This is a genomic window from Bradyrhizobium sp. BRP22 (assembly GCF_020194175.1).
Classification (GTDB): domain Bacteria; phylum Pseudomonadota; class Alphaproteobacteria; order Rhizobiales; family Xanthobacteraceae; genus Bradyrhizobium.
Window position 1 is genome coordinate 1 of record NZ_JADYVX010000014.1, and the last position, 57,671, is coordinate 57,671.

48 protein-coding genes and 1 pseudogene (1 of these 49 running past the window's edge) are annotated in these 57,671 nt (G+C 63.2%); 14 read left to right on the plus strand and 35 right to left on the minus strand.

Features of this window, described 5'->3' with window-relative positions; all coding sequences use genetic code 11:
• A partial coding sequence (gene thiD / locus I6F35_RS18705; protein ID WP_225119139.1) for a bifunctional hydroxymethylpyrimidine kinase/phosphomethylpyrimidine kinase occupies positions 1-538 on the minus strand: 538 nt, incomplete at its 3' end.
• 139 nt (positions 539-677) lie between these two features.
• Between thiD and I6F35_RS18710 the strand changes: the two genes are divergently transcribed.
• Both I6F35_RS18710 and I6F35_RS18715 read left to right on the plus strand, forming a co-directional pair.
• Positions 678-923, plus strand: a complete 246-nt coding sequence (locus I6F35_RS18710; protein WP_225119140.1) for an Lrp/AsnC ligand binding domain-containing protein — start codon at positions 678-680, stop codon at positions 921-923.
• A 716-nt stretch (positions 924-1,639) separates the two neighbouring features.
• The gene (locus I6F35_RS18715; protein WP_225119141.1) at positions 1,640-3,823 is read left to right on the plus strand and encodes an ATP-binding protein; all 2,184 of its coding nucleotides are present in this window, start codon (positions 1,640-1,642) and stop codon (positions 3,821-3,823) included.
• 139 nt (positions 3,824-3,962) lie between these two features.
• Here I6F35_RS18715 and I6F35_RS18720 read toward each other — a convergent pair whose 3' ends face one another.
• Positions 3,963-4,880: a cytochrome c gene (locus I6F35_RS18720; RefSeq protein WP_225119284.1), complete on the minus strand. Its 918-nt coding sequence runs from the start codon at positions 4,878-4,880 to the stop codon at positions 3,963-3,965.
• 172 nt (positions 4,881-5,052) lie between these two features.
• On the opposite strand from I6F35_RS18720, the gene I6F35_RS18725 reads away from it, so the two are divergent.
• A complete protein-coding gene (locus I6F35_RS18725; RefSeq protein WP_225119142.1) occupies positions 5,053-5,475 on the plus strand; it encodes a CHRD domain-containing protein in 423 nt (140 codons plus the stop codon).
• Positions 5,476-5,713: 238 nt separating this feature from the next.
• Here I6F35_RS18725 and I6F35_RS18730 read toward each other — a convergent pair whose 3' ends face one another.
• From I6F35_RS18730 to I6F35_RS18755, 6 genes are all read right to left on the minus strand, one after another.
• Positions 5,714-6,163, minus strand: a complete 450-nt coding sequence (locus tag I6F35_RS18730) for a cytochrome c (RefSeq protein ID WP_225119143.1) — start codon at positions 6,161-6,163, stop codon at positions 5,714-5,716.
• 115 nt (positions 6,164-6,278) lie between these two features.
• Entirely contained in the window at positions 6,279-8,588 is a 2,310-nt protein-coding gene (locus I6F35_RS18735; RefSeq protein WP_225119144.1) for a xanthine dehydrogenase family protein molybdopterin-binding subunit, read from the minus strand.
• Positions 8,589-8,745: 157 nt separating this feature from the next.
• Positions 8,746-10,275, minus strand: coding sequence for a murein biosynthesis integral membrane protein MurJ (gene murJ, locus I6F35_RS18740; RefSeq protein WP_225119145.1), 1,530 nt, complete (start codon positions 10,273-10,275; stop codon positions 8,746-8,748).
• A 91-nt stretch (positions 10,276-10,366) separates the two neighbouring features.
• Positions 10,367-11,515, minus strand: coding sequence for a DegT/DnrJ/EryC1/StrS family aminotransferase (locus I6F35_RS18745; protein WP_225119146.1), 1,149 nt, complete (start codon positions 11,513-11,515; stop codon positions 10,367-10,369).
• 30 nt (positions 11,516-11,545) lie between these two features.
• Positions 11,546-12,565 carry a Gfo/Idh/MocA family oxidoreductase gene (locus I6F35_RS18750; RefSeq protein WP_225119147.1) on the minus strand — a complete coding sequence of 340 codons (1,020 nt, stop codon included), beginning with the start codon at positions 12,563-12,565 and terminating at the stop codon, positions 11,546-11,548.
• A gap of 259 nt (positions 12,566-12,824) precedes the next feature.
• Positions 12,825-14,234, minus strand: a complete 1,410-nt coding sequence (locus I6F35_RS18755; RefSeq protein WP_225119148.1) for a mannose-1-phosphate guanylyltransferase/mannose-6-phosphate isomerase — start codon at positions 14,232-14,234, stop codon at positions 12,825-12,827.
• Between the two features lie 471 nt (positions 14,235-14,705).
• Here I6F35_RS18755 and I6F35_RS18760 point away from each other — a divergent pair, with 471 nt between their 5' ends.
• Together I6F35_RS18760 and I6F35_RS18765 are read left to right on the plus strand one after the other, a co-directional pair.
• Positions 14,706-15,686: a lysylphosphatidylglycerol synthase transmembrane domain-containing protein gene (locus I6F35_RS18760; protein ID WP_225119149.1), complete on the plus strand. Its 981-nt coding sequence runs from the start codon at positions 14,706-14,708 to the stop codon at positions 15,684-15,686.
• A complete protein-coding gene (locus I6F35_RS18765; RefSeq protein WP_225119150.1) occupies positions 15,683-16,708 on the plus strand; it encodes a glycosyl transferase in 1,026 nt (341 codons plus the stop codon). The genes I6F35_RS18760 and I6F35_RS18765 overlap by 4 nt, the downstream gene beginning before the upstream one ends.
• A 329-nt stretch (positions 16,709-17,037) precedes the next feature.
• Here the strand turns inward: I6F35_RS18765 and I6F35_RS18770 are convergent, their stop codons facing one another.
• Positions 17,038-18,174, minus strand: a complete 1,137-nt coding sequence (locus I6F35_RS18770; protein ID WP_225119151.1) for a dipeptidase — start codon at positions 18,172-18,174, stop codon at positions 17,038-17,040.
• A 303-nt stretch (positions 18,175-18,477) separates the two neighbouring features.
• Here I6F35_RS18770 and I6F35_RS18775 point away from each other — a divergent pair.
• Both I6F35_RS18775 and I6F35_RS18780 read left to right on the plus strand, forming a co-directional pair.
• Positions 18,478-18,958 (plus strand): annotated as a pseudogene (locus I6F35_RS18775) (tyrosine-type recombinase/integrase).
• Positions 18,959-19,071: 113 nt separating this feature from the next.
• Complete coding sequence (locus I6F35_RS18780) at positions 19,072-19,296, plus strand: hypothetical protein (RefSeq protein ID WP_225119152.1); 225 nt, start codon at positions 19,072-19,074, stop codon at positions 19,294-19,296.
• A 61-nt stretch (positions 19,297-19,357) separates the two neighbouring features.
• On the opposite strand, the gene I6F35_RS40530 is transcribed toward I6F35_RS18780, so the two are convergent.
• The 9 genes from I6F35_RS40530 to rfaD all read right to left on the minus strand — a co-directional run bounded on the left by I6F35_RS40530 (position 19,358) and on the right by rfaD (position 30,889).
• On the minus strand, positions 19,358-20,470 hold the full coding sequence (locus tag I6F35_RS40530; protein ID WP_346283184.1) for a DUF1254 domain-containing protein: 1,113 nt from the start codon (positions 20,468-20,470) through the stop codon (positions 19,358-19,360).
• Positions 20,421-20,675, minus strand: a complete 255-nt coding sequence (locus tag I6F35_RS40205; RefSeq protein ID WP_275945472.1) for a DUF1254 domain-containing protein — start codon at positions 20,673-20,675, stop codon at positions 20,421-20,423. Before I6F35_RS40205 ends, I6F35_RS40530 begins: the two co-directional genes overlap by 50 nt.
• Positions 20,676-20,952: 277 nt before the next feature.
• Positions 20,953-22,446: a DUF1254 domain-containing protein gene (locus tag I6F35_RS18795; protein WP_225119153.1), complete on the minus strand. Its 1,494-nt coding sequence runs from the start codon at positions 22,444-22,446 to the stop codon at positions 20,953-20,955.
• 501 nt (positions 22,447-22,947) lie between these two features.
• A complete protein-coding gene (locus I6F35_RS18800) occupies positions 22,948-23,889 on the minus strand; it encodes an NAD-dependent epimerase/dehydratase family protein (RefSeq protein ID WP_225119154.1) in 942 nt (313 codons plus the stop codon).
• Positions 23,882-25,102, minus strand: a complete 1,221-nt coding sequence (locus tag I6F35_RS18805; protein ID WP_225119155.1) for a glycosyltransferase family 4 protein — start codon at positions 25,100-25,102, stop codon at positions 23,882-23,884. The genes I6F35_RS18800 and I6F35_RS18805 overlap by 8 nt, the downstream gene beginning before the upstream one ends.
• Before the next feature lie 29 nt (positions 25,103-25,131).
• Positions 25,132-27,045 carry a nucleoside-diphosphate sugar epimerase/dehydratase gene (locus I6F35_RS18810; RefSeq protein WP_225119156.1) on the minus strand — a complete coding sequence of 638 codons (1,914 nt, stop codon included), beginning with the start codon at positions 27,043-27,045 and terminating at the stop codon, positions 25,132-25,134.
• A gap of 82 nt (positions 27,046-27,127) precedes the next feature.
• On the minus strand, positions 27,128-28,423 hold the full coding sequence (locus I6F35_RS18815; RefSeq protein ID WP_225119157.1) for an O-antigen ligase family protein: 1,296 nt from the start codon (positions 28,421-28,423) through the stop codon (positions 27,128-27,130).
• Positions 28,420-29,892, minus strand: coding sequence for a D-glycero-beta-D-manno-heptose-7-phosphate kinase (rfaE1, locus tag I6F35_RS18820; protein ID WP_225119158.1), 1,473 nt, complete (start codon positions 29,890-29,892; stop codon positions 28,420-28,422). The genes I6F35_RS18815 and rfaE1 overlap by 4 nt, the downstream gene beginning before the upstream one ends.
• A 16-nt stretch (positions 29,893-29,908) precedes the next feature.
• Positions 29,909-30,889, minus strand: a complete 981-nt coding sequence (rfaD, locus tag I6F35_RS18825) for an ADP-glyceromanno-heptose 6-epimerase (RefSeq protein WP_225119159.1) — start codon at positions 30,887-30,889, stop codon at positions 29,909-29,911.
• 154 nt (positions 30,890-31,043) lie between these two features.
• Here rfaD and waaF point away from each other — a divergent pair, with 154 nt between their 5' ends.
• Complete coding sequence (gene waaF, locus I6F35_RS18830; protein WP_225119160.1) at positions 31,044-32,105, plus strand: lipopolysaccharide heptosyltransferase II; 1,062 nt, start codon at positions 31,044-31,046, stop codon at positions 32,103-32,105.
• On the opposite strand, the gene I6F35_RS18835 is transcribed toward waaF, so the two are convergent.
• Positions 32,087-33,133 (minus strand): glycosyltransferase family 4 protein, encoded by a 1,047-nt coding sequence (locus I6F35_RS18835; RefSeq protein WP_225119161.1) that lies wholly within the window; start codon positions 33,131-33,133, stop codon positions 32,087-32,089. The two genes, waaF and I6F35_RS18835, sit on opposite strands and share 19 nt — an antisense overlap.
• 149 nt (positions 33,134-33,282) lie before the next feature.
• On the opposite strand from I6F35_RS18835, the gene galE reads away from it, so the two are divergent.
• The 3 genes from galE to I6F35_RS18850 all read left to right on the plus strand — a co-directional run bounded on the left by galE (position 33,283) and on the right by I6F35_RS18850 (position 37,145).
• Positions 33,283-34,296, plus strand: coding sequence for a UDP-glucose 4-epimerase GalE (gene galE, locus I6F35_RS18840; RefSeq protein WP_225119162.1), 1,014 nt, complete (start codon positions 33,283-33,285; stop codon positions 34,294-34,296).
• 121 nt (positions 34,297-34,417) lie between these two features.
• Complete coding sequence (locus I6F35_RS18845; RefSeq protein WP_225119163.1) at positions 34,418-36,226, plus strand: ABC transporter ATP-binding protein; 1,809 nt, start codon at positions 34,418-34,420, stop codon at positions 36,224-36,226.
• A 217-nt stretch (positions 36,227-36,443) separates the two neighbouring features.
• Positions 36,444-37,145 (plus strand): fumarylacetoacetate hydrolase family protein, encoded by a 702-nt coding sequence (locus I6F35_RS18850; protein WP_225119164.1) that lies wholly within the window; start codon positions 36,444-36,446, stop codon positions 37,143-37,145.
• 215 nt (positions 37,146-37,360) lie between these two features.
• Here the strand turns inward: I6F35_RS18850 and I6F35_RS18855 are convergent, their stop codons facing one another.
• The 12 genes from I6F35_RS18855 to I6F35_RS18910 all read right to left on the minus strand — a co-directional run bounded on the left by I6F35_RS18855 (position 37,361) and on the right by I6F35_RS18910 (position 51,119).
• On the minus strand, positions 37,361-38,290 hold the full coding sequence (locus tag I6F35_RS18855) for an aspartyl/asparaginyl beta-hydroxylase domain-containing protein (protein ID WP_225119165.1): 930 nt from the start codon (positions 38,288-38,290) through the stop codon (positions 37,361-37,363).
• A gap of 955 nt (positions 38,291-39,245) precedes the next feature.
• A complete protein-coding gene (locus tag I6F35_RS18860) occupies positions 39,246-39,398 on the minus strand; it encodes a hypothetical protein (protein ID WP_225119166.1) in 153 nt (50 codons plus the stop codon).
• Between the two features lie 165 nt (positions 39,399-39,563).
• Positions 39,564-41,030, minus strand: a complete 1,467-nt coding sequence (locus tag I6F35_RS18865) for an NAD(P)/FAD-dependent oxidoreductase (RefSeq protein ID WP_225119167.1) — start codon at positions 41,028-41,030, stop codon at positions 39,564-39,566.
• 129 nt (positions 41,031-41,159) lie between these two features.
• Entirely contained in the window at positions 41,160-42,587 is a 1,428-nt protein-coding gene (ahcY, locus tag I6F35_RS18870; RefSeq protein WP_225119168.1) for an adenosylhomocysteinase, read from the minus strand.
• Positions 42,588-42,677: 90 nt separating this feature from the next.
• A complete protein-coding gene (gene metK / locus I6F35_RS18875; RefSeq protein WP_225119169.1) occupies positions 42,678-43,874 on the minus strand; it encodes a methionine adenosyltransferase in 1,197 nt (398 codons plus the stop codon).
• Between the two features lie 60 nt (positions 43,875-43,934).
• Positions 43,935-45,290, minus strand: a complete 1,356-nt coding sequence (locus I6F35_RS18880) for a hypothetical protein (protein ID WP_225119170.1) — start codon at positions 45,288-45,290, stop codon at positions 43,935-43,937.
• Between the two features lie 99 nt (positions 45,291-45,389).
• Positions 45,390-46,508, minus strand: coding sequence for a cobalamin-independent methionine synthase II family protein (locus tag I6F35_RS18885; RefSeq protein WP_225119171.1), 1,119 nt, complete (start codon positions 46,506-46,508; stop codon positions 45,390-45,392).
• 24 nt (positions 46,509-46,532) lie between these two features.
• Complete coding sequence (locus I6F35_RS18890; protein ID WP_225119172.1) at positions 46,533-47,249, minus strand: ABC transporter ATP-binding protein; 717 nt, start codon at positions 47,247-47,249, stop codon at positions 46,533-46,535.
• The gene (locus tag I6F35_RS18895) at positions 47,242-47,994 is read right to left on the minus strand and encodes an ABC transporter ATP-binding protein (protein WP_225119173.1); all 753 of its coding nucleotides are present in this window, start codon (positions 47,992-47,994) and stop codon (positions 47,242-47,244) included. Before I6F35_RS18895 ends, I6F35_RS18890 begins: the two co-directional genes overlap by 8 nt.
• Positions 47,991-49,022, minus strand: coding sequence for a branched-chain amino acid ABC transporter permease (locus tag I6F35_RS18900; protein ID WP_225119174.1), 1,032 nt, complete (start codon positions 49,020-49,022; stop codon positions 47,991-47,993). Before I6F35_RS18900 ends, I6F35_RS18895 begins: the two co-directional genes overlap by 4 nt.
• A gap of 8 nt (positions 49,023-49,030) precedes the next feature.
• Positions 49,031-49,900, minus strand: coding sequence for a branched-chain amino acid ABC transporter permease (locus tag I6F35_RS18905; protein WP_225119175.1), 870 nt, complete (start codon positions 49,898-49,900; stop codon positions 49,031-49,033).
• 43 nt (positions 49,901-49,943) lie between these two features.
• Positions 49,944-51,119, minus strand: a complete 1,176-nt coding sequence (locus I6F35_RS18910; protein WP_225119176.1) for an ABC transporter substrate-binding protein — start codon at positions 51,117-51,119, stop codon at positions 49,944-49,946.
• A 325-nt stretch (positions 51,120-51,444) separates the two neighbouring features.
• On the opposite strand from I6F35_RS18910, the gene I6F35_RS18915 reads away from it, so the two are divergent.
• On the plus strand, positions 51,445-51,723 hold the full coding sequence (locus I6F35_RS18915) for a hypothetical protein (RefSeq protein WP_225119177.1): 279 nt from the start codon (positions 51,445-51,447) through the stop codon (positions 51,721-51,723).
• A gap of 24 nt (positions 51,724-51,747) precedes the next feature.
• On the opposite strand, the gene purU is transcribed toward I6F35_RS18915, so the two are convergent.
• Entirely contained in the window at positions 51,748-52,611 is an 864-nt protein-coding gene (purU, locus tag I6F35_RS18920) for a formyltetrahydrofolate deformylase (RefSeq protein WP_225119178.1), read from the minus strand.
• A 135-nt stretch (positions 52,612-52,746) separates the two neighbouring features.
• Here purU and I6F35_RS18925 point away from each other — a divergent pair, with 135 nt between their 5' ends.
• Positions 52,747-53,589, plus strand: a complete 843-nt coding sequence (locus I6F35_RS18925; RefSeq protein WP_225119179.1) for a uroporphyrinogen-III synthase — start codon at positions 52,747-52,749, stop codon at positions 53,587-53,589.
• A gap of 155 nt (positions 53,590-53,744) precedes the next feature.
• Here I6F35_RS18925 and I6F35_RS18930 read toward each other — a convergent pair whose 3' ends face one another.
• From I6F35_RS18930 to I6F35_RS18940, 3 genes are all read right to left on the minus strand, one after another.
• On the minus strand, positions 53,745-54,701 hold the full coding sequence (locus I6F35_RS18930) for a GDP-L-fucose synthase (RefSeq protein WP_275945473.1): 957 nt from the start codon (positions 54,699-54,701) through the stop codon (positions 53,745-53,747).
• Positions 54,682-55,767, minus strand: coding sequence for a GDP-mannose 4,6-dehydratase (gene gmd / locus I6F35_RS18935; RefSeq protein WP_225119180.1), 1,086 nt, complete (start codon positions 55,765-55,767; stop codon positions 54,682-54,684). The genes I6F35_RS18930 and gmd overlap by 20 nt, the downstream gene beginning before the upstream one ends.
• Before the next feature lie 150 nt (positions 55,768-55,917).
• Positions 55,918-56,592: a Crp/Fnr family transcriptional regulator gene (locus I6F35_RS18940; protein WP_225119181.1), complete on the minus strand. Its 675-nt coding sequence runs from the start codon at positions 56,590-56,592 to the stop codon at positions 55,918-55,920.
• Between the two features lie 330 nt (positions 56,593-56,922).
• Between I6F35_RS18940 and I6F35_RS18945 the strand changes: the two genes are divergently transcribed.
• On the plus strand, positions 56,923-57,671 hold the 5' portion of the coding sequence (locus tag I6F35_RS18945; RefSeq protein ID WP_225119182.1) for an ABC transporter ATP-binding protein. Its footprint extends 73 nt past the window's final position; 749 of the gene's 822 nt are visible here — the first part of the coding sequence; the start codon lies at positions 56,923-56,925; the stop codon falls past the right edge of the window.

Consider the following 57,671-nt stretch of genomic DNA (forward strand, 5'->3'; position numbering starts at 1 on the left):
GCCCGTGCCCGCCCTTGATCAGCACCGCCTGACAGCCGAGCGCAAGCAGCCGCTTGCCCTGGCTCTCGATGGCGGCCTCATCCGAGGCCATCGGTTCATCGAGCAATGCGGCGGCTTCCGGCAGGTTCGGGGTGATCAAGGACGCAAGCGGGATCAATTTCGTGCGCAACGCATCGACCGCTTCCGCGGCAAGCAGGCGATCGCCCGATGTCGCAACCATTACCGGATCGAACACGATGTGCTTCGGCGACCAGCGCTTGAGCCCGGCTGCGATCGCCTCGATGATGGTAAGCTCCGCCACCATGCCGATCTTGACCGCGCCAACCGCAAGATCGGAGAACACCGCATCGATCTGCGCGGTCACGAACTCGGACGGCACCCGATGGATGCCACGCACCCCCATCGTGTTCTGCGCGGTCAGCGCGGTGATGACGGAGGCGCCGTAAACGCCGAGCGCGGCAAACGTCTTCAAATCCGCCTGGATGCCGGCGCCGCCAGAGGAATCCGAACCGGCGATGGTAAGCGCGATCGGGGTCATCGAAGAACTGCCGCGCAGTGGGGTAGCCATAAGACCATGGTCCCTCCTAGCGCGGCGGACCGGGGCCGGCAAGCTGGCTTGCCATCGCACGGGGAATTTGGCTCTATGGACCGGCGACCCTGCCCCGGAGACGACAGCGATGGTTCCCTTCTTCATCCAGATCAAGTGCAAGCTCGGCCAGTCCTATGCCGTCGCCAATGCGCTGGCGGAGGCCGAGATCGCTTCCGAGATCTACTCGACCGCGGGCGATTACGATCTCCTGGTGAAGTTCTACGTCGACAAGGACACCGACATCGGTCACTTCGTCAACGAGAAGGTGCAAATCATCCCTGGCATCCAGGACACCCACACCATCATCACCTTCAAGGCGTTCGGGACCACCTAGAGCGTTTTCGAGCGAAGTGGATACCGGTTCGCGTGAAGAAAACGCGTCAAAACAAGAATCTAGAGCTTCGGTTCTGATTCAATCAGAACCGAAAATGCTCTAGGGCGCGCGTCCTTGCCGTTCCGCGCCAGTTTTTTGGGCCGCTCGCCTACAATTGCAACCGTTTCCCGACGGACTGAAACAGCTCTGCAATACGGCCGGTTCAGCCTCTTCTGCAGAAGATTGGTAGCGGGACGGCAGTTCAATGACAGTTGCTCTATCAGCGCTTTGACGCGCCAGCGCAAACTCGACCGTTTGCCCGGCACTTCGCTTTCACGCGGAAGTGTGGGCGTATGGGGCCAGTCGACGACGATTGCAGCTCCAGCGATGTCGAGTGCCCGGTCCGACGGCGCCGCATTCGGCCGGAATGCTTAATGGCTCCCAAGGCTGCTGACATCTCTGGCTGATTGCTGCCCGTGTGCCTGCCTATGGCTCACTGCCGCCAGTCTTCGCGTCGCCCCACCATCCTTCTTTGGCATCGACATGAGCCAACCCGCCTCCACGGCCATGGGTCCACCTCCGCGTCACCTCCCCGCGACGCGCGGGTCAATCAGGGCTCGGAACAGCTCCACCGCTCAATGGCATCATCCGTTGAGAGAACGCTTCATGCAATGGCACCCGTCGGTGGACTGGGTACGGTCGGTCGGACGCCCGATCATGCGTGGGAAAAGGTCGAAATGAGTAGTCTGCTGTCACGCCTATTCGTGCTGGTGGCTGCGGCGATGCTGCCGTCAATCGCTGTACAGGCCTACAATGAGATCGACCTGCGTCGCACGCGCGAAGTTGAAGTCCACGACGAGGCACTCGGGCTCGCCAAGCTCGCGGCCGCTGAACAGCAGCAGATCGTCCAGGGCGTTCGTCAGGCTTTGATCGCACTTTCCGAGCTTCCGGCGATAAAGGCAAAGGACGTCCAGGGATGCAACGCCTATCTTTCCAGGATCAAGCAACGATACCCGGAGTTCATCGTCTTTATCGTGGTCGACATGAATGGCAGCTCTTTTTGCGACTCAACCATGGAGCATAAGTCAACTACCGCGGCTGGACGAACCTATTTCGCGACGGTGGTGAAGACCAGAAAATTTACCGTCGGAGAGTTCGCAATCGGCCGATCCACTGGTCAAAGCGTCCTTCAGTTTGCGCTGCCATTCTACGACAATGAGGACCGCATGGGAGGCGTCGTAATAGCGGCTCTCAGCCTTGATTGGCTCGCTGACTACATCGCGAAAAAGGCTGTCCCGGAAGGAGCCGCGCTCGCCATCACGGACCGCAACGGCATCTGTCTCGCTCGCTATCCTGATAATAGCCTGTACGTCGGCAAGAAACTGCCTGCGGGCAAAGATCCGGTTCTCCACAACGGGACAGTGGTGGAAATGGTTAACGTTGACGGCACGCGAAGGATTGTCGGCTTTTCCGCTGTGGAGCAAGATCTTCTTGTCAGTTTCGGCCTCGACAGGGCACAGACTTTCACCAGGATCGAACATCGCACGCAGCGCGACCTGTTGTTCATCGCTCTGAGCGCCCTGATTGTCCTCGTCCTGACGGCGTGGGGCGCTCGGCGGTTCATCCAGCGCCCGTTTGCGCAATTGGTAGACGCCGCCAACCGATGGCGGCTCGGCGAGTTTGACCGGCGCGTGGATATCCCGGGCAACTCCGAGATCGCACGGGTCGCGAGCGCATTTAACGCCATGGCCGATGCGCTGGAGCACCGTGAGCACGAACTATCCGAAGCGAGGGAGCAGTTCTATCAGAGCCAGAAGATGGAGAGCGTCGGCCAGCTCACCGGTGGCATCGCGCACGATTTCAACAACCTGCTCACGGTGGTCTCGGCGAATCTCGAACTCATCGAGGCCGGCAACGACATGGGTCAAACCCGGCGCTTCGCTGCGGCTGCGCGGCGTGCCGTTGATCGTGGAGCCAAGCTGACGGCGCAGCTTCTCGCCTTCTCGCGAAGGCAGATATTGAATTCAAAACCGGTCAACGCAAACCAGCTTGTTTCCGAGTTCCAGGGACTCCTTCGCAAAGCTGTTGGGGAAGCTTGCCGGGTCAAGGTATGGACCAATGAAGGGTTGTGGCTATGCCATGTCGACCCGTCGCTGCTGGAGACCGCCCTTCTCAATCTGGCCCTGAACGCGCGCGACGCCATGCCTAATGGCGGCGTGCTCGACATCGAGATGAAGAACATCGTCGTGAACGAAGGCGGCGTCGCGGGGTGCGTGCCCGGATCATACGTCAGGCTGTCGGTGAGAGACACCGGTTCTGGAATGTCCCCCGAGGTGCGTGGCCGGGTGTTTGAGCCCTTCTTCACCACCAAGGAAGTTGGCAAAGGCACCGGGCTCGGACTCAGCATGGTCTACGGCTTTGTCCGTCAGTCCGGGGGGCACATCACCATCGAGAGCGCATTGGGAAAGGGGACTACTGTCGCTCTCTACTTGCCCAAAGCCACCCAAGAGCCTGCCGTCGAAACGGGGGACGTCCAAACCGAAGCGTTACCCACCGGCTCGGAGCGAATCCTGGTTGTCGAGGATAACGATGATCTTCTGGACCTCACGTCGGCGATGCTGATCAGGTCGGGCTATCAGGTTCGTTCCGCTCGGAACGGCGCGGACGCAGTTCGGATGCTCCGGAGCGAAGAATTTGACTTCCTGCTCAGCGACATCGTGATGCCAAACGGAGTTAACGGCATTGAGGTTGCTCGCGAAGCGAGGCGGTTGAACAAGGGCATCAAGATCCTGCTTGCCTCGGGCTACGCGGGAGAGGTGCTGGAACAACATCAAGCGGTAGGCGAATTTCCGATTATCGAGATACCGTTCCGCATGTCCGAATTGGCAGCGCGCGTCCGGTCAATCCTGCAGGAAGCTTGAGCTGCTTTCCTGCCGTTGCTTCCCGCGACGCGCAGCGCCTAGAGCGTGATGACTTTTCTTCGAATCGTCATCCCGCTCTAGCTCTTTGTTTGAGCATGATCTTTTTCGGAAAACCGCTCCCACTTTTCCGGATCATGCTCTAGCTCTCGCTCCGCTTGGGCCGGGTGGGACCCTCGACCGGCGGCAGCGACTTCAGATAGTCCGCCATCGCTGCGCGGTCTTCGTCCGACAATTGCGACGTGTTCTTGATCACGCGTGCCATCAATCCGCTGGCGCTGTCGCCCTCCGGCAGTTCGCCGGTCTTCAGGAAATAGGCGAAATCCTTTGCGCTCCAGTCTCCGAGATTTTTTTGCGTGATGTTGGGCACCCAGCCCTCGCCTTCCGGATTGGGTCCACCGGCAAAGCGCTGTGCGCTGACGATACCACCCAGGAAATTGCGCGGGCTGTGACATTCCGCGCAATGGCCGAAGCTGTTCACCAGATAGGCCCCGCGATTCCATTGCGCGGAGCGCGTCGGATCCGGCGTGAACGGCTTACCGTCCATGAACAGGAATTTCCACACGCCGATGTTGCGGCGGATGTTGAAGGGAAACGGCACGTCGTGACCGCGCGCCTTGCCGGCGACCGGCGGCAGCGTCTTGATGAAGGCGAAGAGATCGCGGACGTCCTCCACCTTCCCATGCTGGTAGGAGGTGTAGGGAAACGCCGGGAAAAAGTGCACGCCGTCCGGCGAGGTGCCCTTCATGACCGCGGTGACGAAATCGGCCTCGCTCCATCGGCCGATGCCGTCGTTGGGATCGGGCGAGATGTTCGGCGCATAGAAGGTGCCAAACGGTGACGGGATCGCGAGCCCGCCGCCGAGCCGAGTGCGATCGGGCTGGTCGGGCACGGCATGGCAGGACGAGCATCCGCCCGCGTTGAAGATGGTGGCGCCGTTACCGACGTCGGGCTGATAGGCCGGCAGCGCGCTGGCCAAAATCGTCGCAGGCATGGTCAGCCACCAATAGACGCCAATACCGACAAGGATGATGACCGCAGGAAATATTCGTCGCAACATGGTCCGACCTGTCATCAGAGCGTTTTCGAGCGAGGTGGAGCAACCAATATGGCGAGTGTTTCGGCCATCCGCTTACAGGAAATTTTTCGCGTTCTCGGCGATTCCGGGAATAAAGCGTAAAGGCCGTTGTTTCGAGGCTGACACTCATCCGACGCCAACAGGGAGAAAGACCATGCCGAACAAGACCATGCTTGCCACGCTCGCTCTTGGGGCCGCCATCATGTTTGCGGGCCCTGCTTCCGCCGACAAGTACAAGGTGCCGCTGGACAGCAAATCCGAGGTGCCGCCGAACAGCAGCAGCGGAACCGGCACCGCCGATATCGACTACGATCCCGCGACCAAGAAACTGAGCTGGAAGGTGACCTATTCCGGCCTCACCGGTCCCGCCACCATGGCGCATTTCCATGGGCCCGCCGAAGCCGGCAAGAACAGCGGCGTCGCGGTCCCGATCCCGAATATCGCCTCGAGCCCTGCCGAAGGCAGCGCCACGCTGACGGATGCGCAGGCCGCCGATTTCCTGGCCGGCAAGTACTACGTGAACATCCACACCGCAGCCAATCCAGGCGGCGAAATCCGCGGCCAAGTCGTGAAGTAAGCCAGCGACAGATGCTGATCGATGAAGGCGGATGCTTCGGCATCCGCCTTTCTCATTTCGTGCCTATAGTGAAGCAAACCAGTACTGGCCGCGACGAAGCTGCGCTCCCTCTCCCGCTTGCGGGAGAGGGTCGGGGTGAGGGTGTCTCCGCATTGGGACTCCCCGAGTGAGAGAGCCCTCACCCGCTGCGCCGAAGCGCAGCGACCTCTCCCGCGCGCGGGAGAGGTGAAGCGCCGCATCATTTCAATTTGACGCGATAGATGTCATGGCAGCCGCCGCAGCGGTCGTTGATGGTGGTGTAGGCCACTTTCAACTGGTCGAGATTCTTGACCTTGCCCTTGACATCGGCGATCGCTTTTGCGACCGGCGGAATCTTGGAATCGAAATCGGCCTTGTTCTGCCAGATCTTCGGCGACGCCGCGTAGGTGGCGTCCTTCACGTGTTCCTTGGGATTGGTGGCAAAGACGTTCGCGATCTTGGCGACGTCGGTTTCGAGATCGGCGAGTGCCGTATCGACCGCCTTCTGGTCGTAGGGGATATCACCCTTCACCATTTTCCCGATCACGTTGTACATGCTCTTCGCCTGCGCCCGCATCAGGTTTTGCTGCTGGACAGCAACCTCCTGCTGCGCCATGACAGCGCTTGCACCGAGCAGCACGCCGCACGCCGCCATAACCATCCGCTTCATCGGCGAATTCTCCTTTTCGTGAAGTCTTGCCGGACGCCGCCGCGCGCGCGTTGCGCCCGCGACCTCTCCAGTAGAACCCGTGCGCAGGCGTTTATTCCCGCGCACGGGATCGTCATCAGAGATTATGGCGCCGCTGCGCCTCGCGGATCGCGATCCAGACTCGCTCGGGGGTGGCGGGCATGTCGATGTGGTCGATCTTGTATTCGCGCCACAGCCCTTCGATGATCGCGTTGACGATCGCCGGGCACGAGCCGATCGCGCCCGCTTCGCCCGCGCCCTTGACGCCGAGCGGATTGGTGGCGCAGGGCACGTTGTGGGTCTCGAACACGAAGGATGGTCCGTCGGAGGCGCGCGGCACCGCATAGTCCATGAAGGTGCCGGTGACGAGCTGGCCATCGGTTGCGCTGTAGACAGCCTGCTCCATCAGCGCCTGCCCGATGCCCTGCATCGCGCCGCCGTGAACCTGGCCCGCGAGCAGCAGCGGGTTCAGTGTCACGCCGAAATCATCGACGATGACATAGTTCACGATCTTGACGATGCCGGTCGACGGATCGATCTCGACTTCCGCGAGATGCGTGCCGTTCGGATAGGTGCCGTCGGCGCTGGCGAAGGTCGCGCTGGCATTCAGCTTCGACGGATCGACGCCCGGGCGTTTTGCCAGGTCGGCAAAGCTGATCGAGCGGTCGGTGCCGGCGATGCGGATCACGCCGTCTGTTATCTCGAGGTCGCCGGCGCTGGCTTCCAGCGCCTGCGCCGCGATCTCCTTCAACTTGTCACCGAGCGCAGCCGTGGCGCGCTGCACGCTGACGCCACCCGACGGAATCGAGGCTGAGCCGCCGGTGCCAAGGCCGGTCGCGATCTTGTCGGTGTCGCCCTGCAGGATGTGGACACGCTCCGGCGGCACGCCGAACTGTTCGGCGACGATCTGCGCATAGGCGGTCTGGTGGCCCTGCCCGCTCGACTGCGTGCCGATCAGGATGGAGACCTCGCCATTGGGATCGAGCGCGACATTCGCGGTCTCCTCGCCCATGGTGCCGCAGATCTCGACATAGGTTGCAAGCCCGATGCCGCGCACCAGGCCGAGCTTCTTCGCCGCCCTGGCGCGCTTGGGAAATTCCTTCCACTCGGCGATCTCCATCGCGCGCTTCATGTGCGCGGCGAAGTCGCCGGAGTCGTAGACCTTCCCGGTCGCGGTCTTGTAGGGCAGCGACTTCGGCGGAATGAAATTCTTGCGCCTGATTGCATCGGGCGTCATTCCGAGCTTTCGCGCGGCGGCATCAACCAGGCGTTCGATGACGTAAGCCGCCTCCGGCCGCCCGGCGCCGCGATAGGCGTCGACCGGCACGGTGTTGGTGAAGATGGTGCGGACGCGGCAATGGAAGGCCTGGATGTCGTAGAGGCCCGGCAGCATGCCGGCGCCGCCATGCGGAATATACGGGCCGAAGGTCGAGAGATAGCCGCCCATGTCGCCCATCAGGTCGACGTCCATGCCCAGGAACTTGCCATCCTCGGCGAGCGCCATTTTCGCGGTCGTGACGTTGTCGCGCCCCTGCGAGTCGCCCATGAAGTGGTCGGCGCGATCTGCCGTCCACTTGACGGTCTTCTTCAACTGGCGCGCGGCGACCGCGACCAGCGCATATTCGCGATAAGGAAACAGTTTTGTGCCGAAACCGCCACCGACATCGGGGCAGATCACCCGCATGTTCTCGACCGGGATCTTCAGGATGTTCTGGCAAAGGATGTCGCGCAGGCGATGGCTGCCCTGGCTGCCGATCGTCAGCGTCAGATGATCCTTCTTGGCGTCATATTCGGCGACCGCTGCGCGCGTCTCCATGAAGTTGGTGACGATGCGCGGATTGACGATCGAAATCTCCGCGACCGCATGCGCCTTGGCAAAGGCATCTTCGGTCGCCTTCTTGTCGCCGATCGAGACGTCGAACAGCACGTTGCCCGGCTTGTCGGGCCAGACCTGCGGCGCACCGGGCTTCACGGCATTGACGACGCCGATCACGGCCGGCAGCGGCGTCCACTGCACGTCGATCGCCTCGATCGCGTCGCGCGCCTGGTCGATGGTCTCGGCAACGACGAAGGCAACAGCATCGCCGACATGGCGCACCTCGTCCTTGGCCAGGATCGGATAGGGCGGAGCGGTGAACGGATCGGTCTCCAGGTTGAACAGGCATGGCAGATCGCCGAGGGCGGCGACCTCAGCCGCGGTCAGGATCAGGCTGACGCCCGGCAGGCCGCGCGCCTTGGTGACGTCGATGGTGAACTTCGCATGCGCATGCGGTGAGCGCAGCACCAGCGCATGCAACGCCGGCTGCGGCGCGACGTCGTCGGTATAGCGGCCCTTGCCGCGGATGAGCGCGTCGTCTTCCTTGCGGCGTACACTCTGGCCGACGCCGAATTTGATGGGGGCTGCCATCGTCACTCCAATTGTCGTTGTTGTCTACGCCATGCTGGCGTTGTCCACGCCGTGGCGGCGTGTTTCCCGACATATTGGCGCGGTTGGGAAAGAAGCGCAAACCGCGAATTGCGGACCTTGGAAGCACCGCAACAAAAAGCTGATTTGACTTGAGAACTTATCCGCGCCTTAGGGCGAACAGCCATCCGCGCCCGAACAGCACCAGGATGCAGAAGCCATAGACGAAGGCCCCGACCGCCATCAGGAGCAGCAGGATGGTTTCGTCGCGCAGCACATGCATCTGCGCGAAATAGACCGCCGCGAATCGCGCGGTCGCCCAAAGCGATGCCGCCAGCACGAGCCCGGAGACGGCGAATTTAGCAAAGGTCAGCAGCAGGCGGCGATCGAGCTCGAGATAGCCGGCGCGCACCGCAAAACCGAGCACCAGCAGCAGGTTGATCCAGGCGCCGACCGCGGTGGCGAGCGCAAGCCCGATCTGGGCGAGCGGGGCCATCAGGCCGATCTTCAACAACAGATTGGCCCCGAGCCCAGTCAACGACGCCTTCACCGGCGTTGCGGTATCCTTGCGGGCGTAGAACGCCGCAACCGCGCTGCGGATCATCACGAACGGAATCAGGCCGATCGAATAAGCCGCCAGCGTTGCGGCCGCGGCCGCCGCGTCGGCATTGGTGAACGCGCCGCGCGCAAACGCCGCGCGCACGATGATGTCGGGCACGGTGAGGAAGGCCGCGACAAAGGGCACGGTCGCAAGCAGGGTGAAATCAAACGCGCGGCGCTGCGAGGCCGCAGCGCCTGCGGTATCCTCGGCGGTGATGCGCCGCGACATTTCCGGCAGCAGCACCGTGCCGACGGCAATGCCGATCACGCCGATTGGCAGCTGGTAGAGCCGCTCGGCGTAATACAGCGCCGACAACGCGCCCGCCGCCAGGAACGTCGCGATGATGGTGTCGGCGAACACGGCGACCTGCGTGCCCATCGAGCCCAGTGTCGCCGGCCCGATCGCGCGGAAGAAGTTGCGGACGTCCTCGTCCAGCCGCGGCATGGCAAAGCGCGGCAGCGTGCCGTGGCGCGCCAGATCGCCCGCGAGCAGGAAATATTGCAGGAAACCGGAGATCAGCACGCCCCAGGCCGCGGCATGCCCCGCGGTCGGGAAGAACGCCGCCAGCGCCAGCGTCGCCATCATCGACAGATTGAGCAGGATCGATGCGCCGGCGGCGCTGGCAAAGCGCTGCATCACATTGAGCATGCCGCCATAGAGCGTCACCATCGTGATCAGCAGCAGATACGGAAAGGTGATCCGGGTGAGCTCGATCGCAAGCTGGCGCTGCTCGGCCTCATCGGTGAAGCCGGGCGCAAGCACGCGCAATGCCTGCGGCATGAAGGCCCAGGCCAGCGCGAGCAGGATCAGCTGCGACAGGAACAGCAGCGTGAAGATGCGGTCGGCGAACAATCGCGCGGAGGTGTCGCCGCCCTTGCCATGGACATGGGCGTAGGCGGGAATGAAGGCGGTGTTGAACGCGCCCTCGGCGAAGATCGCGCGAAAATTGTTCGGCAGCCGCCAGGCCACCAGGAAGGCGTCGGCAATCGGCCCGGCGCCGAGGATCGCCGCGAGCATGATGTCGCGCGCGAGCCCCGTCAGTCGCGAAAGCAGGGTATAGCCGCCGACCGTGAAGATGCGCCCAAGCATGGGGTGCTTCTAGCGCATATTTGCCGCCGATGGCATCAGACCCGAACGGCTAATTTTGCTGTGACGTGAAGCCGCGCCCAAAGCGGCGAAATCAAGACAGCGCGCCGCGCACCGCCTCGATGATTCGCCCCTGTGTTGCCTCGTCGAGATAAGCGTGAATCGGCAGGCTGATGACGTCGTTCGAAAGTCTCTCGCTGACGGGCAGACCACCGTCGGCCACCGGGAAGTCGCGGTAGGCGGTCTGCTGATGCATCGACTTCGTATAATAGATCGCGGTGGGCACGCCCTGCGCCTTCAGCGCCGCGGCAAAACCGTCGCGATCGATGCCCTCGGGCAGGCGGATGGTGTAGCAGGCCCAGATCGAGCCGCAGCCGGCGGCAAGACGCGGAACGGTCACGACGTTGCCGAGCCCGCGCGCATAGCGCTCCGCCACCTGGTTGCGCCCGGCGATCTCGTCCTCGAATACCCTGAGCTTTTCGAGCAGCACCGCCGCCTGCATGGTGTCGAGCCGCCCGGTCAGACCGAGGCGCACATTGTCGTATTTGTCGGAGCCCTGGCCGTGCACACGGATGCTGCGCAGCGTTTGCGCGAGTTCGTCGTCATCGGTGAAGATCGCGCCGCCGTCGCCGAAACAGCCGAGCGGCTTTGCCGGGAAGAAGCTGGTCGCCGTCGCGAGGCCGAAAGTGCCGATCCGCCGCCCCTTGTAGCTGGCGCCGAAGCCCTGGGCGGCGTCATCGAGCACGAACAGGCCCTCGGCCTTGGCGATCGCGGCGATCGCATCGTGATCGGCGGTCTGCCCAAACAGGTCGACCGGAATGACGCCGACGGGCTTGAGGCCCCGCGCCCTGGCGGTGGTGATGCCACGCTTCAACGAAGCGGCATCCATGTTGAATGTCGTCTCATCGACGTCGACGAAAACCGGCGTGGCACCAGTCAGCGCCACCGATTCGCCGGTGGCGCAGAAGGTGAAGGACGGGCACAGCACCGCATCGCCCGGGCCGACCTCCTTCGCCATCAGCACCATCAACAGCGCATCGGTGCCGCTGGCGCAGGTCACCACATGCTTTGCGCCGGAGAACTTCGCAAGCTCGGCCTCCAGCGCCGTCACTTCCGGCCCATTGATGAACTGGCAATGGGCGAGCACGCGGGAGACCGCCTCATCGATGGAATTGCCGAGCCGGCGGCGCTGCGCGGCAAGGTCGATGAAGGGAATGGGTTCTGGACGCATATGCTGGTTCATGGGACCTTGCGGGACGAGCGTGTGATGACGTCAGCCGGCGACGCGGCGCGGGGCCTTGCGGGCGATGGTGGTGGCGGCCGGTGTGGCCGGCGCCTCCAGGCATTTGATCGCGATCTCGAGACTTGCAACGCCCTCGTTGCCTGATACCGCCGGCTCCTTGCCGCATCTGACCGCATCGAGGAAGGCGATCAATTCGGCGCGCAGCGGTTCGTCGTGGCCGACAGGCAGATGCCGCATCGAATAGCTGCCGTCGGGCTTGAAGCCGAAGCACTCGGTGACCTGCCGGGTCAACAGATCGCCCATCACATATTTGCCGCGCGTCGCGACGGTGACGCTGCGCGCCTTGAACGGCGTCAGCCAGTTGGTGTTGATATGCGCGAGAACGCCGGAGGCGGTGCGGAACTGCAGCAGCGCGATGTCCTCGCGCTCGGCCACCGCGCTCGAAAGCTGCGGCTGCACGTCGACGATTTCAGACTCGGTGAACCAGCGGATCAGGTCGATGTCGTGGACGGCGAGATCGATGACGACGCCGACATTGGACATGCGCGGGGGAAACGGACCGACGCGGGTGATGCCGATCGAGAGGATGTCTTCGCCCGATATCGCCTGCTTGATCGCGGCAACCGCCGGGTTGAAGCGTTCGACATGGCCGACCATCAGCGTCAGACCGGCCTGCCGCGCGGCGGCGACGATATCGTTGCCCTCCTCGACCGTGGAAGCGACGGGCTTCTCGACCAGGATATGGATATTGCGCGCGATACAGGCGAGCGCGATCTCGTGGTGCAGATGCGTTGGCGCCGCGATCGTCACGGCATCGACGCCTTCGGCGAGCAGTTCATCGAGCGTGGCAAAAGCCCGACAGCCGACCAGCGCAATGGCCCGCGCGCGGTGTTCAGCCAGGGGATCGACGATCCCCACCAGCGTGACCTCGGGCAATCCCGCCAGCACGCGGGCATGGTTGCTGCCCATCACCCCCGCGCCGATCACCCCGACGCGCAAGGCACGTCTGATTCCGGCTTTTGCGGCCAACCCTGACCCTTTGGAACTCATGTGATTACCCCAACAGACTTCTGGTGGCGCCCATCGGTTGTGCGTTCTTCCCCGGACCAACCCGACTCCACCGAATCAGGCCGCAGCCCTATCCCCTTGTCCTGACGTGCTTTCTTTCCCCGAAGCATCATCATGTAAAGGCTATAGCATGCCGTCACAAATGTGGCGAATGCCAACACGCAAATCCGGACACGTTTTGATTCAAACGGTTACATGATCTGGCCGGCCGCCGGGACGAAACGGGCGTGCTGCGCAACGGTCAGGTGCGCTGATAATCGTCCTCGATGCGGATGATGTCGTCTTCGCCGAGATAGCTGCCGGTCTGCACCTCGATCAATTCGAGGAGGATCTTGCCGGGGTTCTCCAGCCGGTGCACGGCGCCGATCGGGATGTAGATCGACTCGTTCTCGTGCACGGTCTTCACTGATTCGTTGACGGTGACGCGCGCAGCGCCTCGGACCACGATCCAGTGCTCGGAACGATGATGATGCTTCTGCAGCGACAGCCGCTCGCCCGGCTTGACGATGATGCGCTTGACCTGATGGCGTTCGCCGTTGTCGACCGACTGGTACGAGCCCCAGGGCCGATGCACCTTGATGTGGTTCTCGGTGACCTCGGGCGCCACCGTCTTCAATTTCGCCACCAGCCGCTTCAGGCCGTTGGCATCCTTCTGCCGCGACACCAGGATGGCATCCTGCGTCGCGACCACGACGAGGTCGTCGACGCCCTCGAGCGCCACCAGCGCGCGGTCGGTCGAGACGTTGCAGTTGCGCGAATCTTCGAAGACTGCGGCGCCCCGCGCGGCATTGCCCTGCCCGTCCTTGTCGGACAATTCCCACACCGCGTGCCAGGAGCCGACATCCGACCAGCCGCAGGACACCGGCACCACGGCCGCGCGCGCGGTCTTTTCCATCACCGCATAGTCGATCGAGATCGCCTTCGCCGATCCGAACGCATCGGCATCGAGCTTGACGAAGCCGAGATCGCGCAGAGCGGTCGTCACCGCATCGCTCACCGCCTGCACGCTCGCGGTATCGAAATTGCGATACTCGTCAAGCAGCACGGCGGCGCGGAACATAAAGTTGCCGCTGTTCCAGAGATAGCCCGACGTGATGTAGTCAGCCGCGGTTGCGGCGTCCGGCTTCTCGACGAATTTTGCGACCGCGCGCACCTGCCCCGAAATGGTATCGCCGGGGCTGATATAGCCGTATTCGGTGGCCGGGCGTTCGGGATTGACGCCAAAGGTCACGATGCGGCCCGCCTTCGCCGCGGCCAGCCCCTCGCGACAGGCGGCGACGAAGGCCTCGGTGTCGCCAACCACGTGATCGGCGGCGAGCGCCAGCACGATCGCTTCCCTGTCGCGCGCTTGTGCAAAGGCTGCGCCGGCTGCGATCGCCGGGCCGGAGTCGCGCCGCGCCGGCTCCAGCAGCACGTCCGCCTCGCGTCCGATGCCGGCCAGTTGCTCCAGCACCATGAAGCGGTAGGCGTTGTTGGTGATCACGATCGGCCGCTCGAACAGAGCCGGGTCCGACACCCTGAGCAGCGTCTCCTGGAATGTCGAGCGCGTCCCGAACAACGGCAGGAACTGTTTCGGATGGACCTCGCGCGACGCCGGCCACAGCCTCGTGCCCGCCCCGCCGCACATGATCAATGGAATAATTCGGTCCATCCTAACCTCGAATTCTGGAATGATTCCGCTGCCCGACGATAGTTAACGTCCCCATCGTGCCCGGTCGAAGCCCGGAACCGATGCTCCGAAGGGATGCCCAGAACCAATGTCCACGTCCCTTCACATTGTCGACATCGGCGACATGTCCCGGGGTCACGGACGTGACCAGCGGCACGTGACGGCCCTTGCGGGCCGGATTACCGTCCCCAAGCGCTACCACCCCGTTTAGCCCTTTCAGATGAATTTTTGTGGGCAGCGTAAACCTTTATGAGCATGCGAGCCAAGCGCCTGGGCAACCCGGCCGGCCCCGTTCAGGCCCTCTTTACCCGCCACTTCGAGTGCGCCGCAAGGGCGATCGAACGGCTATTGCAAGATCGGTCCTAAACCCATACCAAGGCGACGAAATTCGGCGCGCGGCGCCGATTTGCGCCGTTTTTGATGTCTTTCTCGAACCTGACAAACGCGGACGAGATGCGCCGGATATTGCTTTCGACCATCAAGATCTTGATCTCGGCTGCGCTGCTTTACCTCTCGCTCCGTAAGGTCAACCTGTACGACCTCGCCGCGCGCCTGCGCGTCGAAAGCCTGGGCTGGATCGGTCTCGCGATCGCGATCACCTTCCTTCAGATATTCCTCGGCGTGTTGCGCTGGCGCGAGATCAGCGCCGAGTGCGGCGCGCCGCTCGAGACGCGACAGGCGATGCGCTTCAATGTGATCGGAACATTCTTCAATCAGACGCTGCCGTCGTCGATCGGCGGCGATGCCGTGCGGCTTTGGCTGGTCGCGCGCGCCGGCGCCGGCTGGCGCGCGGCGACCTATTCGATCTTCGTCGACCGCGCCATCGGCCTGATCGCGCTCGCCGTGCTCATCGTCGCGAGCCTGCCGTGGAGCTATCGGTTGATCACCGATCCACACGGACGATCGGCGCTGCTGCTGGTCGATTTCGCGGCGCTTGCAGCCGGCGGCGGCTTTCTCCTGCTCGGTGCATTGAAGTGGCCGTGGCTGAAGCGCTGGTGGGGGACGCACCACATCCACGCCTGCGCCGTCATCGCCAACGGGGTGCTGTTCAGCCGGGACCGCGGCCCGAAGATCGCGGTGCTCTCGCTGCTCGTTCACGTGCTGACCGTCGTCATCGCCTGGTGCGTGGTGCAGTCCATTTCCGCGCCGCTCTTGTTCGGCCAGATCTTTCAACTGGTGCCGCCGGTGATGCTGATCACCATGCTGCCGATCTCGATTGCCGGCTGGGGCGTGCGCGAGGCGAGCATGGGTCTTGCCTTCGGCTATGCCGGACTGGCGGCCAATGAGGGCGTCAACGTTTCGCTGCTGTTCGGCGCCGTGTCGTTCATCGTCGGCGCGTTTGGCGGGCTGGTGTGGATTCTCAGCGCGGAAAAGAAAGCGCAAGGTGACAAGCCGATCGCGGTCCCCGAACAATCGCTGTCGCCGATCGAATGACCAACGCCGATATCGCGCTTTCGCTGGTCGCCGCGGCGCTTGCTGCGTTGTTGTCGGCATTGCTCATCTGGCTGCTGCGGCCGATGCTGCTGCGCGTGGCGCTCGCCAAGCCGAATGCGCGCTCGTCCCATCGCATCCCGACGCCGCAGGGCGCAGGCATCGCCGTGATCGTGGCGACGCTGGTCGTGGCGGGCGCGCTCGTCGCACTCGGCGGCGGCGGCACCCTCGAAATCCCCCTCGCGGTCTTCGGCGCAACCCTGTTCATCGCGGCCGTCGGCTTCGCCGATGACGTCAAGCCCGTCCCCGTGCTGCCGCGCCTGTTGCTGCAGGGATTGGCGGCGGCCGTGGTGGTGTTTGCGGCGCCCGGCGATCTCAGGATCGTGCCGGCGGTCCCGTTCTGGATCGAGCGCGGGTTGCTGCTCATCGCGGGGCTCTGGTTCGTGAACCTCGTCAACTTCATGGACGGGCTCGACCTGATGACGGCGGCAGAAGCGGTGCCGATCACGGCGGCAGTCGCACTGCTCGGCTTTTGGCAGCAGGTTCCACCTTCGACCGCGCTGGTGGCGGCGGCGCTGTGCGGCGCGCTGCTCGGCTTTTCTCCCTTCAATCGTCCGGTGGCAAAGATCTTCCTTGGCGACGTCGGCAGCCTGCCGATCGGGCTCCTGCTCGGCTGGTGCCTGCTCGAGCTCGCCTATCACCAGCACGTCGCCGCAGCGCTGCTGCTGCCGCTGTATTATCTGGCTGATGCCACGATCACGCTGCTGCACCGGCTGATCAAGGGCGAGCCGTTCTGGGCGGCGCACCGTTCGCACTTCTACCAGCGCGCCACCGACAACGGATTTTCGGTGACGCGGATCGTCAGCGAGGTCTTTGCGCTCAATGTCGGGCTGGTGCTGCTCGCGATGTTGTCGATCCGCTTGGATTCGATAGCGGCGAGCTTCGTCCTACTGGTCGTGGGCGCGGGCGCGGTGGCGTGGCTGCTCTACCGGTTTTCGCGCCGGCGGGAACGACCGGCCGGCTAGAGCGTTTTCGAGCGAAGTGGATACCGGTTCGCGTGAAGAAAACGCGTCAAAACAAGAATCTAGAGCTCCGGTTCTGATTCAATCAGAACCGAAAACGCTCTAGCCATGATCCGGAAGGCTCGAACAAAAAACCAGGCTGGGCACTCATAAATCGGAATGCTTGGGTTAGGCGCGCCTGATGCCCGCCTGTCCGCCAATAGCGTACGTTGCCGGAGGTCGCAGAAGAGCCATTGCCGACATTGTATTAAGGGGGCTATGGCCGGACAGTACCGATTATCATCGGTTCTTCACTACTAGCCCTTCGCGAAGCACCCGCAGCACGTTTTCGCTCATGACCTTTTGGATGTCGTCGCTTGATAGGCCACGTCGAGCAGGGCCTGAGTTATGCTCGCGATTTGACTTGCGTCAAATGCAGTGGTGGTGGCCCCGTCAAAGTCCGAGCCCAAACCGACGTGGTCGATACCAACGAGATCGCGAACATAGGCTATGGCGCGAGCTACATCCTTTGGCTTCGTTGAGCAGATCGCGCCTTCCCAGAAGCCTATACCAATCACGCCTCCAGTTTTGGCAATCCCTCGTATTTCATCGTCGCTGAGATTGCGGTTTGCTTTACAAATTGCCTGGACACCGCCGTGGCTAGACACGACTGGGCGAGTGGCCAGCGCAAGCACATCTGCAACTGTCGCATGGCTTGCGTGGGCGACATCTACCACCATCCCCAAAGTTTCCATGCGACGGACGACCTTCCTTCCAAGCGGAGTTAGGCCGCCCTTGTTGACTCCATGCATTGAGCCCGCAACCTCGTTGTCAAAGAAGTGAGTAAGCCCAGCCATTCGAAAACCAGCAGCATAAAGGACGTCAAGGTTTCCGAGCTTGCCTTCAAGATTATGCAAGCCCTCAACAGAGAGCATGCCGCCCACAACTAAACTGCCGCCCTGCCTATCAAGAATTAAGCGCTCGATATCTTGTGGGGTGCGGATGATCCTCAGTTTTCCATCTGACTTGCTGGCAAAGCTATGGAGCTTTTCCGCATGCCATAAGGAGCGTTCGAGCCCCGAGCGCCACGTTCGTATTGGTTGCAGGTAGAGAATGCTCGTCAACGTCTGGACATCGAAGCTTTCGGCGCTGTTTGACTCGTAATTTTGACCTTCAGGAGATTTCGTTACCGACGAGAACACCTGCAGCGCGTAGTGTCCCTCAATTAATCGCGGCAGGTCGACATGACCAATGTTCGACCTTTCGAGCAAATCGCGTTTCCATAAGAGGCTGTCCGCATGCATGTCCGCCACATTGAGCGTGGCTTGTATGTCTTTCGCTTGCGCCGTGATGTTGGATTGGATCGGCACCACCTTGTTGTAAGCCCGGTCAATCTTGCCCGGCTCGACCAGAACGTAACGAACCGGGAAAAACACCAGACAAGCCAGGAGTGCCAGCCAGCAGCCTATAATGATTCGTTTCATGGTCATGCCGCGCCCCATCCTCCGGCGACAATAAGATGAGGTGGCTGTCTTGTCCAAAGCGCGGCGATAAAACGTGGCGCAAAGCTACAAACAGTGTGTGATCGGCTTTGGGGTATTCAGCGCCCATGCCCGCGTTGGTCGGGAGGCAGCATTGAAGCTCGACTTCACAATGTCAGCTTTGGGCCAGTGGACTAAACCGCTCGCGCGGTAGGCGCCAGCGGCTGGCGGCGGAGCCAAGAGGATAGCGCAACGGGGCGTCCTGTCTTGGGATGAGGGGTTCGCAACCTTCACCCAAGACAGGAGCATCCCATGACCGACGAGACAGTAAGCCCGTTGCGCCGGCGCATGATCGAGGACATGACGATCCGCAAGTTCGCGCCGAAGACCCAACATGACTACGTGCAGAGGGGCAAGAACTTCGCCGCGTTTCTCGGGCGATCACCCGACACGGCGAGCTTCGAGGACGTGCGCCGCTACCAACTGCATCTGGCCGCGAGCGGTGGATCCGGGGCAGCCGATGACCACGCGCCAGCTCAATCGCGCCTGTCACGCTGCCGCGCAGATGGCGGAGATCAGCAAGCGCGTCTCGCTGCACACCTTGCGGCACAGCTTCGCCACCCACCTCTTGGAGCAGAACATCGATGTCCGCGTGATCCAGGTGCTGCTCGGCCATGCAAAGCTCGACACCACGGCGCTCTATACCCGCGTCGCCACCAAGACGATCAGCGAGGTCATGAGCCCGCTGGAGCACATCGCGCTCAAGCTCAAGGAGGTCCGGCCGCCCGGCTGACGCACGCGTGTCGCGCCCGGCCTTGGAGGTTGCGGACATCTTCCGCGACGGTGGCCCGGCATGCCACGGCATCGGCCGACAGCTCCAACGAACCACATCAGGATCGACACCTCATGACCGTGCCGCAATCCCGCAAATCCGCTCGCCGCGCTCGCTGGCTCTCGACCGGCCACGGCAGAGCGCGCCCAGATATCCACCAGCCGTCGCAAATCGTCGGACAACTTGTGGAGTTCAAGGCCATCCGCCGCGCATTCGTCAGCGACTTCACCGTCGCGCAACTCGTCGGGCCGACTCGATCCCAATCAACGAGCTCGCCCGCGGCGCTCAAATCCCCATAGCGCCTGCCGCACCGAAGCGGCCGGCATCCGAAAACCTTCACAAAAGCGGGCATCAGCGTCGCTATCTCACCTCTTCGAAATCGCCCGGTTTCCAGCTCTTGTCGATCGCGGCTTCGGTCGGGAAGTAGAGTCTAAGAATTGCCATGTACGCTCTGCCGGGAGCGGTCGGCAGCCAGTTGCGGGCCTTTCCGTCGGGCGCTTTTGGTCCGAAGTAAAGGTCCGTGCTTCCATCGACGTTCTGTTCGGGTTTTTGAGGCGACCCCAACGCCGGCGCTTCCTGACCATTGTCGTAGAGCGCGGCGCTGAAGGCATCGTACAGCGTGACGTTCCAGAATAGCTTGGCCGGAATGTTCGCTGGCAGGTGCAGGCGATAGTCGTTGCTTCCCGACAACGGTTTGCCTTGGCTATCGACGGCGACAATCGCGTAAATCGCACCTTCGCCGGGTGTGAATGTGAACATCCCGGGGCTTACCCCCCAGCTATAGCTGAAGAAGCTCGTCCGCGCATCTAGGGCGCGATATCCGCCGGACCGCATGATCCACGAAAGGTTCCAGGGTCCGGATGGGTGTGCGCGAGTCCCTCCGGTGAAGGGGTTGATCCAGTGCCGGTCCGGGTACATGACTTGGGAAACGCCGTTCACAACCGGGTCGTAGCTGAGGACGCGAGCCGTCTTGAACCCGGTCATTGCCGCTTTGTCGAGAATAGAGCGGGTATGTGCATCCGGCCTGAAGGGCTGGCCTTTGACAATTCCGATTGACGCCAACATGCCGAGCCAATCGGGGCTGGCAAGATTTTCACCTTCACTGTCGAGAAGTTGTTTGATTTGGTCAAATGCGGTGCTGTCCGTGCTTGGCAACAGGTTCAGCTTGACCGCCGAGGCATCAGGGAATTTCATCGGCTTCGCGGCGGCGTTGTCATTCAGTGGATAGACTTTCGTTTTATCCAGGTGCTCCACAGCAAGCCCCAGCTCTTTTGGATTCGCCACGAACGCGCGCAAGGTCACCAGGACGTTCATTGTTGCCGAGCGATAAACGTAATAGCCATTCGGCACGTCGCTCTTATAGCCCGGAGGTACGAGCAAAAACCTTCCACCTTCGCCGTGGTCCGGTCCAGCGAAGCCGACATCACCTGCGAAACTTTGCGCCCTCCACCGGAATAGGAACGCCCCAGTAATCCGAAAGGAAACCTTGCAGCTTGGGCGGCAACTCCATCACGAGCGGACCGTCCTTGCCCAAGTCGAGGTAACCCACGGCGTACATGGTCACCGTGTTCGGAGTGAATACGAGGGTCTTGGCATCTGTGAGAGACTTCCAGATTGGCAAGACGTTGTAACCCGCGCCGAATGCCTTCTCCGATCCGGCCTGCATGCCCAGCGTCATGATTGCTGGCATGGCCCACATGTACGTCTGTGTTGCGCGCTGGAATAGCAGTTCATCCTTTAAGGTCTGCGCTGCTTCGCTGGTTGGTTGTCCCTCCGGAAACGGCGAATTGGCTAGTTCGCGAACCAGGTCGGTTCAGCCGCTGTTGCCGCCTGAAGTCCAAATGCCGTGACGACCGCAACCAGGCTGATGCGCAATTTGAAAACCAATGCTGTGACTCTCATGACTTGCTCCTTCCCAGGCAAGGCAGCATAAAGGTGAAACTCAGCAATGACTGTCAGACCTTCTCGAAATCCGGTAAGCGCCACGACTTGTCGAAGAATGCCTCGGTCGGGCCATAGAGGCGGAACCACACCCACCAACCCCGTCCCGGCAACGTCTTGATCCAGTTGCTCTCCTTGCCTGCGGGCGCTGTCGGTCCGAAGTACAGATCGATCGACCCGCCACCATTGGTCGCAAGCTTGTCGTAGGTCGACTTGGCCGCCACGTCGGTGTCGGTCTGGATCATTGACCTCGTCTCGAAGTCGTACACCGTCACCGACCAGAACTCCCTCACCGGCATGTTGGCTGGGACGCGCAGCCGATACTGGTTGGAGCCGTTGAGCCAATCACCCTTGCTGTCACGTGCGGAGCGCAGATACTGCGAGCCTTCGCCGATGTGCTTCTCCTTCATCGCAGGCGATGCCATTGTCGCCTGAAAATAATAGTTGATCCGCGCCTCAAGGTCGCTCCAGTACCTGCCGCGCAAGGCGGGGTTCAGCATGAGCACGAACTCCCATTGCGTGCCCGGGTAGTAGACGACGTCCTTGAGACGCGGCGCCATGCTGATGGCTTGATCGATCGCCCACGCAACGTCACTTGCCTCGGTGAGGATTTGTCTCATCCGTGCGTCGGGCCCGAAGGGTTTGCCGGGTTCAATGCCGAGCGATTTGAGCAAGGACAGCAGGAACGCACCGTCCTCGCTTGGGCCCACATAGTTGGCGACTTCCGCGGCGCGCTCCCAATACTTGAAGCCTTCCGGCGCAATCGAGTTCCAGTTCTTGCCCGAGGTCAGCACGACTGTTGTTTTCGGCGGATCATTTCGCTTAGAGAGCGGGTAAATGCGCGTTGTCTCCAAGCTCTTTGCGGCTCCAGCAACATCGCGATTCCGGACGATACCGCGAGCAAAATACGCGGCCAGCGACGTCGGCGATATGACCCGGTAATAGCCCTCGGGGACCGTCTCGTTGAAACCGGCGGGAAGAATGAGAAACTTTCCGCCCTTGCCCTTGTCCTCACCGATCGGGCCGACACCAGCGATGGTCTGCTGCCACAAATCAAAAAACGCGCCATACGAACCGGGCGCAACCTCGACCACCATCGGACCGTTTTTCCTGAGATCGAGGAAGCCCATCGCGTAGATCGTCGTGCTGTTGCCGGTCAGCGCGATACCATGCGGATCGAGGAAATGTTGAAGGAGATACCAGTCTCCTTCGCTCCCGCCGGCCTGTTGCAGTCCCGCGTTCAACTCGTTCATTGCGACGAGCGGGTCCACATACTGGTAGGCCAGCACAGCGCGCTGGAAATCGAGTTCGTCGTACAGCTTCTTAACAGTTTCGGCAGTCGGGAATCCCGCTTCGTACCGCAGGTCACCAATTCGAGTTCTCTTGATGTCCGCCGGTCGTTCGCTCGCTGAAGCCACTCCGGTGAAGCCTACGGTTGTGTTGGCCAAACCTCCCGCGATCAGAAGACCCGCAGGAACGAGCGAAAGGGTATCGCGACGTGTGGGCATAGCTGGCCTCCGTGCTATGAGCGTGCGGCAATTCTCGCGCTTTGCACTGAGCAAATCTGCCGACCGGCGAGAATGATCCGCTCACCATTCGCTTGCCCGCATCATTGGGCGGACTATGTTGTTTGCTGTCTATGGTTGTACTAATTTAAGAGTGTCAGTATCAGGTGCGCATCCATTGATCCAAATCAATATCCGAGATAACGGCTCAGGAATGCCTGATTTGGTCATAAGCAGCAAAACTCAAAGCGAGCAAAACAAGTCTGCCTTGGAGTGGATAGCGACTAAACCTCTCGGTAGCAGGCCAGGTCAAGTTCGACTGCCGAGCCGTTCCTCAACGGCATCTTCCAGGTCTTGACGGTAACCGGGTCGAACGTTCTTCAATAGAAATAAGCAATCTCATCGTGCGGCGACGCGCTACGACAAACTTGCCGCCCACTCGTCGGCCTTCGTCAATTTGCGCCAATCGAGTTGTGGCTGCGCGCCAACGAACCGCGCCCTGGATCAGCGATCGACACCGTGCAGGGCCCGCCTCAGGCCCTCGTTGAGGCCGATGAGCGGCCGCCATCCGGTGGATGCGACCTTGGACAGGTCGAGTTCGAGCGAGCCGAACAGGCTCTCATTGGCCTCATTGCGGCCGGTGATGCTGAACAATGAACGCAACACCAGCCGCGGCATGGAAAACAGGCGCGCCGGCTTGCCGGCCGCGGCGGCGAGGCGCTCGATGAATTCGGGCGTCGACACCTGCTCGTCATCCGCGACCAGGAAAATGTTGAACTGGCCGTCCGGATGCGAGAGCCGATGCAGCACGAATGACGTCAGGTTCTCCGCAGAGACGAACGCACGACGGTTGCTCACATTGGCAAACGGTAGCGGAATTCCGGCACCGATCGCCTTTTCGAGCAGCGCCAGATTGCCCTTGGCACCGGAGCCGTAGATCAATGGCGGCCGAACGACCGTGATCTTCATCTGGCTGCTTTGCGCCAAATGCCTCAATCCCGCTTCGGCGGCCGCTTTCGACATTCCATAGAGGCCGCGCGGCGTCAGGACATCGTTCTCGTTGAACGGCCTGCGGCCGTCGGTGGTTCGGCCATGTACCAGCACGGTGCTGACAAAGATGAAGTGGCGGACACCGGCATCGGCCGCGCAGCGGGCCAGATGCAACGTGCCTTCGAGATTCACGCTGCGATAGAGCTCGACGGCGTGTTCCTCGTGCCTGTGATGCACGCGCGCCGCCAGATGCACGACCGCATCGACGCCTGCGAGCGCGGCGCGCCAGTCGGTCACCGGACCGATCGAATCGATCGTCGCCTCGTCGGCGGCGGCTTTCGGCTTGCGGACGGCGCGGCGCACCACCCAACCGTTGCGCGCCAGCACCGGCGCCATATGTCGCCCGACGAACCCGCTCGCTCCCGTCACCAGCACCACGGGTTCGTCATTACTCACGACCGCTGCTCCGACACCGCCCTTCCGATCCGATCAGTCTCTGAATGAGGGCCGCGTATCCTGTCAAGGCGCGCTCGGGGCTATAGGTCCCCGCCACCGCGACGGCGCGCTCCGACAGCGTCGGATCGGGAGTTCGCGATGCCGCGCGGATCGCCTCGGCCAGTTGCTCCGGCATGCCTGGCGTCACAACCCGCCCGAGATCGTGCTCGGTCACCGTGAGCGCGGCTTCGGCCTCCGGCTCGGATACGAGGATGACCGGCCGACCCACGGCAAGCAGATTGTAGAACCGGCTCGGCACGGAGACGCCGGCGACATCCTTGCGATAAGGAATGAGCCAGACGTCGGCGGCCGACAGAAAATCCTGCAGCTCCCCGTCCGCAACACGGTCCACCAACGTGATATTGGCGAGCTTGGCCTCGGACTGCATCGCCCTCAGTTCGTCGAACCCTATACCCCAGCCCGAAAGCAGAAAGTGAATGGTGGGGTCATCCTTTAGCAGGCGCGCGGCCTCGAACACGATCACGGGATCGTGGGTGAAGCCGAGATTGCCGGAAAGGCCGACGACAAAACGGCGGTCCAGCCCGCGACGGAAGGGATTGTCGGCCGCAACCGGACGAACCGCGGGTGTGATGGTGGTCCAGTTTGGAATGAAATCGATCTTGTCGCGCGTCATGCCGCGATAGCTCAGCAGCAACTTCTCGCTGTCGCGGCCGATGATGACGACGGAGGTCAACGCGTGGAACATCAGCCCGTTCATCGCGCGCATCGCCCTGGTGACGATTGAGCCCGGCCTCAGCAGGCCGCTCAGGACGAGCACCTCCGGAAACAGATCGTGCAGGATCAGGATCGACCGCGCACGCTTCAACCTGGCCGCGGCGGCGACGCCGTAAGGGAGCACGAAGGGGGCCGTCACGGTCAGCGCAATGTCGCCGGGCTCAAGCCGCCTGAGAAGGGCGAAGAAGGTGCGCACGGTGAACAGAAGCTCGGCGGTCGCGCGCTTGAGGAGCGCCGCCTTGCCCGGCATCCAGTTCTTGATCTCCTCGACCGCTGGCCGATCGGCTGCCGATTTCGACGCCGAGCCCGGCCATCCCGACAGCACCAGCACGTCCACCTCGTTGGCGAGGCGGCTCGCTATCGCAGCCATGATCGCCGCAGTCGTGCTCTGGTCCGGCGGATAGTGCTGACTGACGACGACGACTTTGGGCTTCTGCATCGATGATTGGCCTCGCGGATCAGACCGGATCACGCGGCGTTCGATCCGAATTCGGGCACGGCATCTTTCAGCACGGCGCGAATGGTGGCGCGATCGTCCGTGGCGATCGCCTCTTCCAGCGCGGCGAGCCACTTACGCAACATCGCCATCGGCGGCTCGTTCGGCTTGGCCGCCATGATGCCGGCAATCCCGATATCGACTGTCGGCTCCTCGCTCGCGAACAGGATCTCGTTCAGCCGCTCGCCCGGCCGCATTCCGCTGAAGACAATATCGACATCGATACCGGGCTGCAGGCCGGACAGGCGGATCATCCGCTCGGCAAGCTCGACGATCTTGACCGGCTGGCCCATCTCGAGGACGTAGACCGAGACGTCGGGCCGCGCCGGCGTCAGCGCATGCGTGGCCGCGGTCAGCACGAGATCGCAGGCTTCGCGGATGGTCATGAAATAGCGCACCATGTCGGGGTGCGTGACGGTGACCGGGCCGCCCGCCTCGATCTGCGCCTTGAATTTCGGCACCACCGACCCGTTCGAGGCCAGCACATTGCCGAACCGGACCGAGATCAGGCGCATGTGCGAACGGTCGCCGAACTGCACGGCGAGATCGTGATCGAGCGCCTGGCAATACATCTCGGCAAAGCGCTTGGTCAGGCCCAGCATCGAGACCGGCTCGATTGCCTTGTCGGTGGAGATCATCACCATCGCCTTGGCGCCGGCTTCGCGCGCGGCGTCGGCGACGTTCACCGATCCGAAGATGTTGGTCTTGACGCCCTCGCTCCAGTCGCGTTCGAGGATCGGCACGTGTTTCAGCGCCGCGGCGTGGAACACGATGTCAGGCTTGAACTCGCGCATCACCCGCACGATGCGCTCGCGGTCGCGGATATCGGCGATGCGCCCCTCCACTGTCGCCTGGGCGCCGCGCGCGGCGAGCGCCTCGGTGACCGCATAGAGCGCCGGCTCCGAATGCTCGATCACCAGCAGGCGGGCGGCGCCGAACGTCGCGACGCGGTCGCAGATTTCGGCGCCGATCGAGCCGCCGCCGCCGGTGACGATGACGCTCTTGCCCTTCACCAACCCTTCCAGGCGCGCATAGTCGATCGTCGCGCTCGGGCGCAGCAGCAGGTCCTCGACCGCGACATTGGTCAGCCGCGGCGCATCGCCGCCCTCGAGCGACGGCAGGCGGCTGACCATCAGGCCGAGCCGCCTCGCCCGCATCAGCACCGATTCGGGATGCGCTTCGGGCTCGAACGCCGACGGCGTCATCACGACGCGCTTGATCGGCTTCTCGCGACTCTGGAAATCGCGGATCACGGCTTCGACATCGTCGACGCCGCCGAGCACGGGGATGTTGCGGATCTGCTGGCCGAGGTCGGAATTCGATGGCGACAGCACGCCGACCGGCCAGATCCGCTTGATCGCGCCGTTCTCGATCCCGCGCAGCACGATCTCGGCATCGGCCGCACGCCCGACCAGCAGCGTCGGCGCCGCGTCCTCGGTGCGCGCGTGATGGCGCGTGCGCGAGTAGCGGAAATAGCGGTAGCCGAAGCGGAGCGCGCCGAGCGAGAACACCTGCAGGAAGAAATACAGGATGATGGTGATGCGGCCGAAAAACACCGTTCCGTGGAAGCTCGGCGCGATGAAGATGAAGACATAGTCGAGAACGACCAGCGCCAGCGTCAGGACCGCCGAGGCGCGCAGGATGTTGAGGGCGTCCGGCAGCGAGATGAAACGCCATTTCGAGGTGGTGAGATTGAAGACGTAACAGACGACGATGCCGAAGACGACGAACCAGGGCAGGATGCGCAGCAATAGCGGCAGGCGATCGGTGAGCAGATCGCCCTCGAACCGCAGGTAAAACGCCGCCAGGAGTGCGAACGCGGTCGCGAGCGCGTCGTGCGTGACGATCAGGAAATTGCGCGCGGTAAATTGCGAGAAACGCGTCATGTGACGGATGGGCCAGGGACTAACGAGTTTGCAACAGCGTTCGGGGCTGCTGATAGCCCATATGCAGCGCGCATACCAGAGATCATGGCGAGACCGGGTTCGCCGGTTTTGCGGCCGCGCCGTCCGATTTCGCCTTCAGCACCATGCCGCCGGCGACGCCGACGCCGAGCACGTACATCCAGCCCTCGTGAAAATCGAAAATGTGCGAATTGAACAATGAGGTAAAGATATTCTGCACGACCACCAAAAGCCCGATCCAGTCGACCAGCCCCTCGCCCCGAAACAGTGTCAGGTGCCAGAACCAGATGGCATAGAGGATGGCAACGCCGACAATGCCCCACTGCACGGCTATATTCAATGTCTGGTTGTGCGGATTGCCGATCACATCGCTGGTCGCCGTGTGGGCCTCCTTGGTCGCGACCTGCTCGAACAGCCCACGGGTGGAGCCGGTACCGTGGCCGATCAAGGGCGCGGCGGCGAAGAAGCCCAGCGATTTGCGCCAGTATTCAAGCCGGAGCCCGATCGAGGTCGGCCGGTTCTCCTCTTTGTAGAGCCGATAGTCCCTGCTGAAGGTCTCCGCGGTCCGGCGCAGTTGCGGCGAGGTCTGCCAGGCGATGCCTGCCAACACCATTGCGGCAGCGACGATGGCCAGGATGCTGCGCCATCGCAGATGCAGGAGCGCAAACACCGCAAACATCACGGGCACCGTGACCAGCGCCGTCCGTGAGACGATCACGAAGGCCATGTTGACGAAAAAGCTGAGCGCGATCGCAACCAGCACGCCGGCCAGCACGAATTTTTTCGCACGCAAGAGGGTGACGATCGGATAGGCCAGCGCCACCGCGCAGAGTGTGAACTCCTGGCTCTGGTCGATATAGTTCTTCACGAAGATGCCGCGCTCGGCGTCGATAGGCGGTTTCAGCGACAGGCCGGGCTGCAGGAACACCAGCCAGGACATCACCATCAACAGCGTGCAGGAAATCAGGAAGGCGACGAACACCCACATGCCGCGCGTCGAACGCTCGAAATGATAGAGCAGGAGCGGCAGCACCAGGAGCTTGGCCGTCGGGCTCACGGCATAGGTGCGCGCGCCCCAGGCCGCGTCCGACCACAGCATGCCGACGACCGCGAGCACGAACAGCGCGATCGGCAGCGCCGCGATCGGCCGCTGCAGCGATTGCAGGAAAGACTTCAGATCGAGCGTCGGCGCGACCACGAGCACGAACAGCGCGCCAAAGATGCCGACCAGCGAGGTCGACCATGGCAGCGACAGCGCGATCAGCACGGCGACGATGTCGGCGGCCTTGGCCCAGGCGGCCGGGTTGCGCCAGGCCGGCAGCGCTTCGCCGGCCGTTGAAACGCCGGCCGCGGTGCTCACGCCTTGCCTCCGCGGGCGCGGGCGACCAGCGACGTCGTGCTGAAGCCGGGCAGGATGTCGACCAGCAGCACCTCGCCGCCATGGGCCTCGACGATCTCATGGCCGACCACCTGCTCGCGGGTATAGTCGCCGCCCTTGACCAGCACGCTCGGCTTGATCGCCGTGATCAGGTTGATCGGCGTGTCCTCCTCGAAAATGGCGACGAGGTCGACCGCCTCCAGCGCCGCCAGCACTTCGGCGCGCGCGCGCTCGTCCTGCACAGGCCGCCCCTGCCCTTTCAGCCGCTTGACGGATGCGTCGCTGTTGAGCCCGACGATCAGCCGGTCGCAGGCGCCGCGCGCCGCCGTCAGGACCTTGACGTGGCCGGGATGCAGGATGTCGAAACAGCCATTGGTAAACCCGACGCGCAGACCCTGCCGCCGCCATTCGCTGAGCTGGGCGCCGAGATCGCCGCCGGCCGCGACGATCTTTTCTTCCGCCGCCAGTGAGGCCTCCGGCAGGATCTTGCGCCTGAGTTCGGCCGGCGCCACCGTCGCGGTGCCGGTCTTGCCGACGGCGACGGCGGCCGCAGCACTCGCCACCCGCAACGCCGTCTCCCAGTCAGCCTTTGCGGCAAGCGACAGCGCGAGCGCCGCCGCAACCGTGTCGCCGGCGCCGGAGACGTCGCGGACCTTCACCGGCAAGGCCGGCACATGGACGGTTTCGCCGTCGCGCACCACCAGCGTCATGCCGTGCTCGCCCTGTGTCACCAGCATCGCCTCGCAATCGGCAAGCCGCATCGCATCCTCGGCTGCCTCGGCGATCGCATCGGGCGAATCGGCGCGGCTCCGCGTCGCCTCGGCGAATTCCTTGCGGTTGGGGGTGAGCAGCGTCGCGCCGCGATAGATCGCCAGATTGAGGCTCTTGGGATCGACGATCACGCGCTTGCCGAGTTTTCGCGCGGCGTCGATAGTGTTGCGGATGACGCGCGCAGTCAGCACGCCCTTGGCATAGTCCGACAGCAGCACGATGTCGGCGCGAGCAAGCTCCGGAACAATGGTGTCGATCAATTGCTGCTCGATCTCGCCTGAGGCCGGCTGCGCCTGCTCCCAGTCGGCGCGCAGCATGTGGGTGGAAAAATGCTCGGAGACGAAGCGCACCTTCCGCGTCGTCGGGCGCGCGCGGTCGCACACCAGCCGGCTTTCGATGCCGCTCTCCGCCGCCAGCGCGCCCTTCAGCTTCGCGCCGGTCTCGTCGTCGCCGATGAGGCCGACAAAAACGCAGCGGCCACCGAGCGAAGCGATGTTGCGGGCAACATTGCCGGCGCCGCCGATATTGGTCTCGCTGCGCTGGACCGCAATCACCGGTGCCGGCGCCTCCGGCGAAATCCGCGACACTTCGCCATAGACGAACTCGTCCAGCATGAGATCGCCGACGCAGAGCACGGTCTGCCGGGAAAGCGCCTGCGACAGGGTCGAAAAATCGAACATCTCTCTCCTAGCCCGATCAGCGATAGCGGTCGGGACGATCGAGGAAGCCGTTCACGTAAGTCTCGACGGCGTCCTCGAGCCGCGTGAAACCGCCGTTATAGCCCGCGCGCTGCAAGCGATCGACATCGGCTTCCGTGAAATATTGATAGCTGCCCCGGATCTGCTGGGGCATATCGACGTACTCGATGTTCGGCTTTAGTCCGAGCGCGGCATAGGCCGACAGCATCAGGTCCTTGAAACTGCGCGCGGTGCCGGTTCCGACATTGAACAGCCCGCTGACCGAAGGCGTCGCGAGCAGCCACATCATCACCCGCACGGTATCGTCGACATAGATGAAGTCGCGCCGTTGGTCGCCGTCGGCAATGCCGTCGCGGTGCGACTTGAACAATTGCACCGGCCGGCCCGCCTTGATGTCGTCGAAGCGCCGCGCCAGCACGCTCATCATCGTGCCCTTGTGGTATTCGTTCGGCCCGAACACGTTGAAGAATTTCAGGCCCGCCCATTGCGGCGGCAGCTTCTCGCCGCGCACCACCCGGTCGGCAACGACGAGATCGAACAGGTGCTTGCTCCAGCCGTAGAGATTCATCGGCCGCAGCTTCTTCAGCGCCTCGACCGTCTGCTGGTCGCGAAATCCCGCTTCGCCGTCGCCATAGGTCGCGGCCGAGGACGCATAGATCAACGGCGTCGCACTCGCCGCGCACCAGTCGAGCAACCGCAGCGACAGGCGGAAGTTGGTCTCGATCACGAGATCGCCATCGGTCGCCGTGGTCTCGGAGATCGCCCCGAGATGGATCACCGCATCGAGCCGCCGGCCCGACAGCCACGCCGACAGTTCCGCGGGAGGCACGAAATCGGCAAGCTGGCGCTTTGCGAGATTACGCCATTTGCCGTCGTGGCCGAGCACGTCGCAGACGACGACGTCCGTGCGGCCGGCGTCATTCAACGCGGCCACGACATTCGACCCGATAAAACCGGCTCCGCCGGTCACCAGCAACATGCCGATCCCTGCCCTGATTTGTGCGGGCCAGCTTTGCCCCAGTCCCGCGGCGCAGGCAACTTACTCAGTGGATGAAATGCCGCTGACTTTACCTCCGGCGGGAGAGCGGCTACCGACGGAGCCGCAATCGTCAGGGTTTCCTGTCCATTAAGATATGAATAACGATTCAGTAGAAGGCATTGAAGTCGAGGACGCCGGCGACACCCGCCCGATCCTGATCATCCCCTATATGTGGATCGGCGATTTCGTGCGCGGCCATACCGTCGTGCGGGTCCTGAAGCAGCGCTGGCCAAACCGGCCGGTCGACATGCTGACGACCTCGCTCTGCGCGCCGCTGGTCGACTACATGCCCGGCGTCCGCGGCAAGATCGTCTGGGACTTGCCGCGCGGCCGGCTGGCCGTGGCGAAACAGTTCGGCCTGGCTAGGGAACTTCGCGCCCGCGGCTATCGGACCGCCCTGGTCATGCTCCGCACCTGGAAATCGGCGATCGCACCGACGCTCGCAGGCATTCCGGAGCGGGTCGGCTTTTTCGGCGAGGCGAGGTTCGGCCTCATCAACCGGGTGCGCTGGGGCGAGAAGAAGCTGGCGCGCATGGTCGACCAGATGTCGGCGCTTGCCTTACCCGTGGGCGCGCGATTCCCGCCCGAATGGCCGGTGCCGCAATTACGAGTTCCCGCCGAGGAAACCGAGCGGTGGCGGCAAGCCAACGGATTGGGCAGTGGCCCCGCGATCGCGTTGGCGCCCGGCTCGGTCGGCTCCGGCAAGCGCTGGACCTATTACGGCGAGGCGGCACGGCTGCTCGCGGCGCGCGGCTTTGATGTCTGGGTGGTCGGCGGCCCCGGCGAGAAGGCGCTGGCTGCGGAGATCGTCACGGCCGGCGGCGCCAAGGTCCGCGATCTGACCGGCACCGATCTGCGCAACGGCATCCTGGCGATGGCCGCAGCGAGCGTCGCGATCTCCAACGATTCGGGCCTGATGCATGTCGCGGCTGCGCTGGGCACGCCGACGATGGGGATTTTCGGCCCCACCAGTCCCTACCACTGGGCTCCCCTCAACGGCCTGGCTGCCACCGTGGTGACCAAGACGCAGGTGCCGTGCCAGCCCTGCCATCGCCCGGTCTGCACCATGAACGACCACCGCTGCATGCGCGATATTCCGGCCACCGACGTCGCCGACATCGCCGAGCGCGTGCTGGCTCAGGCGAGCGCGCGATAAACCGCGGCGATCCCGTTCGCTTCCGCGTCGAGACTGAATTTCTCCACCACGCGCGCCCGCGCGCGCTCACCCATTGCGGTCGCCATCGCGGGATCGCGCATCAACGGCTCGAGCGCCGCACAGAGTGCATCGACGTCCCCCGGCGGCACCAGCACGCCGGTGACGCCATCCTCGACCACGAATTCGGCCGCGCCGGCGCGCGCCGCCACCAGCGCCGCGCCCGACGACATCGCCTCGATCAGCGTCAGTCCAAAGCCCTCGTTACGCGAGGTGAAGGCGTAAATGGTCAATCGTTGATACCAGCGCTCGACCTCATCGATCGGGACTTCACCGGTGATCCTGATGCGTGACATCAGCCCCGCAGCCTCGATCCGCTGCTTCAGCCCCTTGGCGAACCCCTGCTGCTCCGGCACGACAGCGCCGACAAGCACGGCGGAAAAATCCGGATGGCGCGGCAACAGCCGGCACATCGCCTCGACGAAGACGTCGCTGCCCTTCTGCGCTCGCACGCGGCCGAAGCAGCCGATCGCGTAACGCCCGGGCAGACCGCTCTCGGCGAACGCCGCCGCGCGATCAGCCGGCGGCGCGTAGCGCTCGGTATCGACGCCGTGCATCACGACCGTCGCCTCACGCTTGAGAAAGGATGCAGACAATGCGCTCGTCGCGATCACCGCATCCATCTGCCGGATCAGCCAGCGCGTCAGCCAGGTGTGATGCCGCTGCGCGGCCGATGTGAACACCAGCTTCAAGGGCCAGCCGAGCGCACGCAACGTCACGCCCGCGATCATCTCGTCATTGCGCCGCGCGTGCCAGATCAGCGGCGTGCGGCGGCGCCACAGTTTCAAGAGATCGACGAAACCCATGCGCGTGATGCCCTCGGGCGCGTGCGGGCCGAGCCAGGCCGCGCGGAACATCCTTGCAAGCTTCGGTGCGACCATGCGGTTGGTCGCGGTCACGCCCGAATAGCGCCTGTGCAGATTCGGCACGATCAGCTGCAGGTCAGCGGACAGATTGCTCTCGATCGGCACAGTGGCTCCCTTTGGGCTCCCATTGGGCTCCCTTTGCGGGAGTTCCTATACGCAACATTAAGCATAGGGGCCAGTTCTGAGGCCACGAAACCCCCTCTTCATCGCAACCCCGCTAACATCCCGCGAAAATAACAGGGAGAGGTGAAGTCATGACCGTGCTCGTCACCGGCGGCGCCGGTTATATCGGAAGTCACATGGTGCGCGCGCTCGTCGATGCAGGCGAAAGCGTCGTCGTTGTCGACAATCTCTCTACCGGCTTCTCCGCCCTCCTGCCCGAAGGCGTGCCACTGTTCATCGGCGATGCCGGCGACGAAAATCTCGTCGAGGGCGTGATCGCCCAGCATGGCGTCGACAGCATCATCCATTTCGCCGGCTCGGTGGTGGTGCCGGAATCGATGCGCGATCCGCTCGGCTACTACCGCAACAACACCATGACCACGCAGAGCCTGTTGAACGCGGCGGTCAAGTCGGGCGTCAGCCGCTTCATCTTCTCTTCCACCGCCGCCGTCTACGGCGATCCCGAAGAGGTGCCGGTGCCGGAGACCGCCCCGACGCGGCCGCTGTCGCCCTATGGCATGTCGAAGCTGATGACCGAAATCATGCTGCATGACGTGGCCACCGCGCACGGCATGAACTACGTCGTGCTGCGCTATTTCAACGTCGCCGGCGCCGACCCGCTTGGCCGTATCGGGCTTTCCACCATCGGCGCAACGCACCTGCTCAAGATCGCGGTCGAGGCCGCCACCGGCCAGCGCGCCAAGGTCGATGTGTTCGGCGGCGACTATCCGACACCGGACGGCAGCTGCATCCGCGACTTCGTCCATGTCACCGATCTCGTCGAGGCGCACCGGGCTGCGCTGTCTTATCTGCGCGCCGGCGGCGGTTCCGTCACGCTGAATTGCGGCTATGGCCGCGGCTATTCGGTGCTGGAGACGCTCGAGGCGGTACGCCGCGTCTCCATGCGCAACTTCGCCGTGTCCTATGCGCCGCGCCGCCCCGGCGACATCATGACCATGGTCGCCGACACCAGCCGCATCCGCGCGCTTCTCGACTGGACGCCGAAATACGACGATCTCGAAACCATCGCGGCGCATGCGCTGGCCTGGGAGCAGAAGCTGTTCCTGGAACGCGGCGGTCCGCTGCAGCAGGCGGAATCGGCCTGAAAATCAAGCCGTTATTTGACTTGAAATTGGCTTGAAAAAACACGCTTTCACAGGCAAGGAGTCATCAGCCTGACGCTGACGCGCGTCCGCTTCCGAACAACGCGGCGTCAAGGGAACGCGGATGACCGAGCCTCCAAGAAAGCTAACCGACGACCCCTATGGGGCGGCGGTCCTGATTCGCCGCCTGATCGCCGAGCAAGGGCTCACCCATTGGCGCAATTATCTGCAGGCGTTCGCACTGATGGGGATTTCGGCGGCCGCTACGGCCGGCGCGGCCTACATCCTCGGCCAGGTGATCAACCAGGCCTATATCGACAAGGACATTGCCGGCATCGCCAGGCTCTCCGGTGTCACGGTCGTTCTCTTGTTCATCAAGGGCCTGGCGACCTACGGCCACACCGTGATCCTGTCGAAGATCAGCAATGCCATTCTCGCCGACAACCAGCGGCAATTGTTCGCCAAGCTGATGAGCGAGAGCATCGGCTTCTTCTCCGAACGGCATTCGTCGGAGTTCCTGGCGCGGCTGACCGCCGGCGCAAAATCCATCACCGACGTCCTGAACATGCTGATCAACGCCATCGGGCGCGATTTCCTGATGCTGATCGCCATGATTGCCGTGATGGTGTTTCAGGATCCGATCCTGTCGTTCATCGGTCTTGTGGTGGTGCCGCCGGCGATGCTGATCCTGCGCAAGCTGGTGAAGCGCATCAAGGGCCTCGCCTACAACCAGTTCACCGGCACCGCCGACATCCTGGAGACTATGCAGGAATCGCTGCAGGGCATCCGCACCGTGAAGGCGTTCACGCTGGAAGAGGCGATGAAGCAGCGCATCGACGAGAACATCACCGCCGTCGAGCGCAACGCCAACAAGATGGCGCGGGTCGCCAACCGCTCGAATCCGCTGATGGAGATGCTCGGCGGCTTCGCGGTGGCCGGCTGCCTGCTCTATGGCGGCTACAGCGTGGTCGCGCTCAACGCGACTCCCGGCGCGTTCTTCTCCTTCATGACCGCCTTCCTGATGGCGACCGAGCCCGCCAAGCGCCTGTCGCGGCTCAACATCGATCTCAACAGCCAGTTGGTCGGCGCGCGGATGCTGCTCGAAGTCGTCGACAGCCCCGCAAGCGAACGCTCCGACGACGATAAGCCTGCGCTGAAATTGACCGAGGCGCGGATCGAACTGCGCGATGTCGGCTTTGCCTATCGCCCCAGTGAGCCGGTGCTCGATCACATGAGCTTCGTCGCCGAGCCCGGCAAGGTCACCGCGCTGGTCGGCCCCTCCGGCGGCGGCAAGTCAACCGTGCTGGCGCTGCTGCTTCGCTTCTATGAGGCGAGCGAGGGCGACATCCTGATCGACGGCCAATCGATCGCTTCGGTATCGCGGCGCTCGCTGCGCCAGCAGACCGCCTATGTCGGCCAGGATGTCTATCTGTTCCGCGACACCATCCGCAACAACATCGCCTTCGGCAAGCCGGGCGCGACCGAGGAGGAGATCGTGGAGGCGGCCAAGGCGGCTTGCGCGCATGACTTCATCAGCGGCTTCCCGCTCGGCTACGACACGCCGGTCGGCGAACTCGGCACGCAACTCTCCGGCGGCCAGCGCCAGCGCATCGCGGTGGCGCGCGCGCTGATCAAGAACGCGCCGATCATCCTGCTTGATGAAGCGACCGCCGCGCTCGATTCGGAATCCGAAAAGCAGGTGCAGGAAGCGATCGAGCATCTCTGCCGGAACCGCACCACCATCGTGATCGCGCATCGGCTGCACACCATCATGCATGCGGATGCGATCCTGGTGGTCGAAGGCGGTGCGATCGTCGAGCGCGGCCGTCACGACGACCTGCTCCGCCGCGGCGGCCGCTACGCCTCCTTCTTCCGCCTCCAGCATCACGACACCCGCCCGCTCACGCTGGCTCCGATCAGCGCGACTGGCTAGGGCATGAGATTGAATCGCATAGCGCGCCAGGACCGAGCTGCGCCCCCTCTCCCGCTTGCGGGAGAGAGCCGGGGTGAGGGTGTCTCCACGATGGGACTTTCCGTGGGGAGAAAGCCCTCACCCGCCGCGCTGCGCGCAGCTCCCGCAAGCGGGGGAGCTGAAGTATCCTCGCGCCAATTGACGTCATAACCACTCACTTCAACAACGAGAGCGCTTCATGACCGCCACAGATTACGTCATCCCCGCCCCACCGCAGGCCTCGCTCCCCGTGGTCGGCGAGACGAAACTCTACCCCGTCCGCCGCATCTGGTGCGTCGGGCGCAACTATCTCGAGCACATCAGAGAGATGGGCAATGACGAGCGCGCGCCGCCGTTCTTCTTCGCCAAGCACGCCGACATGCTGGTGCCTGACGGCGCCACCATCCCCTACCCGCCGCTGACCAACGACCTGCATCATGAGGTCGAACTGGTGGTCGCAATGAAGAGCGGCGGCCTCAACATTCCCGCCGACAAGGCGCTCGACCATGTCTATGGCTATGCCGTCGGCATCGACCTCACCCGGCGCGATCTGCAGATCGCCTCGCGCAAGAAGGAGCGTCCCTGGGAGATCGGAAAGTCCTTCGACTATTCCGCGCCCTGCTCCGCGCTGCAGCCGGCCGCAAAGATCGGTCATCCGACAAAAGGCAAGATCTGGCTCACCGTCAACGGCAAGGAAACCCAGAAGGGCGATCTCACCGAACTGATCTGGAACGTGCCCGAGATCATCTGGCAGCTCTCGCAGCAGGTGAAGCTCGCCGCCGGCGACCTCATCCTGACGGGAACGCCGGCCGGCGTCTCTCAGCTTCACCCCGGCGACAAGATCGAATGCGGCGTTGACGGCGTCGGCACGCTGAAGGTCAACATCGGCCAGCCGGAGTAGGTTGGCGCGCCACAATCACTGCCGTCGTCCCGGCCTTGCCGCGCCGCGGCGAAGCCTTGGCGTAGCCGGGAGCCGGGACCCATAACCACAGGCGCGAGTTGTAGCTGCGTGGCCCGGGTCGAGCGCAGCGTAACCCGGGACTTCTGACCCGCCATCGAGAGCGGCCCCGTGCTACGCTGGCGCTTCACCCGGACTTCACTTGGACTACCGCGCACTCACCTGAGTGCCGACGCGACGATGAGGCCGAGGATCAAGACCGTCAGCGAATATTTCAGCGTGTAGTAGACGTTCCGATTCCACTCCTTCACCTTGCGGCTCGCGAGGTGAATTTCGTAGAGCTTGCCGAACACCTTGTTGAGCACGCCGACATGCTCGCCGTCCACGTTCTGCGTGGCGGAGGCCTTGACGATGTGATGGCTCACCCAGCGGTTGACCGCGGTCGTGACGCCGTACTTCATCGGGCGCTCGACGTCGCAGAACAGGATGATGCGGTTGACGTCGGTCGCATTCTCGGCGTGGTGGATGAAGGTCTCGTCGAACATGAAGGCCTCGCCGTCGCGCCAGACGCATTCGACGCCGTCGACCAGGATGCGGCACTTGTTCGAATTCGGCGTCACCAGCCCGAGGTGATAGCGCAGCGAGCCCGCAAAGGGATCGCGATGCGCGCCGAGCTTGCCGCCGGGCGGCAGCATCGCAAACATCGCCCCGTGCACCGATGGAATCGAATTGAGCAGCTCCACCGTCTTCGGGCACAGCGTGCGCGCCGACGGGAGGAAGTCGTCGTACCACTTCAGGTAAAAGCGCTTCCAGCCGCTCTTGAAGAAGGAATAGAAGCCCCAGTCGTTGTTCTTCGCGGCAGCGCGGATAAAGCCCTCGTCGAACAGCCGCACCGCCTCGTCTCGGATCGTCTCCCAATTCTCGCTGAGCTTGGCGAGCTCCGGAAATTTCTCGACCGGAATCACCGGCGTATTCGGAACAGCCGACCCGGCGTACATCAAGACGTTGTAGGGGGCGAGATAGGTCGAGTGATCGCCGAGCTGGCGGGCGAACCGCAGTCGCTCGCGGCCGCGGAAGTGCACATAGATCGTCGATGCTGCCAGGATGTAGAGGATTACCAGCTGCGGTGCGAATAGTGTTTTCAGCATGTCAGTACCTGCCGCGGCGCAGACCACGTGCAATGTTCGTGCAATGTCGTAGCGTGATATAGCGCAACCGAGTCTTCAAGCAAATCCTGGAGGCTGCGTCCTGGATCGAGCGGGCCTGCTCGCAGAACAGAAATTCTTCAGCAATTCCAATATGAACCGCGGCGTCCAGCCCCTCTTCACCAAAATTTTCCCCTTCACGCGTCGGGCAAATCAGCGTTATTAATCCGCGCATCTCATCCGATTGAGGGGCGGGTCGCGATCGTCACGAACGTTGCGGTGAGATGCGGTGGACGCTGACATCACGACTGACGAGCGTGACGTCAGCGGACGGCGAAGTCGTGTGGTTCTGGCGCCCCGACGCTGGCGCTAAGTTCGCGGAGATAATCTGCGGGCGACGGTGGCAAGAAAGCCCGGTCACCGGGGAGAGCACGAAGTAAGCCGTAAACCATCGCGCAGGGAAGCCGGAGCTGCTTCGGTTGACCTGTGGTCCTACCCCCGTGCTTTTTGTTGCACGGGGCCCACGGGTGCGACCGGCACCCGGCTTTCCCTGCGCCCTCTGTATGATGGGAGGGTGGAAAGGTACGCAAACCTCGGACGCCATGCGCCGCGAGAACGCGAACTCATATCCTCACTCTCCCGTCATGCCCGCGAAGGCGGGCATCCAGTAACCCGCGGCGTCTGAGCATAGGCACTGACGTCTCTGGAATACTGGATCGTCCGGTCAAGCCGGACGATGACAACGGAGAAGCTGTTTGACAATTGAATCAGTATCTCCCCAGTCGTCCCGGCCTTGCCGCGCCGCGGCGAAGCCTTGGCCTAGCCGGGACCCGGGACGACATCGTCTGGGCCTTGCGACAATCGTAGGACGGGTAGAGCGCAGCGAAACCCATCATTCGCGCGGCTTGCTCCATCGCGATGGGTTTCGCTGCGCTCTACCCTTCCTACGGCGCCGCCCTCAGGCGCGCATTGCCTGCAGGCCCTTGAAGGTCAGGCGCTTGGGGTCCTTGATGCCGGAGAGGTAGAGGCGGCGAATGAAGGCAACGGCGGCGTCGCGGTCGCAATCGGTCAGCGCCACCAGGGCATCGACGGCAATTCGCTGGGCGTCCATGGGCTTCCTCTTGCTATCAGCAGCCACAGGCCGTGCAGCGTAGGGCGTCTCGGTTAATCCGGCGTTAACCGTCGCGGCAGAATGGCTGATTCGGAACGAAGCCCGAATACGCAAAACCACTCATGGGGTGCCGAGGCGCAGGTTTCGCGAGAACAGCGAGGATCGTCACGAATACTGCATCACGCCGTCATCCACCTTGCCATAGCGCAGGGAGACGATGTCGAGCGCATAGTTCTGGTACAGCCGCCACGGCCGCTTCGAACCCTGCTTCGGCAGTTTTGCGATCGAGCGCTGGACATAGCCGGACGAGAAGTCGAGCGCCGGCAGCGCTTCGATCGAGGGATCGAGGTTATGCGCCACGCATTGCCTGAAGCCGTGCCGGTCCATGTGATTGATCAGACGGCAGACGTATTCGCAGGTGAGGTCGCATTTCAGCGTCCAGGAGGCGTTGGTGTAGCCGAGCGCGGCGGCGAGGTTCGGCACGTCCGAATACATCATCCCCTTGTAGCTCAGCGTCGTCGCGAAATCGACCTTGCGGCCGTCGACGCTGACCTCGACGCCGCCGAGCACCTGCAGGATCAGGCCGGTGGCGGTGATGATGATGTCGGCCGGAAGCTCGCTGCCGTCCTTCAGGCGAATGCCGCGTTTGGTGAAGCTATCGATCTGGTTGGTGACGACGGAGGCGCGCTGCTCGCGGATCGATCTGAACAGGTCGCCGTCGGGCACCAGGCAGAGCCGCTGCTCCCAGGGATTATAGCGCGGCGTGAAATGCGTGCCGATGTCGTAGTCCGGACCGAGCGCCATCTTGATGCCGCCGAGGATCAGCTCTTTGGCGCGCTCCGGCTTGCGGCGGCAGAGCTGGAAGAAATACATGCCGAACAGCACGTTGCGCCAGCGGATCAGATGATAGGCGAGCTTCGCCGAGAGATTGCGCCGGAGCTTGTTGGCGAGCGCATCCTCCGCCGGGCGCGCCACAACGTAAGTCGGCGAGCGCTGCAGCATGGTGACATGCGCCGCGGTCTTCGCCAGCTCCGGCACCAGCGTCACCGCTGTCGCCCCCGAGCCGATCACGACGACGCGCTTGCCGGCATAGTCGAGGTCTTCAGGCCATTTCTGCGGATGCACGATCTGGCCCTCGAAGTCGGCAGTGCCTGCGAATTCCGGCGTGTAGCCTTCCTCGTATTTGTAATAGCCCGAGCACATGAAGAGGAAATTGCAACTGAAGCGCACGATTTCGGCCGCGCCCTCGCGCGCCTTACGCTCCGCTTCGACCGTCCAGCGCGCCTCGTCGGACGACCATGCGACGCGCTTGACGCGATGGTTGAAGCGGATCTTGCGGTCGATGCCGTTCTGTGCCGCGGTCTCGCGCACATAGTTCAGGATGCGCGGACCGTCTGCGATCGCCTTCGGCTCGGTCCACGGACGGAACGAATAGCCCAGCGTGTACATGTCGCTGTCGGAGCGGATGCCGGGATAGCGGAAGAGGTCCCAGGTGCCGCCGATGCAGTCGCGGCCCTCGAGGATGATGTAGCTCTTGGCCGGGCGTTTCTGCTGCAGGTGATAGCCCGCGCCGATGCCGGACAGCCCGGCGCCGACGATCAGGACATCGAAATGCTCCAATGCCTCGGTCATGGCGTTCTCCCTGCCGAAGTATCGGGCAGGCGCCCGTCGATTTGCAACTCCCTTCCCTTGGTGCCGGCAAAGAAAAAGGCCCCGGATTGCGCCGGGGCCTTTCGATCTGTTGCTCGGGAAACCAGCGGATCAGTAGCGGTAGTGATCCGACTTGTATGGGCCTTCCGGCTTGACGCCGATATAGTCGGCCTGGTCCTTGCGCAGCTCGGTCAGCTTGACCCCGATCTTGGCGAGGTGCAGGCGGGCGACCTTCTCGTCCAGCGTCTTCGGCAGCACGTAGACCTTCTTCTCGTACTTGCCGTCCTTGTTGTTGGCGAACAGCTCGATCTGCGCCAGCGTCTGGTTGGTGAAGGAGGCCGACATCACGAAAGACGGATGGCCCATGGCGTTGCCGAGGTTCACCAGGCGGCCTTCCGACAGCAGGATGATGCGATGCTTGTCCGGGAATTCGATCTCGTCGACCTGCGGCTTGATGTTGGTCCATTTCAGATTGCGCAGATGTGCGATCTGGATCTCATTGTCGAAGTGGCCGATGTTGCAGACGATGGCGCGATCCTTCATCGCGCGCATGTGCTCGATGGTGATGATGTCCTTGTTGCCGGTGGCGGTGACGAAGATGTCGGCGCGCGGCGCGGCATCTTCCATGGTCACGACCTCATAGCCCTCCATCGCCGCCTGCAGCGCGCAGATCGGGTCGACCTCGGAGACCATGACGCGGCAGCCGGCCTGGCGCAGCGACGCGGCCGAGCCCTTGCCGACGTCGCCGAAGCCCGCCACCATCGCGACCTTGCCCGACAGCATCACGTCAGTGCCGCGGCGGATGCCGTCGACCAGCGACTCACGGCAGCCATAGAGGTTGTCGAATTTCGACTTGGTGACGCTGTCGTTGACGTTGATCGCCGGAAACAGCAGCGTGCCCTTGTTCGCCATTTCATAGAGGCGATGCACGCCGGTGGTGGTCTCTTCCGAGACGCCCTTGATGTTCTTGGCGATCTCGGCGAACCAGCCCTTCGGCTTCTCCTTCAGGAGCCGCTTGATCAGCGCGTAGAAGATTTCCTCTTCCTCCGAGCCGGGCTTGTCGAGGAACGCAGTATCGCCCTGCTCGGCGCGGTAGCCGGCATGCACCAGCATGGTGGCATCGCCGCCGTCATCGAGAATCATGTTGGGCGTGCCGCCGCCATGCCAGTCGAACAGCTTGGCGGTGTAGTCCCAGTAGTCGGTGAGCGTCTCGCCCTTCACCGCGAACACCGGAATGCCGGCCGCCGCGATCGCCGCCGCCGCGTGGTCCTGGGTCGAATAGATGTTGCAGGAGACCCAGCGGATGTCGGCGCCGAGCGCGGCCAGCGTCTCGATCAGGACCGCGGTCTGGATCGTCATGTGCAGGGAGCCGGCGATACGCGCGCCCTTCAGCGGCTGCTTGGGGCCGAACTCCTCACGCGTCGCCATCAACCCGGGCATCTCGGTTTCTGCGAGCGAGATTTCCTTGCGGCCGAAGTCGGCGAGCGAGATGTCCTTGACGATGTAGTCGGTGAAGCCGGGCTTCGTCGGGGCGTTCATGCGGTTGATCCCTTAAAAAGCGTATTCCGAAAAGCGATCTCAGCTTTCCGGAATACGCGACACGGTTACAGATACCAATTGCGGAGCAAATCAGACCGCGCGCTTGAGCGGTTCGACCAGATCGGTCTTCTCCCAGGAGAAGCCGCCCTCATTGTCGGGCGTGCGGCCGAAATGACCGTAGGCCGAGGTCCGCGCATAAATCGGACGGTTGAGGTCGAGATGGGTGCGGATGCCGCGCGGCGTCAGGTCCATCGCCTGCGCCACCGCCTTCTCGAGCTTGTCCTCCGGCACCTTACCGGTGCCGTGGGTGTCGATATAGATCGACAGCGGCCGCGCCACGCCGATCGCGTAAGCGAGCTGCAGCGTGCAGCGCTCGGCGAGGCCGGCAGCGACGATGTTCTTGGCCACATAGCGCGCGGCATAGGCGGCCGAGCGATCGACCTTGGTCGGATCCTTGCCGGAGAAGGCGCCGCCGCCATGCGGGGCCGCCCCACCATAGGTGTCGACGATGATCTTGCGGCCGGTGAGACCGGAGTCGCCGTCGGGGCCGCCGATGAAGAACTTGCCGGTCGGGTTGATGTGCCAAATGGTCTTGCCGTTGATCCAGTCCTTCGGCAGCGCCTCGCGCACATAGGGCTCGACGATGTCGCGCACCTGATTGGAGGAGAGGTCCTCGACCAGATGCTGGTGCGAGACCACGATCTCGCGGACGCCGACCGGCTTGCCGTTCTCGTACTGCACGGTGACCTGGCTCTTCGAGTCCGGCCCAAGCACCTTCTCGCGACCGGAATGGCGCGCTTCGGAAATCAGCCGCAGGATCTTGTGGGCGTAGAAGATCGGCGCCGGCATCAGGTCCGGCGTCTCATTGGTGGCGTAACCGAACATGATGCCCTGGTCGCCCGCCCCCTCTTCCTTGGCTTCGCCCGGCTGCTGCCCATCGACGCCTTGCGCGATGTCGGCCGACTGCGGATGCAGCAGGATCTCGATGTCGCAGGTCTTCCAGTGGAAGCCTTCCTGCTCGTAGCCGATATCCTTGATCGCTTCGCGAACGGTGCTTTCGATCTGCTCGTTGGTCACCGATGTGGGCCCGCGGGTTTCGCCGGCGATCACGACCTTGTTGGTGGTGGCAAGCGTTTCGCAGGCGGCGCGGATCTGCCAGGGGTCGATGCCGGCTTTCGGCCCTTCCCGGTAGAACAGGTCAACGATCTCATCGGAAATGCGGTCGCAGACCTTGTCGGGATGTCCCTCCGAGACCGACTCGCTGGTGAACAGGTAAGACGCGCGCATCAAGCATACCCCTTTTTTCGTCGAGCTCCGACGTTCGTTCCTGAATGTGTCCCTGGAATGTCAGTCTCTACGACGCGATATGACGTAGGATTCGTCGTAAAACCACAGCCCATTGTGCTTGCGCAGAACTTCGCGCGTAGCCTCCAGAGTTCGGCCGCTTTCCGTCATCTCGGTCAACCGGTCATCCTCGATCTGGGCGACATACACCGCCGCGTTCCACGCTGCGAAAGCCGTCGAGGTTCCGATCGACCCGGTGACCTCATTAGGCAAGGCTTCCATATCATATCGGAAGATCGAACGGTTATCGGCGTAAGCGTTAAAGTTAAGCTCGCGCCCGACCGATCCGAGTTCGTACTTGACCGCGCGCAATATCTCATGGCGGCTAACGGCGAAAGGATTTTCTCCGGGCCACACTGCCTGAATAATTTCCAGGCCCGGATCGTGGCCGTGGGAGTGAATACCGATCAGGCGTCCGCCCGCCCGCAAAGCCCGCGCGAGCGGCGCGACGATGCGCTTGGCGCGGAAATTCACCGAGGATTTTGCCCGGTATGGCTGCGATGCGATGACAAGGTCGAAATTGGCCTCGGACTTGCCGGCCCGCGGGATGATCGAATCGAGCAGGAACCGCTGGTCCTCCCGGTAGAGCACCAAAACCACCGGGCGCTCATAGATGGGCATCCCTGATCGTGGGCTGACGCTGGCCCGCCAATTCTGCTCAAGAAATGGGCCAAGTTCCGCGATCTGGGCCTCGAACTCACCCGACGATGCCCCCCGCAGCGCCACTTCGTGCCACAGCGTGCTGGCGGCCGCCGCCGGCGATTTCGGGGTCAGCCAGGGCGCCTCCGCGTAATACATGTTGGTCAGGACGAAGACGGTAGCGGGGTGCTCGAACAACCGGTCCGGTACCTTGTCCAAAGTCAGCCGCACGTCCTCCAGGCTCAGTTCCTTGCCGGCGACGTAGAACGGCATATGCGGGAAGCGGCTATGCATGGAGCGCAGAACTCGCGCCAGCACGGTGCCGTCGCCGATCCCTGCGTCAAACACCCGCAGCGCTGGCGGCCGGGGATGGATGGCGGAAAGCTCCAGCGCGACCCGCTGCGCGATTACCCGCTTCTCGCCGCAGGTGTGGACGAACAGCAGGTACCTCTGCCGGTTCTCGAAGAAGCGGAAATTCTGCCGCGGATCGCGCTTTTCGGGCGGCACCACCAAGCCACGCGGCGGCGCCACCCCGCCCGGGGTGGAGGTGGCAATGAAAGCCTGGATGCGATCCAGCGTGTCGATCGTGATCCGCTTCCCCTCCCGCAGCCGGTGCACCAGCTTGCCGTCATTGACCGCACGACGGCCGAAGGTCGTCTCGGCCATGTCTGCCCGGCGGCAGAAGTCGGTGATCTGGCTGAGGATCTCGTCGTTCTTCATTGGGCCTGGAGAATGGGACGGGGGTGGGCAGCGGTGGATAAGTAAAGACCTCTACCACCATCTGCCCACTTCCTGAAGCCCTCTCGCCTCGAGTGCGATCTACCTCCCCCACACCTCTTCGGCGATCTCGACCGCGAGCCTCAGCTTCGCCCACTGCTCTTCCTCGGAGAGGATGTTGCCTTCCTCGGTCGAGGCGAAGCCGCATTGCGGCGAGAGCGCGAGCTGCTCGAGCGGCGCGAATTTCGAAGCTTCCTCCAGCCGCCGCTTGATGTCGTCTTTCTTCTCGAGCTCACCGAACTTGGAGGTGATGACGCCGACCACCACGATCTTGTCGCCCTTCGGCAGATAACGCAGCGGCTCGAAGCCGCCGGCGCGGTCGGAATCATATTCGAGGAAATAGCCGTCGTAGTTGGTGCCAGCGAGCAGCGTTTGCGCCACCGGCTCGTAGCCGCCGGAGGAAATCCAGGTGGAGCGGAAATTGCCGCGGCAGACATGCGTCGTGATCACCATGTCCGATGGACGGTCAGCGATCGCGTAATTGATGACGCGGGCGTAGATCTCCTGGAGACCATCAGGATTATCGCCGCGCTCGCGCGCCTTCTGCAATTCCTCCTGCGAGCAGAGATACGCCCATACGGTGTCGTCGAACTGCAGATAGCGGCAGCCCGCGTCGTAAAACGCCTTCACGGCCTTGCGGTAGGTCTTGCCGAGGTCCTCGAAGAACGGCTCGAGTTCGGGATAGACCTCCTTCGAGATCAGCTTGCGGCCGCCGCGGAAGTGCAGCACCGACGGCGCGGGGATCGTCATCTTCGCCGTGACATGGGCCTGGTCGGCATATTTCTTCAGGAAGCGGAAGTGGTCGAGCATCGGGTGGTTGTCGGGAAAGTCCAGCTTGCCGATCACGCGGATGGCGTCGTGACGCGTCTGCACGCCCGCGAACTGGATGCCGGCGTCGGGATGAAACAGTTCGCAGCCGGTCAGCTTGGCGAGAAAATCGAAGTGCCACCAGGAGCGGCGGAATTCACCGTCGGTCGCAAGCTTCAGACCAGTGGAGGCCTGGCGGTGCACGACCTTCTCGATCTCGATGTCTTCGATCTTGCGCAGTTCGTCGGGCGCGATCTCGCCCTTTTCAAGCTTGGCGCGCGCCTCCTTGATCTTCGCTGGCCGCAGCAGGCTGCCGACTTCGTCGGCGCGGAAAGGGGGTTTTGTTCGTTGCATGGTTTCGACTCCCTAGGGACGGAACTAATGCGCTTTGGCGCCGGAGACCCCGAGATGCCGCTCGAGCACTGTGGGGTCGGCCTTCAAGGCATCGCTTGCCGCATCGTGAACGATTGTACCGCGTTCCAATATCACAACGCGGTCGGCGAGCCCCAGAATCTTTTGCGCATGCTGTTCCACGATGATGGAGCAGATGCCACCAGAGCGGGTAATGGTGCCGAGCGCCTTGAGCAATTCCTCAACGATGATGGGCGCGAGGCCTTCCGTCGGCTCGTCGAGCAGCAGCACCTTCGGATTCAAGGTCAGCGCGCGGCCGATCGCCAGCATCTGCTGCTCGCCACCGGAGAGCTGGTTGCCGAAATTGGTGCGGCGCTCCTTCAGGCGCGGAAACATCCGGTAGATGCGCTCGACCGTCCACGGTCCCCGCTGAGCCACCGCGGTCATGTTCTCCTCGACCGTGAGGGAGCGGAAAATATTGCGCTCCTGCGGCACCCAACCGATCCCTGCCCTCGCCCGCTGGTCCGGGCGCAACGCCGTGATGTCCTGTCCGCTCAACGACAAGGTGCCGCCGAAACGGCGGGTGACGCCGACGATGGAATTGATCAGCGTGGTCTTGCCGGTGCCATTGCGCCCCAAGAGGGCCAGCACCTGGCCTTCAGGGAGCGACAGCGTCATGCCCGGCAGCACCACCGCCTCGCCATAGCCGGCGCGCAGGCCATCGATCGCAAGCAGTTCAGACATGGGCGGCCTCGCCGAGATAGACCGCTTTCACCTGCGGGTCGCGCGCCACGGCATCGGGCGGGCCTTCCGTCAGCAGCGCACCGTTGACCAGCACCGAGATGCGATCGGCGAAGGAGAACACCAGATCCATGTCGTGCTCGATCAAGAGCACCGTGACCTCGCGCGGAAGGGCCGCAACCGCGGCCAGAATGTCGTGGCGCTCGTTTTCGGGCACGCCGGCGGCCGGCTCGTCGAGCAGCAGCACGCGAGGTCTGGCGGCGATCGCGACCGCGATCTCGAGCAGGCGCTGCTTGCCATAGGGCAAGGTGACGGTGGGCTCGCGCATGACGTCAAGCAGATGAAACCGCGCCAGGATCTCGGCGATCTCTGCATTGACGTCCGCCCGCGTCCCCATCCGCCGCCACCAGTCGCCGCCGCGTCCCATCCGTTCGGAGACTGCCAAGCCAATGGTCTCGAGCGGGGTGAGATCGGGATAGAGCTGGTTGATCTGGAAGGTGCGCGACAGGCCGCGCAGCACGCGCTTGTGCACCGGCAAGCCAGTAATGTCGCTGCCTTCGAGCAGGATACGGCCGCCATTGGGCCGCAGCACACCGGTGAGCAGGTTGATCACGGTGGTCTTGCCGGCGCCGTTCGGCCCGATCAGAGCGTGGCGGGCGCCCTGCTCTATCCTGAGCGACAGGTCGCGCGTGATGCGCAGGCCGCCAAAGGATTTTTCCAGCCCCCTGGTTTCCAGCGCGATCGTCATGACGGGTCGCTCTCGGGAACGACAACAACCGCCCGGCGGCCGGCAAATTGCCGAATAACGAGGTTGGGCAGCCAAAGCGCCCAGCGATGGATGCGAGCACGGCCGATCAGAACGATCACGACCAGCACCAGCCCGATCCAGAACAGCCAATATTGCGGCGTGATGGTCGAAAACAGCTCCTGCAGCATCTTGAACACAACGGCGCCGATCAGCCCGCCGTAGAGATAGCCAGTGCCGCCGATAACGAGCATCAACATCAGGTCGGCGGACCGCTCGAACGAGAACACGTCGAGCGACGCGAGCGCCGTCGTCTGCGTGAACAGCGCGCCGGCGACGCCAGCATAGAACGCCGAGACGGTATAGATCGCGATCAATCGGCGATTGACGGGAATACCGATCGCTGCCGCCCGCAGCGGGTTGTTCCTGATCGCGCGCAGCGACAGGCCGAACGGCGAATGCACGATCCGCCGCGCCAGCAGGAACAGGAGGAACAGCACGATCAGCGAATAGAAGAATCCGGTCTTGCCGAAGATGTCGAACGCGAAGCGGCCGAGGATCGGCTGCATCTCGATGCCCTGCAATCCGTCGGTGCCGCCGGTGATGTTGGAGAAACGTTCGGCAAGCGCTTCCAGGAGCAATGCGATGCCGAGCGTCACCATCAGCCGGGTCAGATCGACGCCGCGGATGACGAGGAAGCTGGTGAAGAAGCCGAGCACCATGGCGGCAAAGCCTGCAACCACGAGCGCAACCACCGGCTCGTTGATGATGCCATGCAGCGCCAGCAGCCCCGCGGAATAGGCGCCGACGCCGAAGAACGCGGCATGCCCAAGCGAGACGATGCCGGCATAGCCGAGGATCAGGTCGAGCGACAGCGCGAACAAAGCGAGCCGCACGATGTCGGTCATGATCAGGTAGCGGGATGGAAACAGGAAGCCACAGGCGACAACCACGATCCAGAAGGCGATCTCGCCCGGCCGCCAGCGGGCGCTCGCAATTGCATCCGTGGAGACGTCGGGAAGCGTGGTCATCGCACGCCTCAACGCGCGGCCGTGCGGCCGAACAGGCCGTTCGGACGCCAGATCAGGATCACGATCATGATGGTGTAGATCACGAACGGTCCCATCTTCGGGACATAGTATTTGCCGGCGACATCCCCGATGCCGAGCAGGAGCGAGGCCAGGAACGGCCCTGTTATCGAGGAGGAGCCGCCCACCGTCACCACGATCAGAAAGTAGATCATGAATTTGAGCGGGAAGTAGGGATCGAGGCCGAGGATCTCTGCGCTCAACGCGCCGCCGAGGCCGGCCAGCCCACAACCAAAAGCAAAGGTGATGGCGAAGACCTGCGGCACGTTGATGCCGAGCCCGATCGCGGCACGGGGATCATCGACCGCTGCGCGCAGTCGGCTGCCGAAGCGCGTGCGCGCCAGGATCAATTGCAGCGCGACCGTCAGCAAACCGCAGATCACGATGATCATCAGCCGATAGCGGCCGATGCCGACCCCGAAGACGTCGAACTGTCCCTCGAGCGCCGCGGGCAATTTGATGAAAACCCGTGACGAGCCCATGATGTAGTCGACCGCTGCGACCGACATGAAGACGAGGCCGATCGAGAACAGCACCTGGTCGAGATGGCTGCGCGCATAGAGATGACGGTACAGCGCTCGCTCCAGGACTACGCCGATCGCGGCGCTGACGACGAAGGCGAGCGGCAGCGCCGCAAAGAATGGCCAGCCGGAATTATTCACCAGCACCGCGCAGATATAGCCGCCGGCCATCGCGAAGGCGCCGTGCGCGAGGTTGACGAAGTTCATCAGCCCGAGCGTCACGGCGAGCCCGCAGGCGAGCACGAACAGCAGCATGCCGTAGGCGACGCCGTCGAACAGGATGGTGAACAGCGTGGTCATGGACTTAAGCCGGAATCAGCCAGCGCTGGAGATGGCGTCCGCGTCACTTCTTGGTCTTGCCGGGGTCCTTGACGGCCTCGAAGGTGGCAAATTCCACGTTGTAGAGTTCGCCGTCGACCTTCTCGACCTTGCGGATATAGATGTTCTGGACGATATCGCGTGTCTCCGGGTCGATCGAGATCGGCCCACGCGGGCTTTCCCACTTCATTCCCTTCATTGCCGCAATCAGCTTGTCGCCGGTGGCGTCGCCGCCGGTCTTCTTCAAGGCTTCATAGATCAGATGGATGCCGTCGTAACCGCCCACCGCCATGAAGCCGGGCCGATTGTTGAACGCCTTCTTGTAGGCGGCCACGAACTCCTTGTTGATCTGCGAGGGATGCGCGGCGGAATAGAGATGCGCGGTGACCGCGCCGAGCGCCGCATCGCCCATGTTGTTGAGGAGATCGTCGTCCATGACATCGCCCGGGCCGATCACCTTGATGCCGCTCTTGTCCAGCCCGCGCTCGGCATATTGCTTCATGAAATTGCCGCCCTGCCCGGCCGGCACGAACACGAACATGGCGTCCGGCTTGGAATCTTTCATCCGTTGCAGGAATGGCGCGAAGTCGGGATTGGCGAGCGGCACCTTCACCTCTTCGACGATCTCGCCGCCGCCGGCCACGAAATGCTCCTTGAAGGAAGCCAGCGCGTCGTTGCCGGGTGCGTAATCCGAGGTCAGCGTCGCCACCTTCTTGATGCCGTTCTTGACCGCCCAGTCGCCGATGATGGTGGAGGATTGCGCCAGCGTGAAGCTGGTGCGGACGATGTAGGGCGAACGTTCGGTAATGATCGAGGTGCCGGCCGCCATGACGATCTCAGGAACTTTGGCCTGCGTCGCCAGGGGCGCCGCGGCGAGCGCGGCCGGGGTGACGCCGAAACCGGCAATGACGTTGACCTTCTCGTTGACGATCAGCTCCTGCGCCATGCGCTTGGTATTGTCGGGAACCGCGGCGTCGTCCCTCAGGATGATCTCGATCTTCTTGCCGGCGACGGTGTCGCCCTTCTGCTGCATGTAGAGCTTGATCGCGTTGTCGATCTGCCTGCCGGTCGAGGCCTGCCCGCCGGTCATCGGCACGATCAGGCCGATCTTGACCGTTTCTTCCTGCGCCCGGGCGTGCGGGACAGTGGCTGCAACGGCAAGGGCGCCTGCAACCAGCAACAATTGACGGCGAATGAACATGAACGCTTCTCCCCCTCATCGTTCGCGCGGATCGAACCGAGTCCCCGGCCCTTGCCTCACCATAGCCCAGATTGTTCGGCGGTGTAGCGCGGCGAATGGCGTCGTCCGGCGTCAGTTTGTCAAGCCGACGTAAGCATGGTCCCGGCGCGCTGACCGCCAGCAGCCACCGGCGGCGTCTTTAGTATTTCCGGCGATAAAGGTTCTATCATACCTCTAACGGGACCTGATAAGGCTATCTTACGATTTCGAAACTACGTTCCGCCGACCCGCGCCAAGGGTTGGCGCAATCCGGTCCAAACCTTCGAGCCCACGCCCCTGCATCGCGATGCCGACCAGCGCCCGCCATCTCGCTACCCTCTTCGCCCTCGCTCTCACAGGCTGTGCCTTGGGCGGATGCGGTACCATCAACGAGAAGCTGTCGGCTGGCACGGCGGACCTTATTCCGGCCTGGGCCGGCGGGCTGCCGGCGGACGCCCCACCCCGGCCGGGCACCGCCGCATATGACGAATTCATGCGCGAGCGGGAACGCAAACGGCTGATGCCCGCCGCCGAGCGCGGCGACGACAACAAGCCCGCGCCGAAGTCGCAGGATGCCACTCATTGAGGAAGGGCGAGCACGCCACTCCGCTCAGTCGACGAACACCACCGTCTTGCGGCCGTTGGAGATCACGCGATCCTCGAGATGGTAGCGGATCGCGCGCGCCAGCACGCGGCGCTCGATGTCCCGGCCCTTGCGGACGAGATCGTCGGGCGTATCGCGGTGGCTGATGCGCTCGACGTCCTGGTCGATGATCGGCCCTTCGTCGAGATCGCCGGTGACGTAATGGGCGGTGGCGCCGATCAGTTTGACGCCGCGCTCGTGCGCCTGATGGTAGGGGCGCGCGCCCTTGAAGCCCGGCAGGAACGAATGGTGGATGTTGATGCAGCGGCCCGCGAGCTTTGCCGACAGCTCGTCCGACAGGATCTGCATGTAGCGAGCAAGCACGACCAGGTCGGTGTTCGTGTCGTCGGCGACCTTCCAGAGCGCGGCTTCCTGGTCGCGTTTGGTCTCCTTGGTCACGGGAAGGTAGTGGAACGGAATCTCACCGAAATCGAGATGGCTGTAGGCTTCGCGCGGATGGTTGGAGACGATGGCGGTCGGGATCATCTGCAATTCGCCGGTGCGCCAGCGATAGAGGATATCGACCAGGCAGTGATCCGATTTCGACACCAGCAGCATCACGCGGCGGCGAGCCGCGCGGTCCCGCATCTGCCATGTCATGGCAAAACGCTCGGCGATTGCGGCAAAGCCGGTCTGGAGCGCCGACAGTTCGACTGCGAGATCGGCAGCGGTGAACACCACCCGCATGAAGAATTTCTTGGTCTCGATATCGTCGAACTGCTGGGCATCCAGGATGTTCTGACCATTATGCGCGAGAAAGGTCGAGACCGCCGAGACGATACCGGGGCGGTCGGGGCAGGACAGGGTCAGGACAAATTGAGGGTCGGGCATGGCGATGAAGGGCTTGATTGATTAAGGCTTGGGCAGCCACTGGAACGACGGTTTTGCGGCCCTGCTGTATCACCGCCGTGGCCCTTGCGCCATTCCCGCGGCAGGTGCCAAATTGAACTATATCGGAGGCACATCATGGCTGACCGGCTCAACGGCTACCGCATCCTGATCCTGGAGACCCGCGAGGAGGCGCAATTCTCCCGCCTGCTCGCCGAACAGGGCGCCGACGTGCTGCAATGTCCGATGTTCGCGATCCATGATGCGCCGGATCCGGCGCCGATCGAGGCCTGGATCAGGCGCTGCGTCGAAAGACCCTTCGACGATCTGGTGCTGATGACCGGTGAGGGGCTGCGGCGGCTGATGAAGGTCGTGCGCCGCATCGGCGTCGAGCAGGAGTTCATTGCGGCGCTGACCGAGGCCCGCAAATTCGCCCGCGGCCCAAAGCCCGGCCGGGCTTTGCGCGAAATCGGGCTCGAGCCGCAGGTGACGACGGAGAAACCGACATCGGAGGGCGTCATCGAGATGCTGTCCCGCATCGAGCTGAAGGGCCATCGGCTCGGCCTGCAGCTCTATCCGGACAAGGATCACGGCGCGTTGATCGGTGCGATCCAGGCGCAGGGCGCCGAGGTCGATACGGTGCTGCCTTATGTCTATGATCCCAAGGCGGCCGACGCCAACATCGTCGCCGCCATCGACGAGATGGCGGACGGCCGGATCGATGCGATCGCGCTGACCAATTTGGGCCAGGTGCGCCGGCTGTTCGAAGCCGCGCGGGCGCGCGGCTATGAGGACAGGCTGCGCCAGGGCCTTGACCGGACCTCGATCGCCTCGGTAGGGCCGGCAGTCTCCGGCGAACTCGCCTCACACGGCCTGCGCACCGACATCGCGCCGGCGAACGACGCCTATTTCATGAAGCCGCTGATCTCAGCGATGGCGCTGGCGCTCGCAAAGCAGCCACCGCGGACGACGGCGAGGTAGGGTCGCAACCACCGTCATCGCGAGGAGCGTAGCGACGAAACGATCCATGCCGCCACAAGTGGGAAGGAAGATGGATTGCTTCGCGGAGCCTGTCATCGGGCGGCGCTACGCGCCGACCCGGTGGCTCGCAATGACGATGTGGTGCGATCCGAGCGCTATTCCGCCGCCTGCTGGATTTCGCTGAGATACGCCTGATAGGCGAGCTTGATGCCGTCTTCCAGCGACGTCTTCGCTCGCCAGCCGAGCGCAGCCAGCCGGCTGACGTCGAGCAGTTTGCGCGGCGTGCCGTCGGGCCGCCCGGCGTCATAACCGATGGCGCCGTCATAACCGATTGTCGCCGCGACCACCCGGGCGAATTCCGCGATCGTGATGTCCTTGCCGGTGCCGATATTGACCAATCCCTCGTCGGAGTAGACCTTCATGAGGTGGATGCAGGCGTCGGCGAGATCGTCGACATAGAGGAATTCGCGCCGCGGCGTGCCGGTGCCCCAGACCACGACGTTCTTCGCCCCCGACATCTTCGCCTCATGGAAACGGCGGATCAAGGCCGCGACGACGTGGCTGTATTCGGGATCATAGTTGTCACCCCGACCATAGAGATTGGTCGGCATCACGCTGATGAAATCCGCTCCATATTGGCTGCGATAGGTTTCCGCCATCTTGATGCCCGCGATCTTGGCAATCGCATAGGGCTCGTTCGTCTCCTCGAGCGGCCCGGTCAGCACCGAATCCTCGCGCAGCGGCTGTGGCGCCAGGCGAGGATAGATGCAGGAGGAGCCGAAGAACATCAGCTTCTCGGTTCCATTGGCGTAGGCTGCGTGGATCACGTTGGTCGCGATCGCCAGATTGTCGTAGAGGAACTCGGCGCGCAGCAGGTCGTTGGCGGCGATGCCGCCGACTTTGGCAGCCGCGAGGAACACCACCTGCGGCCGCTTTGCGGAAAACCATCTGTTGACCGCCGCCTGATCGCGGAGATCGACTTCCGTTCGTGGCACCGTCAGGAGATTAACGTCTTCCTGTGCGAGCCTTCGCAATAGCGCGGAGCCGACCATGCCGCGATGGCCGGCGACAAAGACCGTCTTGCCTCTCAGCTCAAACGGTGTTCTTGCCATGGGCGGCCTCCTGCCCCGCCTCAGCGAGGTCGCTCGCGACCATTTCCTTCACGAGCTGGGCAAAGCTGGTCTTCGGCTTCCAGCCGAGTTTCTCGCGCGCCTTGCTGGCATCGCCGATCAGAAGATCGACCTCGGTGGGGCGGAAATAGGTCGGATCGATGCGGACCACAGTCTTGCCAGATTTTGTGTCGACACCGGTCTCGTCGATGCCCTCGCCGCGCCATGCAATCCGGCGGCCGACTTCGGCAAACGCCAGTTCCACGAATTCGCGAACCGAGCGCGTCTCGCCGGTCGCCAGCACGAAATCGTCAGGAGCATCCGCCTGCAGGATCCTGTGCATGCCCTCGATATAGTCCCGCGCATGACCCCAGTCGCGCTTGGCCTCGAGATTGCCGAGATAGAGCGTCTCCTCGAGCCCGACCTCGATGCGGGCGACGCCGCGGGTGATCTTGCGGGTGACGAAGGTCTCGCCGCGGATCGGGCTCTCATGGTTGAACAGGATGCCGTTGGAGGCGTACATGCCGTAGGCCTCGCGGTAGTTCACCGTGATCCAGTAGCCGTAGAGCTTGGCGACGCCATAGGGCGAGCGCGGATAGAACGGCGTGGTCTCCTTCTGCGGCACTTCCTGCACCAGGCCGTACAGCTCCGAGGTCGAGGCCTGATAGAACCGCGTCTCCTTTTCCATGCCGAGGATGCGGATCGCCTCCAGGAGGCGCAGCACGCCGACGGCATCGGCATTGGCGGTGTATTCCGGGCTCTCGAAGCTGACCCCGACATGGCTTTGCGCGGCGAGATTATAGATTTCGGTCGGCCTGATCTGCTGCATCAGCCGGATCAGATTGGTCGAGTCGGTCATGTCGCCGTAATGCAACAGGAACGGCACGTTGCCGACGTGGCGATCCTGATAGAGATGATCGACGCGCGCCGTGTTGAACGACGACGAGCGGCGCTTGATGCCGTGCACGGTGTAGCCAAGCCCGAGCAGATATTCAGCGAGATAGGCGCCGTCCTGACCGGTGACGCCCGTGATCAGTGCGACGCGCCGCTTGGAGTCCTGAACCGCCATATCCTCTCCGAGGGCGCGAAACTGCGCCGGGGTTGCGAATGGCTCGGTCTGTAGCATCCGCCCCGAGCGAAGTCTAATGCCATAACCGTTTGGAATCAGGCCGTTAGGCTCAAGCTTTGGGCAAAAACGGTATCGAACCGGCCCGCTGGACTATTCGCCGTAATGGCGGAGACGTTCGAGATCGACGATGGTCACGCCGCCATATTCCAGCCGCAACAGCCCCTCCTTCTCCAGCCGTTTCAGGCACTGGTTGGCATTCTGACGCGAGATGCCGGAAAGCGCGCCGATTTCCTCCTGCGTGATCTCGAGATGGCGCGAGAGTTCGGGGTAGAGAATCGGGTTGAACAGGGAGGCGATGGAACGCGCCAGCCGAGCAGTCGCATCCAGGGTACGGCCATATTCCAGCAGCGCGATGAACTGGCCAAGCCGCTCGTTGAGCTGCGCCACCAGGAAACGGTTGAACGCCACGCTGTTCTCGAACAGCCAGACGAAGGTCTTGCGGTCCATCATGGCCAGCCGCGTGTCGCGCAGCGCCACCACGTCGTAGCGCCGCGCTTCGTTCTTCAGCACCGACCCCTCACCGAACCAGGCGCCGGCGGTCAATCCGGCGAAGCTTGCAGCTTTGCCCCCGCGGGAGACGATGCCCATCCGCGCCAGACCCGTGACCACGCCGGTCCAATAATCGAAACGATCGCCGCGCATGAAGATGAATTCATTGGCGCGGTAGGATTTCTCGATGATGCCGCTGCGCGCAACCTCGATCTCGCGGTCATCCAGTTCACGCGACCAGGCCGCGATGCGCTTGAGGTAATCAGCAGCAATCATGATCCCGTTGACGTCGCCCGTCTTGCTATGTTGCGCCGCAACAACTCAGGGACCGAACGAAATTTGCCGGCCAATTGTCGGGCGCAAGACATTTCACCGTACCGGTTTGCCTTATGGAGGGCCATCGGCGCAACGCCATCTGCACGACACGCGTGAAGCGCGGGTGGGGCAAGGTCCGGGTGCGGCGTTACCGCGCATGAGCGGTCGCGTTCGCAAGCGGAACGAGCACCATTAGTCGGATGGCTTAGCCGGAACGGCCGATGTAAGATTATCGCCGTCTTTGCAACGAGAGACAAAGAGCGCGTGAAGCGCCGCATCTGGAGGGAATAGGTGGATTACACGTTGGAGGTGCGCGGGGTGTCGCTGCGCTTTGGTGGCGTCCGTGCGCTGACCGAAGTGAGCTTTGGCGTCAAGCCCGGCGAATTGTTCTCCATCATCGGCCCCAACGGGGCCGGCAAGACCTCGATCGTCAACTGCATTTCCGGTCGCTACAAGCCGACCGAAGGCCAGCTTTTCTATCGCGGCAAGGACATCACCGGCCTCAATCCGAACGCGCGGCCCTCCCTCGGCATCGGCCGCACCTTCCAGAATCTCGCGCTGTTCCACCACATGAGCGTGCTCGACAACATCATGGTCGGCCGCCATCACCTGCTGAAGAACAATTTCATCACGGGATCGCTGTACTGGCTGACCGGCGCGCGGCGCGAGGAGCTCGATCACCGCCGCAAGGTGGAAGAGATCATCGACTTCCTCGACCTGCAGTCGGTGCGCAAGGCAACCGCCGGCACCCTTCCCTACGGCCTGCGCAAGCGCGTGGAACTTGCCCGCGCCATGGCGCTCGAGCCGCAGTTGATCCTGCTCGACGAGCCGATGGCTGGCATGAACTTCGAAGAGAAGGAGGACATGACGCGGTACATCGTCGATCTCAACGAAGAGTTCGGCATGACCGTCGTGATGATCGAGCACGACATGGGCGTGGTGATGGACATCTCCCACCGCGTGATGGTGCTCGATTTCGGCCGCAAGATCGCCGAGGGCGATCCCGCGACCGTGCTCGCCGATCCCCACGTCAAGCGCGC

Coding starts and splice junctions, on each gene's coding strand:
- I6F35_RS18710 (WP_225119140.1), top strand. CDS start 678: ATGGTTCCCTTCTTCATCCAGATCAAGTGCAAGCTCGGCCAGTCCTAT.
- I6F35_RS18715 (WP_225119141.1), top strand. CDS start 1,640: ATGAGTAGTCTGCTGTCACGCCTATTCGTGCTGGTGGCTGCGGCGATG.
- I6F35_RS18720 (WP_225119284.1), bottom strand. CDS start 4,880: ATGTTGCGACGAATATTTCCTGCGGTCATCATCCTTGTCGGTATTGGC.
- I6F35_RS18725 (WP_225119142.1), top strand. CDS start 5,053: ATGCCGAACAAGACCATGCTTGCCACGCTCGCTCTTGGGGCCGCCATC.
- I6F35_RS18730 (WP_225119143.1), bottom strand. CDS start 6,163: ATGAAGCGGATGGTTATGGCGGCGTGCGGCGTGCTGCTCGGTGCAAGC.
- I6F35_RS18735 (WP_225119144.1), bottom strand. CDS start 8,588: ATGGCAGCCCCCATCAAATTCGGCGTCGGCCAGAGTGTACGCCGCAAG.
- murJ (WP_225119145.1), bottom strand. CDS start 10,275: ATGCTTGGGCGCATCTTCACGGTCGGCGGCTATACCCTGCTTTCGCGA.
- I6F35_RS18745 (WP_225119146.1), bottom strand. CDS start 11,515: ATGAACCAGCATATGCGTCCAGAACCCATTCCCTTCATCGACCTTGCC.
- I6F35_RS18750 (WP_225119147.1), bottom strand. CDS start 12,565: ATGAGTTCCAAAGGGTCAGGGTTGGCCGCAAAAGCCGGAATCAGACGT.
- I6F35_RS18755 (WP_225119148.1), bottom strand. CDS start 14,234: ATGGACCGAATTATTCCATTGATCATGTGCGGCGGGGCGGGCACGAGG.
- I6F35_RS18760 (WP_225119149.1), top strand. CDS start 14,706: ATGCGCCGGATATTGCTTTCGACCATCAAGATCTTGATCTCGGCTGCG.
- I6F35_RS18765 (WP_225119150.1), top strand. CDS start 15,683: ATGACCAACGCCGATATCGCGCTTTCGCTGGTCGCCGCGGCGCTTGCT.
- I6F35_RS18770 (WP_225119151.1), bottom strand. CDS start 18,174: ATGACCATGAAACGAATCATTATAGGCTGCTGGCTGGCACTCCTGGCT.
- I6F35_RS18780 (WP_225119152.1), top strand. CDS start 19,072: ATGACCGTGCCGCAATCCCGCAAATCCGCTCGCCGCGCTCGCTGGCTC.
- I6F35_RS40205 (WP_275945472.1), bottom strand. CDS start 20,675: ATGACGCTGGGCATGCAGGCCGGATCGGAGAAGGCATTCGGCGCGGGT.
- I6F35_RS18795 (WP_225119153.1), bottom strand. CDS start 22,446: ATGCCCACACGTCGCGATACCCTTTCGCTCGTTCCTGCGGGTCTTCTG.
- I6F35_RS18805 (WP_225119155.1), bottom strand. CDS start 25,102: ATGCAGAAGCCCAAAGTCGTCGTCGTCAGTCAGCACTATCCGCCGGAC.
- I6F35_RS18810 (WP_225119156.1), bottom strand. CDS start 27,045: ATGACGCGTTTCTCGCAATTTACCGCGCGCAATTTCCTGATCGTCACG.
- rfaE1 (WP_225119158.1), bottom strand. CDS start 29,892: ATGTTCGATTTTTCGACCCTGTCGCAGGCGCTTTCCCGGCAGACCGTG.
- rfaD (WP_225119159.1), bottom strand. CDS start 30,889: ATGTTGCTGGTGACCGGCGGAGCCGGTTTTATCGGGTCGAATGTCGTG.
- waaF (WP_225119160.1), top strand. CDS start 31,044: ATGAATAACGATTCAGTAGAAGGCATTGAAGTCGAGGACGCCGGCGAC.
- galE (WP_225119162.1), top strand. CDS start 33,283: ATGACCGTGCTCGTCACCGGCGGCGCCGGTTATATCGGAAGTCACATG.
- I6F35_RS18845 (WP_225119163.1), top strand. CDS start 34,418: ATGACCGAGCCTCCAAGAAAGCTAACCGACGACCCCTATGGGGCGGCG.
- I6F35_RS18850 (WP_225119164.1), top strand. CDS start 36,444: ATGACCGCCACAGATTACGTCATCCCCGCCCCACCGCAGGCCTCGCTC.
- I6F35_RS18855 (WP_225119165.1), bottom strand. CDS start 38,290: ATGCTGAAAACACTATTCGCACCGCAGCTGGTAATCCTCTACATCCTG.
- I6F35_RS18860 (WP_225119166.1), bottom strand. CDS start 39,398: ATGGACGCCCAGCGAATTGCCGTCGATGCCCTGGTGGCGCTGACCGAT.
- I6F35_RS18865 (WP_225119167.1), bottom strand. CDS start 41,030: ATGACCGAGGCATTGGAGCATTTCGATGTCCTGATCGTCGGCGCCGGG.
- ahcY (WP_225119168.1), bottom strand. CDS start 42,587: ATGAACGCCCCGACGAAGCCCGGCTTCACCGACTACATCGTCAAGGAC.
- metK (WP_225119169.1), bottom strand. CDS start 43,874: ATGCGCGCGTCTTACCTGTTCACCAGCGAGTCGGTCTCGGAGGGACAT.
- I6F35_RS18880 (WP_225119170.1), bottom strand. CDS start 45,290: ATGAAGAACGACGAGATCCTCAGCCAGATCACCGACTTCTGCCGCCGG.
- I6F35_RS18885 (WP_225119171.1), bottom strand. CDS start 46,508: ATGCAACGAACAAAACCCCCTTTCCGCGCCGACGAAGTCGGCAGCCTG.
- I6F35_RS18890 (WP_225119172.1), bottom strand. CDS start 47,249: ATGTCTGAACTGCTTGCGATCGATGGCCTGCGCGCCGGCTATGGCGAG.
- I6F35_RS18895 (WP_225119173.1), bottom strand. CDS start 47,994: ATGACGATCGCGCTGGAAACCAGGGGGCTGGAAAAATCCTTTGGCGGC.
- I6F35_RS18900 (WP_225119174.1), bottom strand. CDS start 49,022: ATGACCACGCTTCCCGACGTCTCCACGGATGCAATTGCGAGCGCCCGC.
- I6F35_RS18905 (WP_225119175.1), bottom strand. CDS start 49,900: ATGACCACGCTGTTCACCATCCTGTTCGACGGCGTCGCCTACGGCATG.
- I6F35_RS18910 (WP_225119176.1), bottom strand. CDS start 51,119: ATGTTCATTCGCCGTCAATTGTTGCTGGTTGCAGGCGCCCTTGCCGTT.
- I6F35_RS18915 (WP_225119177.1), top strand. CDS start 51,445: ATGCCGACCAGCGCCCGCCATCTCGCTACCCTCTTCGCCCTCGCTCTC.
- purU (WP_225119178.1), bottom strand. CDS start 52,611: ATGCCCGACCCTCAATTTGTCCTGACCCTGTCCTGCCCCGACCGCCCC.
- I6F35_RS18925 (WP_225119179.1), top strand. CDS start 52,747: ATGGCTGACCGGCTCAACGGCTACCGCATCCTGATCCTGGAGACCCGC.
- I6F35_RS18930 (WP_275945473.1), bottom strand. CDS start 54,701: ATGGCAAGAACACCGTTTGAGCTGAGAGGCAAGACGGTCTTTGTCGCC.
- gmd (WP_225119180.1), bottom strand. CDS start 55,767: ATGGCGGTTCAGGACTCCAAGCGGCGCGTCGCACTGATCACGGGCGTC.
- I6F35_RS18940 (WP_225119181.1), bottom strand. CDS start 56,592: ATGATTGCTGCTGATTACCTCAAGCGCATCGCGGCCTGGTCGCGTGAA.